The sequence below is a fragment of the Paraburkholderia monticola genome, assembly GCF_001580545.1.
Classification (GTDB): domain Bacteria; phylum Pseudomonadota; class Gammaproteobacteria; order Burkholderiales; family Burkholderiaceae; genus Paraburkholderia; species Paraburkholderia monticola.
In genome coordinates this window covers 115,344-171,264 of the sequence record NZ_LRBG01000002.1, presented here as the reverse complement: position 1 = coordinate 171,264, position 55,921 = coordinate 115,344, and the positions used below count along the sequence as shown (strand labels likewise).

Annotated in this window: 57 protein-coding genes, 1 tRNA gene and 1 riboswitch (2 of these 59 only partly in view); of the genes, 33 read left to right on the top strand and 25 right to left on the bottom strand. The window is 64.7% G+C overall.

The window, feature by feature from the left end:
• The 6 genes from CI15_RS02890 to aspT (CI15_RS02865) all read right to left on the bottom strand — a co-directional run.
• On the bottom strand, positions 1-748 hold the 5' portion of the coding sequence (locus CI15_RS02890; RefSeq protein WP_062124175.1) for an FAD-dependent oxidoreductase. The gene continues 506 nt to the left of window position 1, outside the view; the window shows 748 of its 1,254 coding nt (coding positions 1-748); its start codon is at positions 746-748; its stop codon lies off the left edge, out of view.
• 39 nt (positions 749-787) lie between these two features.
• Entirely contained in the window at positions 788-1,978 is a 1,191-nt protein-coding gene (locus tag CI15_RS02885) for a carboxylate--amine ligase (RefSeq protein ID WP_174543192.1), read from the bottom strand.
• A gap of 517 nt (positions 1,979-2,495) precedes the next feature.
• A complete protein-coding gene (locus CI15_RS02880; protein ID WP_062124308.1) occupies positions 2,496-3,731 on the bottom strand; it encodes a pyridoxal-phosphate-dependent aminotransferase family protein in 1,236 nt (411 codons plus the stop codon).
• Between the two features lie 159 nt (positions 3,732-3,890).
• Positions 3,891-5,555 (bottom strand): bifunctional aspartate transaminase/aspartate 4-decarboxylase, encoded by a 1,665-nt coding sequence (locus tag CI15_RS02875; RefSeq protein WP_062124173.1) that lies wholly within the window; start codon positions 5,553-5,555, stop codon positions 3,891-3,893.
• 117 nt (positions 5,556-5,672) lie between these two features.
• Positions 5,673-7,355, bottom strand: a complete 1,683-nt coding sequence (gene aspT, locus CI15_RS02870) for an aspartate-alanine antiporter (protein ID WP_062124171.1) — start codon at positions 7,353-7,355, stop codon at positions 5,673-5,675.
• Between the two features lie 135 nt (positions 7,356-7,490).
• Entirely contained in the window at positions 7,491-9,173 is a 1,683-nt protein-coding gene (gene aspT, locus CI15_RS02865) for an aspartate-alanine antiporter (protein WP_062124168.1), read from the bottom strand.
• Positions 9,174-9,652: 479 nt separating this feature from the next.
• Here aspT (CI15_RS02865) and CI15_RS02860 point away from each other — a divergent pair, with 479 nt between their 5' ends.
• Positions 9,653-9,850 (top strand): hypothetical protein, encoded by a 198-nt coding sequence (locus CI15_RS02860; protein ID WP_153041038.1) that lies wholly within the window; start codon positions 9,653-9,655, stop codon positions 9,848-9,850.
• A gap of 44 nt (positions 9,851-9,894) precedes the next feature.
• On the opposite strand, the gene CI15_RS02855 is transcribed toward CI15_RS02860, so the two are convergent.
• On the bottom strand, positions 9,895-10,518 hold the full coding sequence (locus tag CI15_RS02855; RefSeq protein WP_062124164.1) for a plasmid fertility inhibition factor family protein: 624 nt from the start codon (positions 10,516-10,518) through the stop codon (positions 9,895-9,897).
• Between the two features lie 98 nt (positions 10,519-10,616).
• Here CI15_RS02855 and CI15_RS02850 point away from each other — a divergent pair, with 98 nt between their 5' ends.
• From CI15_RS02850 to CI15_RS02830, 5 genes are all read left to right on the top strand, one after another.
• Positions 10,617-11,450, top strand: coding sequence for a crotonase/enoyl-CoA hydratase family protein (locus CI15_RS02850; RefSeq protein ID WP_062124162.1), 834 nt, complete (start codon positions 10,617-10,619; stop codon positions 11,448-11,450).
• Positions 11,451-11,487: 37 nt separating this feature from the next.
• Positions 11,488-11,880 carry an SRPBCC family protein gene (locus CI15_RS02845; protein WP_062124160.1) on the top strand — a complete coding sequence of 131 codons (393 nt, stop codon included), beginning with the start codon at positions 11,488-11,490 and terminating at the stop codon, positions 11,878-11,880.
• Positions 11,881-12,080: 200 nt separating this feature from the next.
• Positions 12,081-13,238, top strand: coding sequence for an MFS transporter (locus tag CI15_RS02840; protein ID WP_062124158.1), 1,158 nt, complete (start codon positions 12,081-12,083; stop codon positions 13,236-13,238).
• 80 nt (positions 13,239-13,318) lie between these two features.
• Complete coding sequence (locus tag CI15_RS02835) at positions 13,319-14,479, top strand: MFS transporter (RefSeq protein WP_062124156.1); 1,161 nt, start codon at positions 13,319-13,321, stop codon at positions 14,477-14,479.
• 127 nt (positions 14,480-14,606) lie between these two features.
• Complete coding sequence (locus tag CI15_RS02830) at positions 14,607-16,415, top strand: PQQ-binding-like beta-propeller repeat protein (protein WP_062124154.1); 1,809 nt, start codon at positions 14,607-14,609, stop codon at positions 16,413-16,415.
• Between the two features lie 10 nt (positions 16,416-16,425).
• Here CI15_RS02830 and fahA read toward each other — a convergent pair whose 3' ends face one another.
• The 3 genes from fahA to CI15_RS02815 are packed head-to-tail and all read right to left on the bottom strand — an operon-like array spanning position 16,426 to position 20,479.
• Entirely contained in the window at positions 16,426-17,724 is a 1,299-nt protein-coding gene (fahA, locus tag CI15_RS02825; RefSeq protein WP_062124153.1) for a fumarylacetoacetase, read from the bottom strand.
• Positions 17,721-19,067, bottom strand: coding sequence for a homogentisate 1,2-dioxygenase (gene hmgA, locus CI15_RS02820; RefSeq protein ID WP_062124151.1), 1,347 nt, complete (start codon positions 19,065-19,067; stop codon positions 17,721-17,723). The genes fahA and hmgA overlap by 4 nt, the downstream gene beginning before the upstream one ends.
• Positions 19,068-19,123: 56 nt before the next feature.
• On the bottom strand, positions 19,124-20,479 hold the full coding sequence (locus CI15_RS02815) for an MFS transporter (protein ID WP_062124149.1): 1,356 nt from the start codon (positions 20,477-20,479) through the stop codon (positions 19,124-19,126).
• A 260-nt stretch (positions 20,480-20,739) separates the two neighbouring features.
• Here CI15_RS02815 and CI15_RS02810 point away from each other — a divergent pair, with 260 nt between their 5' ends.
• Complete coding sequence (locus tag CI15_RS02810) at positions 20,740-21,573, top strand: EAL domain-containing protein (protein ID WP_062124147.1); 834 nt, start codon at positions 20,740-20,742, stop codon at positions 21,571-21,573.
• Between the two features lie 41 nt (positions 21,574-21,614).
• On the opposite strand, the gene CI15_RS02805 is transcribed toward CI15_RS02810, so the two are convergent.
• Positions 21,615-22,400 (bottom strand): IclR family transcriptional regulator, encoded by a 786-nt coding sequence (locus tag CI15_RS02805; RefSeq protein WP_062124145.1) that lies wholly within the window; start codon positions 22,398-22,400, stop codon positions 21,615-21,617.
• 95 nt (positions 22,401-22,495) lie between these two features.
• Between CI15_RS02805 and CI15_RS02800 the strand changes: the two genes are divergently transcribed.
• Positions 22,496-23,686 carry an acyl-CoA dehydrogenase gene (locus CI15_RS02800; protein WP_062124144.1) on the top strand — a complete coding sequence of 397 codons (1,191 nt, stop codon included), beginning with the start codon at positions 22,496-22,498 and terminating at the stop codon, positions 23,684-23,686.
• 88 nt (positions 23,687-23,774) lie between these two features.
• On the opposite strand, the gene CI15_RS02795 is transcribed toward CI15_RS02800, so the two are convergent.
• A complete protein-coding gene (locus CI15_RS02795) occupies positions 23,775-24,413 on the bottom strand; it encodes a peroxiredoxin (protein WP_062124143.1) in 639 nt (212 codons plus the stop codon).
• 336 nt (positions 24,414-24,749) lie between these two features.
• On the opposite strand from CI15_RS02795, the gene CI15_RS02790 reads away from it, so the two are divergent.
• From CI15_RS02790 to CI15_RS02780, 3 genes are all read left to right on the top strand, one after another.
• A complete protein-coding gene (locus CI15_RS02790) occupies positions 24,750-25,052 on the top strand; it encodes an ElaB/YgaM/YqjD family protein (protein WP_008919742.1) in 303 nt (100 codons plus the stop codon).
• A 133-nt stretch (positions 25,053-25,185) separates the two neighbouring features.
• The gene (locus tag CI15_RS02785; RefSeq protein ID WP_062124142.1) at positions 25,186-25,575 is read left to right on the top strand and encodes a phage holin family protein; all 390 of its coding nucleotides are present in this window, start codon (positions 25,186-25,188) and stop codon (positions 25,573-25,575) included.
• Positions 25,576-25,632: 57 nt separating this feature from the next.
• Complete coding sequence (locus CI15_RS02780; RefSeq protein ID WP_062124141.1) at positions 25,633-26,151, top strand: DUF3318 domain-containing protein; 519 nt, start codon at positions 25,633-25,635, stop codon at positions 26,149-26,151.
• Between the two features lie 32 nt (positions 26,152-26,183).
• Here CI15_RS02780 and CI15_RS02775 read toward each other — a convergent pair whose 3' ends face one another.
• The 7 genes from CI15_RS02775 to glyA all read right to left on the bottom strand — a co-directional run bounded on the left by CI15_RS02775 (position 26,184) and on the right by glyA (position 30,978).
• On the bottom strand, positions 26,184-26,615 hold the full coding sequence (locus CI15_RS02775) for a type IV pilin protein (protein ID WP_062124140.1): 432 nt from the start codon (positions 26,613-26,615) through the stop codon (positions 26,184-26,186).
• Between the two features lie 34 nt (positions 26,616-26,649).
• On the bottom strand, positions 26,650-27,216 hold the full coding sequence (locus CI15_RS02770; RefSeq protein WP_241495789.1) for a pilus assembly PilX family protein: 567 nt from the start codon (positions 27,214-27,216) through the stop codon (positions 26,650-26,652).
• The gene (locus CI15_RS02765; protein ID WP_062124139.1) at positions 27,216-28,022 is read right to left on the bottom strand and encodes a type IV pilus assembly protein; all 807 of its coding nucleotides are present in this window, start codon (positions 28,020-28,022) and stop codon (positions 27,216-27,218) included. The genes CI15_RS02770 and CI15_RS02765 overlap by 1 nt, the downstream gene beginning before the upstream one ends.
• Entirely contained in the window at positions 28,019-28,465 is a 447-nt protein-coding gene (locus CI15_RS02760; RefSeq protein WP_062124305.1) for a type IV pilus modification PilV family protein, read from the bottom strand. The genes CI15_RS02765 and CI15_RS02760 overlap by 4 nt, the downstream gene beginning before the upstream one ends.
• On the bottom strand, positions 28,462-29,028 hold the full coding sequence (locus CI15_RS02755; RefSeq protein ID WP_062124137.1) for a GspH/FimT family pseudopilin: 567 nt from the start codon (positions 29,026-29,028) through the stop codon (positions 28,462-28,464). The genes CI15_RS02760 and CI15_RS02755 overlap by 4 nt, the downstream gene beginning before the upstream one ends.
• Before the next feature lie 213 nt (positions 29,029-29,241).
• On the bottom strand, positions 29,242-29,724 hold the full coding sequence (nrdR, locus tag CI15_RS02750) for a transcriptional regulator NrdR (protein ID WP_062124135.1): 483 nt from the start codon (positions 29,722-29,724) through the stop codon (positions 29,242-29,244).
• Between the two features lie 6 nt (positions 29,725-29,730).
• Complete coding sequence (glyA, locus tag CI15_RS02745) at positions 29,731-30,978, bottom strand: serine hydroxymethyltransferase (protein ID WP_062124133.1); 1,248 nt, start codon at positions 30,976-30,978, stop codon at positions 29,731-29,733.
• Between the two features lie 178 nt (positions 30,979-31,156).
• Positions 31,157-31,283: riboswitch (ZMP/ZTP riboswitch) on the bottom strand.
• Between the two features lie 247 nt (positions 31,284-31,530).
• Here glyA and ydfG point away from each other — a divergent pair.
• The 9 genes from ydfG to CI15_RS02700 all read left to right on the top strand — a co-directional run bounded on the left by ydfG (position 31,531) and on the right by CI15_RS02700 (position 38,287).
• Entirely contained in the window at positions 31,531-32,277 is a 747-nt protein-coding gene (gene ydfG, locus CI15_RS02740; RefSeq protein WP_062124132.1) for a bifunctional NADP-dependent 3-hydroxy acid dehydrogenase/3-hydroxypropionate dehydrogenase YdfG, read from the top strand.
• A 197-nt stretch (positions 32,278-32,474) separates the two neighbouring features.
• The gene (gene ybgC / locus CI15_RS02735; protein WP_062124131.1) at positions 32,475-32,939 is read left to right on the top strand and encodes a tol-pal system-associated acyl-CoA thioesterase; all 465 of its coding nucleotides are present in this window, start codon (positions 32,475-32,477) and stop codon (positions 32,937-32,939) included.
• 187 nt (positions 32,940-33,126) lie between these two features.
• Complete coding sequence (tolQ, locus tag CI15_RS02730) at positions 33,127-33,804, top strand: protein TolQ (RefSeq protein WP_012431821.1); 678 nt, start codon at positions 33,127-33,129, stop codon at positions 33,802-33,804.
• A 10-nt stretch (positions 33,805-33,814) separates the two neighbouring features.
• Positions 33,815-34,261 carry a protein TolR gene (gene tolR / locus CI15_RS02725; RefSeq protein WP_062124128.1) on the top strand — a complete coding sequence of 149 codons (447 nt, stop codon included), beginning with the start codon at positions 33,815-33,817 and terminating at the stop codon, positions 34,259-34,261.
• A complete protein-coding gene (gene tolA, locus CI15_RS02720) occupies positions 34,258-35,289 on the top strand; it encodes a cell envelope integrity protein TolA (protein ID WP_062124126.1) in 1,032 nt (343 codons plus the stop codon). Before tolR ends, tolA begins: the two co-directional genes overlap by 4 nt.
• A gap of 136 nt (positions 35,290-35,425) precedes the next feature.
• The gene (tolB, locus tag CI15_RS02715; protein WP_062124124.1) at positions 35,426-36,718 is read left to right on the top strand and encodes a Tol-Pal system beta propeller repeat protein TolB; all 1,293 of its coding nucleotides are present in this window, start codon (positions 35,426-35,428) and stop codon (positions 36,716-36,718) included.
• A gap of 32 nt (positions 36,719-36,750) precedes the next feature.
• Positions 36,751-37,257 (top strand): peptidoglycan-associated lipoprotein Pal, encoded by a 507-nt coding sequence (gene pal / locus CI15_RS02710; protein WP_027196775.1) that lies wholly within the window; start codon positions 36,751-36,753, stop codon positions 37,255-37,257.
• A gap of 20 nt (positions 37,258-37,277) precedes the next feature.
• On the top strand, positions 37,278-38,027 hold the full coding sequence (ybgF, locus tag CI15_RS02705) for a tol-pal system protein YbgF (RefSeq protein WP_062124122.1): 750 nt from the start codon (positions 37,278-37,280) through the stop codon (positions 38,025-38,027).
• 184 nt (positions 38,028-38,211) lie between these two features.
• Positions 38,212-38,287: transfer RNA gene (locus tag CI15_RS02700), tRNA-Lys, on the top strand.
• Positions 38,288-38,450: 163 nt separating this feature from the next.
• On the opposite strand, the gene CI15_RS02695 is transcribed toward CI15_RS02700, so the two are convergent.
• The gene (locus CI15_RS02695) at positions 38,451-38,774 is read right to left on the bottom strand and encodes a hypothetical protein (RefSeq protein ID WP_062124120.1); all 324 of its coding nucleotides are present in this window, start codon (positions 38,772-38,774) and stop codon (positions 38,451-38,453) included.
• 289 nt (positions 38,775-39,063) lie between these two features.
• Here CI15_RS02695 and CI15_RS36310 point away from each other — a divergent pair, with 289 nt between their 5' ends.
• The 4 genes from CI15_RS36310 (at position 39,064) to CI15_RS02680 (ending at position 41,434) form a co-directional block, all read left to right on the top strand.
• Positions 39,064-39,303, top strand: coding sequence for a hypothetical protein (locus CI15_RS36310; protein ID WP_153041037.1), 240 nt, complete (start codon positions 39,064-39,066; stop codon positions 39,301-39,303).
• 311 nt (positions 39,304-39,614) lie between these two features.
• Positions 39,615-39,878 carry a hypothetical protein gene (locus CI15_RS02690; RefSeq protein ID WP_153041036.1) on the top strand — a complete coding sequence of 88 codons (264 nt, stop codon included), beginning with the start codon at positions 39,615-39,617 and terminating at the stop codon, positions 39,876-39,878.
• Between the two features lie 194 nt (positions 39,879-40,072).
• The gene (locus CI15_RS02685) at positions 40,073-40,447 is read left to right on the top strand and encodes a hypothetical protein (protein ID WP_062124117.1); all 375 of its coding nucleotides are present in this window, start codon (positions 40,073-40,075) and stop codon (positions 40,445-40,447) included.
• A 168-nt stretch (positions 40,448-40,615) separates the two neighbouring features.
• On the top strand, positions 40,616-41,434 hold the full coding sequence (locus CI15_RS02680; RefSeq protein WP_062124115.1) for a mechanosensitive ion channel family protein: 819 nt from the start codon (positions 40,616-40,618) through the stop codon (positions 41,432-41,434).
• A gap of 119 nt (positions 41,435-41,553) precedes the next feature.
• Here CI15_RS02680 and CI15_RS02675 read toward each other — a convergent pair whose 3' ends face one another.
• Positions 41,554-42,225, bottom strand: coding sequence for a VTT domain-containing protein (locus CI15_RS02675; protein WP_062124113.1), 672 nt, complete (start codon positions 42,223-42,225; stop codon positions 41,554-41,556).
• A gap of 194 nt (positions 42,226-42,419) precedes the next feature.
• Between CI15_RS02675 and mutL the strand changes: the two genes are divergently transcribed.
• Both mutL and miaA read left to right on the top strand, forming a co-directional pair.
• The gene (gene mutL, locus CI15_RS02670) at positions 42,420-44,510 is read left to right on the top strand and encodes a DNA mismatch repair endonuclease MutL (protein ID WP_062124111.1); all 2,091 of its coding nucleotides are present in this window, start codon (positions 42,420-42,422) and stop codon (positions 44,508-44,510) included.
• 45 nt (positions 44,511-44,555) lie between these two features.
• Complete coding sequence (miaA, locus tag CI15_RS02665; protein ID WP_062124304.1) at positions 44,556-45,506, top strand: tRNA (adenosine(37)-N6)-dimethylallyltransferase MiaA; 951 nt, start codon at positions 44,556-44,558, stop codon at positions 45,504-45,506.
• Positions 45,507-45,589: 83 nt separating this feature from the next.
• Here miaA and purM read toward each other — a convergent pair whose 3' ends face one another.
• Positions 45,590-46,645, bottom strand: a complete 1,056-nt coding sequence (purM, locus tag CI15_RS02660) for a phosphoribosylformylglycinamidine cyclo-ligase (protein WP_062124109.1) — start codon at positions 46,643-46,645, stop codon at positions 45,590-45,592.
• On the opposite strand from purM, the gene CI15_RS02655 reads away from it, so the two are divergent.
• From CI15_RS02655 to panB, 7 genes are read left to right on the top strand one after another with little or no spacing between them, the layout of a single operon-like run.
• Complete coding sequence (locus tag CI15_RS02655) at positions 46,644-46,937, top strand: hypothetical protein (protein ID WP_062124107.1); 294 nt, start codon at positions 46,644-46,646, stop codon at positions 46,935-46,937. The genes purM and CI15_RS02655 overlap by 2 nt on opposite strands.
• Positions 46,922-47,674, top strand: coding sequence for a DnaA regulatory inactivator Hda (gene hda, locus CI15_RS02650; protein WP_062124105.1), 753 nt, complete (start codon positions 46,922-46,924; stop codon positions 47,672-47,674). The genes CI15_RS02655 and hda overlap by 16 nt, the downstream gene beginning before the upstream one ends.
• On the top strand, positions 47,667-48,353 hold the full coding sequence (locus CI15_RS02645) for a histidinol-phosphatase (RefSeq protein WP_062124104.1): 687 nt from the start codon (positions 47,667-47,669) through the stop codon (positions 48,351-48,353). The genes hda and CI15_RS02645 overlap by 8 nt, the downstream gene beginning before the upstream one ends.
• Positions 48,350-49,945, top strand: a complete 1,596-nt coding sequence (gene pcnB / locus CI15_RS02640; RefSeq protein WP_062124102.1) for a polynucleotide adenylyltransferase PcnB — start codon at positions 48,350-48,352, stop codon at positions 49,943-49,945. Before CI15_RS02645 ends, pcnB begins: the two co-directional genes overlap by 4 nt.
• Positions 49,946-49,997: 52 nt before the next feature.
• Positions 49,998-50,540, top strand: a complete 543-nt coding sequence (gene folK / locus CI15_RS02635; protein ID WP_062124100.1) for a 2-amino-4-hydroxy-6-hydroxymethyldihydropteridine diphosphokinase — start codon at positions 49,998-50,000, stop codon at positions 50,538-50,540.
• Positions 50,537-51,217, top strand: a complete 681-nt coding sequence (locus tag CI15_RS02630) for a deoxynucleoside kinase (protein WP_062124097.1) — start codon at positions 50,537-50,539, stop codon at positions 51,215-51,217. The genes folK and CI15_RS02630 overlap by 4 nt, the downstream gene beginning before the upstream one ends.
• A gap of 36 nt (positions 51,218-51,253) precedes the next feature.
• Entirely contained in the window at positions 51,254-52,069 is an 816-nt protein-coding gene (gene panB, locus CI15_RS02625; RefSeq protein ID WP_062124095.1) for a 3-methyl-2-oxobutanoate hydroxymethyltransferase, read from the top strand.
• Between the two features lie 40 nt (positions 52,070-52,109).
• Here panB and pabB read toward each other — a convergent pair whose 3' ends face one another.
• The 3 genes from pabB to dnaK form a co-directional block, all read right to left on the bottom strand.
• A complete protein-coding gene (gene pabB / locus CI15_RS02620; RefSeq protein WP_062124302.1) occupies positions 52,110-53,993 on the bottom strand; it encodes an aminodeoxychorismate synthase component I in 1,884 nt (627 codons plus the stop codon).
• 18 nt (positions 53,994-54,011) lie between these two features.
• Positions 54,012-55,151: a molecular chaperone DnaJ gene (gene dnaJ, locus CI15_RS02615; RefSeq protein WP_062124093.1), complete on the bottom strand. Its 1,140-nt coding sequence runs from the start codon at positions 55,149-55,151 to the stop codon at positions 54,012-54,014.
• Positions 55,152-55,418: 267 nt separating this feature from the next.
• Positions 55,419-55,921 carry the final stretch of a molecular chaperone DnaK gene (gene dnaK, locus CI15_RS02610; protein ID WP_062124091.1) on the bottom strand. It continues 1,447 nt past the right edge of the window, so the window shows 503 of its 1,950 coding nt (coding positions 1,448-1,950); the start codon falls outside the window, past its right edge; its stop codon occupies positions 55,419-55,421.

Sequence of the window (55,921 nt, the reverse complement as noted above, 5' to 3'; positions counted from 1 at the left end):
GCATATGGAACACGCCGGGATACTCGGACAGGAACAGCGAGCGCCAGCCGCGTCCCAGGCCCGCCTCGGGGTGCTTCATGCGCGACAGGATGTTGCGCCCGCCCTCCGGCCGCTCGTGCCACACCACGCTGCTCTCGCGCATCAGCACGTGCGCGCGCGCGCCGAGCTCGTTGAGCAGCGCGGACAGCCCGAGCGCCGACTGCCCGCCGCCGACGATCGCAATGTCCTTGCCGCGCGCCCACTCGAGGTTGCCGTACAGCTCCGAATGCGACGCAAAGCCCGCCGGCAACCGTTGCAGCGCCGGCGGCGTTTGCGCGAAGCCTTTCAGGCCCAGCGCGATCACGACCCGGCGCGCGGCAAGGGTGCGGCCGTCGCTCAGCGACAACTGGAACTGATCGTCGACGCGACGCAACGCGAGCACGTCGACTGGTTGAATCTCGCCGACCAGATTTGCCTGAAACCACAGCGCGTAGTCGACGAACGTTTCGAGCGGCAGCGCCATACCGAGTGGCCGATACGGCAGCCCTTTCAGGCGACAGTAGTCTTCGACGGTAAAGCCGGCGCGCGGCGCATGCAGGCTCGACGCGAAGGCCTCGGAGCGCAGCAGCATGCCAGGCGGCATGAAGTTGCGCCACGCGCCCATCGGTTCGCCGAGAATCTGATGATCCACGCCGGCGGCCTTCAGGTGCGCGGCAAGAGACGACCCGTAGGGCCCCGCGCCAATGATTATCGTATCGGTGAAAGACATGGATGGTCTCCAGGCGGAAAGGGCGTTGATTGCCGCGCGTCAGGCTTTGGCCTGACGCGATTCGGGCGCCCTGATCGCTTTTTTCCAACTGCGCTTCATCCGTCGCAGCGGGTTCATCACGACATAGTGTTGTAACGCCGGCAGCGGATCGCTCCAGCGGAAAAAGCCGTCGAATATCTTGGTGCGCTCGCTCAGCAATTCGGGCGGCGGGCGATCGGAAAACGTCGCGCGCCAGGCGACGGGCACGCGGCTCGGACGCTCGGCGGGCGGCGGCAGGCCGAGCTCATGACGGTACGCGGCAAGCGGAATGTTGACGCCGCACAGCGTCGCGATTTCCTCCTGCCAGTCCGTGCGGCCGACCGTCGGCTCGACCATCACGAACTCGTGGTAGTTGTCGTCCCACTTGTACTCGATGCTGCCCATGCCGTCGAAACCGGCCTGCTCGGCGAAGCGCCGCGTCAGCGGTTCGAGCACGCCGCTCGCTTCGGGCGCGGCCACGCAGATCGCGGTATTGCCGATGCCCGGCGGCGAGCTCAACACCTTACGGCCGGTGAACATGCTGACCATCTGGCCCTCGGCGCCGCGATAGAACAACGTGAAGTGGATGTTGCTGTCGGGCCCTTCGATCCACTCCTGCGCGATGATGCCGCCCGGCGTCGCGAGCATGGCGATCGCGTGATCGCGTGCGTGCTGCAGCGTGTCGACGCGCACCACGCGTTCTTTTTCGCCATGCAACACGTAGCGCTTGTCGTCCGGTTTCAGCACGCACGGGTAGCGCAATTCGGACAGCCGTTCGATGTCGGTGAGATTGTCGAGCACGACCGAGCGCGGCACCGGAAAACCATGCCGTTGCGCGAATTCGTGAAAGCGCGTCTTGCTCGACAACAACTTGACGGTGTCGTCGACCGGCAGGCGGAAACGATACCAGTGCGACAGCGCCACGCGATTCTCCGACACCGCATGCACCGCGTCTTCGTCGGTCAGAATCAGAACCGGCGGACGATCGAACCGTTTGCCGAGTTCGATCAATTCATCGACAAACATTTTCCCAACGAAACTCTTCACCTGATGTGGGTGAACGTGTCGGCACCATGTGGCCGCCCGGGTCCTTGTATCGATCGCAACAATCGGAATGCGGGCCCGCGCGAGCGAGCGCGCCACCCCGAGTCCGTTTAACTCCGCTCCAACAATCACCCCTGCCGATTGGCCTGAAACGTATGCGCTCGCCATAATGTCGATTTCCTTGCTTCGTACGTGCCTGAACCCTCGAAGACATGCCTCGAGACTTCACACAATCGAACTAACGAATCGGATAGAAATCCGTTTTGTCGCCTCGCGGGGGCGCTTTGGCGTTAAATTCTCGGTCCGGCGGAAATCATGCATGAGCGCGGCAGGCGCGCCCAGGCACGCGCCGTGTGTCAAATCATGGACTTTCGATTTACCGCAGCTTGAGCATTGCGCTGCTCTTGCCGTGACCTACTTTACGTTTCCGCCTGGCGCGGATAAGTGCGCCGGCGCACAAAGAACAGTAGAAAGTAAGAAGACAAGAAAAACCCTTCCGAAAGGCGGAGAGCCTTATTCCGTAAGGGTTTTGGGACTTGGCCATTGTTATGTAAAAACGTTGCGAAGCATTAACTTTATACTTCGCGATAATGGCAAGAAAAGACTTTCTAACCAGACGATAAAGTGCAGGATCGTGCAAAAAATACACGCTGCGAATGCTATCCGCAGCGCATCGATAAATAGATTATTTACCCTCGGACAAGCCGCGCTCGAGCGCGGCGACACCCGCCGGCAGATCGACCTTGACGCCGAGATCGACCATCGTGCGGCCGAGCGCGTGCACGGTGCGAAACAGGTTGTGCTCGCGGCACTGCTCGCCCATCTGGCCGATACGCACTATCGGCAACCCGAACGAGCCGGAAATCTCCACCTGATGCTGGCGCGAGATATGCGCGCAGACGTCGGCGGGACTCAGGCCGTCCGGCACTTCGATGCCGACCACCGAGTTCAGGCGGCAATTCTCCGGCGCGTACAGCTGCAGGCCCATCGCGGTGACACCCTGCTGCAACGCCAGCGAGCATTTCAGGTGGCGCGCGAAGCGCTTCTCCAGCGTCTCCGCACAGACGAGCCGCAGCGCCTCGTGCAGCGCGAGCACGCCCGACACCGGCGCCGTGTAGTGGTAACCGGCGTTGTGCCAGAAGTTCTCCGCCAGCGACGCATCGAGACACCAGTGCGTATTGGGCGCCGTGCGGTTTTTGACGCGCGCCCACGCCGCGTCTGAAAACGCGATCAGCGACACGCCCGGAATCGACGACAGGCCCTTCTGGCCGCCGGTAATCACCGCGTCGATACCCCAGTTGTCCATTTCTAGCGGCATCGTGCTCAGCGTGCAAACGGCGTCGACGATCACGAGCGCGCCCGCTTCCTTCGCGAGCGCGGCGATGTCTTTCAGATGATGATTCCAGACGGTGTTCGACGTCTCGCCCTGCACCACCGTGACGACCTCGGGACGCTCGCGGCGCAGCGCCTCGGCGACCTGATCGAGACTCGCGACCGTGCGGTCCGCGACTTCGAGCACGCTCACGCGCGCACCGACGCGCCGGCCCATTTCGCCCATGCGGTCGCTGAAGAAGCCGTTCTTGATGCACAGCATGCGCGTGCCTTCCCACGCGAGATTGGAGATCGCCATCTCCATCGCGCCCGATCCCGGTCCCGCGACGCCGAGCACCCACTTCGACTGGGTCTGGAACACATAGCGCGCCATCGTCTTCACCTGGTTCACCACCTTCGCCATCGTGCCGCCCAGGTGATTGATCACGATCGCATTGGCCTTCGCGACCGCGGCGGGAATCGGCACGGGGCCGGCGCCCATCATCAGCAGCGGTTCTTCGGGAAGGATGGCGTCGAGCGATTCGACAACCGGACAGGGGACGGACGAAGCAACGGTAGTGGTGGTTGAAGTTGGAGATGAGGTCGGCATGGTCGGTGTGTGAATTTGAAGCGCAAAGGAACGAACGGCCTCGCGGCAGGCACGCCGCTCGAGGCCGTTCGTCCGATCATTCACCGAACCGCGCGATTGCGCAAGTTTTTTGGCCAGGCTAGCCAGCCGCGAGGTGCACGGGACACCCGCGGCCGCCCGTCACTTCATGACCTTGGTCTTGTCGAGCTTGCTACCGGTCGCCGCGTTATAGCGCTCGACATAGTCCTCGATCAGCTTGCGCATCGCGCGACCGATCTTGCGATAGTCCGACTCGTTCAGATTGGCGAGCGACACGCGCCCCGACGGATGCTGGGTGCCGAAACCGCGCCCCGGCAGCAGCACCACGCGCGCCTCGCGCGCGAGCCTGAACAGCAGCTCGGAGGGCTCGGTGTTCTTCAGCAGCCAGTCGACGAACTCGCGCCCGAACGCTCTTTCGCCGAGGAACTCGATGTCGACGATCGTGTAGTAGTCGACCTGGTTCGGGTCGTCGTCTTCGAACGCGATGCCGATCTCTTCGTACAGCGCCTGCTTGCGCTTGCGGATCAGGCGCTTCAGCGCATTCTTGTACGCGTCGGGCGTGTCCATCAGCGAGAACAGCGAGAACAGCACCATCTGCACCTGCTGCGGCGTCGACAGCCCGGCCGTGTGATTCAGCGCGACGGTGCGGCTGTCGGCCACGAGCCGGTCGATGAACTTCAGCTTGTCGGGCTCGGTCGTGATCGACTCGTAACGATGGTGCAACTCCTTCTTGACGTCGGCCGGCAAGTCGCCGATCAGCTTGTCGAGCACGTTGTCGCGATGCGTCGCCACCGCGCCGAGACGCCAGCCGGTCGCGCCGAAATACTTCGAGTACGAGTAGACGAGGATCGTGTTCTTCGGCGCGAGCGCGAACAGCGAGACGAAGTTGTCGGCGAACGTGCCGTAAACGTCGTCGGTCAGCAGGATCAGATCGGGACGCTCCTTGACGATGTCGGCGATGTGCTCGAGGCTCGCGTCGTCGATCTTCACCGACGGCGGGTTGCTCGGATTCACGAGGAAGAACGCCTTCACCTTCGGATCGCGCAGCTTGTCGAGTTCCTTTTTCGAGTACTGCCAGTTGTTCGCGACATCGGCGTTGATATGCACGACCTTCAGCTTATAGTCGTTCAGCTCCGGGATCTCGATGTAGGGCGTAAAGATCGGCATGCCGAGCGCGATCGTGTCGCCCGCGTTGATCAGATGATTCTCGCGCATCGTGTTGAAAATGTAGGTCATCGCCGCGGTGCCGCCTTCGACCGCGTAGATGTCGAACTCGCCGACGAACGGATGCCTGCCGATCATCTCGCGGCGCAGATACTGGCCGACGATGATTTCGGAAAGCTTCAGCATCCGGTCGGGAACCGGATAGTTCGAGGCGAGAATGCCTTCGCACATTTCGTACAGAAAGTCGCTGCCGGACAGTCCGAGCTGATCGCGCACGTACGAGATGGCGCTCGCGAGAAAGGCGATGCCGGGCACGCCCTTGTTCTCGCGCAGGAACAGGTCGAACCGCTCGACCAGCCCTTCGCGCCGCGGAAAGCCGCCGACGCCTTCGGGCATATAGGCAAACGACCGCTCGGACTCACGCATCGCGAACAGACCGAGTTGCCAGAAGCCGTGGCGCGGAATCGTCGCGAGAAAGTTCGGGTTGCCGCGGCCGGCGTTCAGCATGGAGGCGTTGGCGGGCCGTTCGACCGCGCCGCCGCCGGCGGCCTTGATCAGTTCGTCCTTCAGTTCGAACGGGCTCAGCGCGGCAAGACCCGCGTCCACGTCCGAGCGTTTCTTGTCGCCCTTCTCTTTTGCCATGATGCGTTCTCCAGTGAAGAGGTGAAACACGCCGGCCTGGGCACGGGTCGCCCGATTGCGGCCGGCGAAAAGTGTCGATGAAAAATGTGCCGAGGATCGCTCCCTGCGCGCTACGCGCTACACGAGCCCGACCACCAGCGGCCCGAGCAGCGTCAGCGCGACGTTCGCGATCGCATAGGTGATCGCGAACGGCACGGTCGGCACCGCGCTTTCGGCCTTGTCGAGCACGCCGCCGAACGCCGGGTTGGCGCTGCGCGATCCGGACAGCGCCCCGGCCAGGATCGCCGCGTTGTTGTAGCGCAGCACGTAGCGGCCGAACAGCATCGTCAGGAGCAGCGGGAACAGCGTCACGAACACGCCGAGCAGGAAGATCGTCATGCCGCTCTGCTTGACGGTGACGACCGCCTGCAAGCCCGAGTTCAGGCCGACCACCGCGACGAACGCGGCGAGTCCGAAGTCCTTCAGCAGTTGCGAGGCGGCCGAAGGCATCACGCCGTACATCGGATGCTTGCCGCGCATCCAGCCGAACACGAGGCCTGACAGCAGACAGCCTCCGCCCGAGCCGAGCGTGAGCGGCACGCCGCCAATGTTGACGACGATCAGTCCGATCAACAGCCCGATCACGAGGCCGACGCCCATATAGATGAAGTCGGTCTTGTTGCTGTACGGCAGCTCGTAGCCGGCGGCGTCGACTGCGCGCTTGGTGTCTTTCGGCGAGCCGTAGAACGTGATCACGTCGCCGTGCTGCAACACCGTTTCGGGCAGCACCGGCAGCGGTTGGCCCGCGCGCGAGATGCTCTGGACATAGACACCGTGCCGCGTGTCGCGATCGATCGCCTGGCGCGCGGCCGCGATCGTCGTGTTGTTCATGCCCTTGCGCGTGAACACGCCCTCGCGGGTCTGCATCACGACGCCGATGTCCTCGGCGTCGCCAACCTCGTTGCCTTTCGCGCCGAACTCGACGACCGCCTCGCGACGGCCCACCACCAGCACGATGTCATCGGGCTGCAAGACCAGCTCGGGCTTCGGCTCGAGTTGCTGGCCGCCACGCTTGATGCGCTCGATCGTCAGGTTCTCGCCATGCAGCGACTCGACCGCCTGCACGCTCTTGCCGGCGCTGAAGTCGATCCGGTACGCGCGCCCGATCAGTTCGGGCAGCGCGGCCACCTGCCCCGGTCCGTGTGTCGTCGCGCCGGCCGACAGTTCGCGCTCAGCTTCGATCGACGCTTCGCGCAAGCCCTGTCCCATGAACTTCGGCAGGATGTTCACGCACACGATGATCGCGCCGAGCGAGCCGAACACGTAGGTCACCGCGTACGCGATCGCGACATCCGATTGCAGCGACTTGACCTGATCGGCGGGCAGGCCGAGCCGCGCGATCGCGTCGCCCGCGGTGCCGATGATCGCGGACTGCGTGAGCGCGCCGCCCGCCAGCCCAGCCGCGAGCCCCTTGTTCAGATGGAATAGCTTGGCGCACACCACCACCGTGATCAGCGCGCTGACCGCGAGAAACACCGCCATCGCGATCTCGCGCAGCGTTTTGCGGTTCAGCGAGTTGAAGAAACCCGGCCCGGAGTCGTAGCCGACCGCATAGATGAACACGGCGAACATGACCGCCTTCACGCCGTTGTCGACCGTCACGCCCGCCTGGCTGATCACGACCGCCGCCAGCAGCGAGCCGCCGACGCCGCCAAGCTGGAACTTGCCGAAGTTGATCTGCCCGATGAAGTAGCCGACCGCGAGCGAGAGGAACAGCGCCATCTCGGGTGACTTGTGAAAGATGTTGTGTAGCCAGTCCATCGTGCCCTCGCTGAGTAGTTGGCGGGTTTCGTTGGCGATACCCGGTACAGATCAGGCGCGCGTCTGTGCCGCGCGAGCGCCTGATGTGTCGCACGGTGCGAAGCGCCGCGCGGCATCCACGTTAGGCAAGTCGGGCTAGCCGAGCTTGCCGGCGAGACCCACCACCACGGGCCCCATCAAAGGCAACAGGATGTTCGACAACGCATAGGTGATCGTGTAGCCGATCACCGGCGTCGAATTGCCGGTCACGCCGACGAGGGCGCTGATCGCCGGCGTACTGCACTGCTGGCCCGCGATCGCGCCGAGCAGCATCGGCGCTTCGAGCTTCAGCAGCGCATGGCCGATCCATAGCGACAGCAGGCCGGGTACGAGCACCATCAGGATGCCGGCGAGCGGTAGCGCCAATCCGTATTCGCGCACCAGCTTGATCGCGTCAGGTCCGGCCGATAGTCCGACCGCGGCGATGAACGTCGCGAGTCCGAAGTCCTTGATGATCTGCGCGGCCGCCGACGGCAGCGAGCCGACGAGCGGATGACGCGAGCGGATCCAGCCGAACAGCAGCCCCGACAGCAGGCAGCCGCCGCCCGTGCCGAGCGCGAGCGTCACGCCGCCGATGCTGCCGCCCAGCCGCCCGATCAACATCCCCACCAGCACGCCGAGGCCCAGATAGACGAAGTCGGTCTTTTGTGTCGGCGGCAGCACGTAGCCGAGCCGCTTCGCACCGCGCTCGACATCGGCTTTCGCACCGACCAGCGTCAGGACGTCGCCGCGATTGAGCACGGTGCGGGGTAAAGCGGGAACCGTCGATTCGAGCCGCGTGATCGCCGCGATGTAGACGCCGCGCGCGTTCTCCGGCTTCGCCTGGGCGCGCAGCTGCTCGACCGTCAGTCCGTTGACGTCGGGCCGCGTCAGCACCACGTCGAGCCGTTGCGCGAACACCTGGGCGAAGTCCGCGCCGACCACCTCCTCGCCGAGGCCGGTCGACGCCGCAACGACCGCGGCGCGCCGTCCGTTGACGAGCACGATATCGCCGGCCGCGAGCCGCGTCTCCTGGGAGACCGGCAGGTCCGCGCCGTGCCGCTCGATCTGCTCGACGGTCAGGTTGTAGCCGTATTGCTCTTCGAGCGCGCGCACCGTCAGGCCGGCGGCCTTGTCGATGCGAAACGCGCGGCCGACGAGCGCGGGCGCGGCCGCGCTCTGCCCTTCGCTGAACGCACCCTCGCCGCCAAGCTTGCGCCATACACGCTCGGCTTCTTCACGCAGGTTGACGCGCAGCAGCAACGGCGCGAACTGGCTCGTGAACAGCACGATCGTGATCAGGCCGAACAGGTAGCTGACGCTGTAGGCGGTCACGATATTGGCTTGCAGACGCTGCGTCTCGGCGTCGCCGAGACCGAGCCTCGCGATCGCCTCGGACGCGGTGCCGATCACCGCCGACTCGGTCGCCGCGCCCGCGAGCAGTCCAGCCGCGGTGCCGACATCGAGCCGCATCACGGTGACCGCGATCATGATCAGCACCAGCACCGAGACGATTTCGACCACCGAGAGCAAGCCATAGCGCCAGCCGCGTCCGATGTTCGCGAAGAACTGCGGGCCGCCGGTGAAGCCGAGCGCGAAGATGAACAGCGCGAACGCGATGTTCTTCAGATCGGGCGCGATGCGCGCGCCGCTCTGGCCGAGCACGAGCGCGACGATCAGCGTGCCGCACACGCCGCCGAGCTGAATCGGGCCGATACGAAATGAGCCGATGAAATAGCCAATGGCAAGACACGCAAAAAGCGCGATTTCAGGCTGAGACCTCAGCAACTCACCGATCATGTTGGCTCGCCGATTCACAGGTTGATTGGAAAAAACAGAGCACCAACCGCTCGAAAACCGAATCAAACCGTCTGACACAAGGTGACACGATGACCACGCCGCGCGTAACACGCGCGATGCGCGACACATCAAATGGCCGATAGCGCGACGCAGTAAAGCGCAGCTATGGTGTGAGGAGAACCACGCGATCGGCGCCCGGCGCGCCGCCACACGAACATCCGGGCGAACGTTCCGCCCAGCAGCGCAAGGCAGTGGACCGATTTCCCGAATGCTCTCCAGTTACTCTTTCGTCGCGAAGTCGCCTAACATCGTGAAAAAGAATTCTGCTGTTGGCCAATTTCTTGCAGCACGTTTCAACGTGCTTTGTTCGGAATGCTAGTCATTTGATATTGCAGTTTTGCACCCCTGTCAACGTTATTTTCTTACGAAAAACTGACTTCGCAAAAGCGCGGTAAATGCACGTTTCTTCGGAGCCCGATATGCGCTTGATCCGGTTCAGCAACCGTCAATACGACATCGACATATTTACCGAGGCCAATGCCGCGCACGGCTTTAAACGGTATTTTCAGGAGTTTGCGCCCGATAGCGACACCGCAATCCACGCGTATGGCTTAGGCATACGGGTGCCCGCCTTCGAGCCGGGCACGCCGCGCAACGTCGTGTATGTGGCGGGATAGAAGTGAGATCCGTGTCGTACGGCAAGCGCCGCGCAACGCGCAAGCTAGACGCTGCCCTCGCCGCCCAGCGGCGTCGCGCGAATCACGGTGCGCGCGTCGTCGGCCGCGCCGCACAGTTCGCGCAGCAACGCTGCCTCGCGCTCGTGCACTTCGACCGGACACCAACGCGCGCCCGCCTCGGCCAGATAGCGTGCGCGATGCTGACCGTTGCGAAACGCCACCACGCCCTCGCGCTCGATGCCAATCCAGCCGAGCAACCCCGGCGCGCGGCGCGTGGAAATCGTCACGTACGGCATCTGCGGAACGCGCGGGCTGTCGGGATCGAGAAACTCCCGAATGCCGCGGACCTTGCCCGCATGCCACTCGGCAACCGGTTTGAGCACGTAATCGGTGTTGTCGCGATCCGCGCACTGGAGCAGCTTGCGCAGATCGATCAGCACCACCTGGTGGCGTGTGCCGTCGGTGACGAATACGCGCTTCAGGCGCACATGGTCGTACCACGAATGCTCCTGCAGCGGCACGATCCAGACCGTTTCGGCGCAGGACGGCCCGGAGGCCGGCGATGAATTGGGCAATGGCAGGGACAAAGGCGCGCTCGACAAGCTGGCGAACGAACGCCAGCGCATTAATAGAGCGGTAACGCTACGAGTCGGGTGTGACAGAAACATGACATCCCACCGGATTAATTACGCTGCATGAGCGTGCTGCAACACTACCGTATCGACCGGCAAGTACCGCCCTTCAGATACCCTTAAGGTACGTAACGATGATAGCCAGCGAATATTTCAATGACCATGTGCGAATCGAGTCGAACGACGAAAAAGGCGTCGCCACGATCGTGCTCGACAGGCCCGCGCGGCGCAACGCGGTCGATCGCCAGGTGGCCGATGCGTTGAGCGCCGCGTTCGGCCGCTTCGAGGCGGAGCCGGCCTGGCGCGCGGCCGTGCTATTCGGCGCGGGCGGCACGTTTTGCGCGGGCGCGGACTTGAGCGCGCTTGGCGACGAGACGCGCCGCAACGAACTGCACGCGGACGGCGGCGGCCCCGGTCCGATGGGACCGACGCGCATGCGCTTCAGCAAGCCGGTCGTCGCCGCGATCGCCGGCCATGCGGTCGCGGGTGGCCTGGAGCTTGCCGCGATGTGCGACCTGCGCGTCGTCGAGGAAGGCGCGGTGCTCGGCGTGTTCTGCCGGCGCGTCGGCATTCCGCTGATCGACGGCGGCACGATCCGGCTGCCGCGGCTGATCGGGCTGTCGCGCGCGCTCGATCTGATCCTGACCGGCCGCGCGGTCGATGCCAGCGAGGCGCTCGCGTTCGGGCTCGCCAACCGCGTGGTGCCGAACGGCGCAGCGCGCGCGGCCGCCGAGCAGCTGGCCGCGGAGCTCGCCGCGTTTCCGCAGGCGGCGCTGCTCGCCGATCGTCGCTCCGCGCTCGAAAACAGCTCGCTCGACGATCTCGCCCTGGCGTTGCGCCGGGAAGGCGCGGGCGGCTACGCGGCCGTCTTCGCCGAAGGCATGGCTGGCGCGGCGCGCTTTGCGTCCGGCGCGGGGCGCCATGGCGAGACGTTCGATCCGGACCATGCGACGCGGCGCGATCGTTGACGCACGGTTTGTCGAAACGGGACAGAGAGGAACTGCAATGGCTACGATCTACCGGGAAATCGCCGTGGAAACCGCCGCGGCAAACGCATGGGCGGCGCTGCGCAACCCCGCCGACGTCGCCCGCGTGTTCGCAGGCGTGCTGATCGCGGCGCGCATGGAAGGCGATCTGCGCTGGGTCACGTTCGCCGACGGCACCGAGATCGAGGAGCGCGTGATCGCGGTCGACGATGCCCATATGCGGCTCGCCTACTCGGTGGGCGGCGGACGCTTCGAGCATCATCACGCGACGCTGCAGGTCGTGGCCGACGCGCCCGCGCGATGCCGCGTGATCTGGATCGCCGACTTCAAGCCCGACGAGCGCAGCGCCGTGGTCGAGGCGCTGACGGATGCGGGCTGCGCGGCCCTCGGGCGCAACCTCGCGCGGTGCTGAACGCCGCCCCCGCGGCTCGGGCGCGCCACCGCCGCTTTTCACAAAAAACAACACCTGTTCTGAGCGTCTGCACGCCAGATTTGACTTAGGTAGAATCCCCTACTGTTTTCTCCCTACCCGGCGACAGCATTCCCGCCCCGGGAACGCCCGCCCGGCGCGCGCCGTTCGCGCCGCATCACGCGTCACACCCCATCATCGCCATGCCATTGCCTCTGCTTGCCCTTGCCGTTGCCGCGTTTGGAATCGGTACCACCGAGTTCGTCATCATGGGGCTGCTGCCCGACGTGGCGCGCGATCTGTCCGTGTCGATTCCGGCAGCCGGGATGCTGGTCTCCGCGTACGCGCTCGGCGTCACGATCGGCGCGCCGATCGTCGCGATCGCGGTCGCCAACATGCCGCGCAAAAAGGCACTGATGAGCCTGATCGGCGTGTTCATCGTCGGCAATCTGCTGTGCGCGATCGCGCCGGGCTACGCGGTGCTGATGGCCGCGCGCATCGTCACCGCGTTCTGCCACGGCGCGTTCTTCGGCATCGGCTCGGTGGTCGCGGCGGCCCTCGTCGCCCCGAATCGCCGCGCGCAGGCGATCGCGCTGATGTTCACCGGCCTCACGCTCGCCAACGTGCTCGGCGTGCCGCTCGGAACCGCGCTCGGCCAGGCGGTCGGCTGGCGCGCGACGTTCTGGGCCGTGACCGGCATCGGCGTCGTGGCGGCGGCCGCGCTCGCGGTGTGCCTGCCCGCGAAGATCGAGATGCACAAGGCGAGCCTCGTGCGCGAATTCAGCGTGCTGAAGAACCCGCAGGTGCTGATGGTGCTCGGCATCAGCGTGCTCGCGTCGGCGAGCCTGTTTTCGACCTTCACCTACATCACGCCGATCCTCGAGGACGTGACAGGCTTCACGCCGCACGCGGTCACGCTGGTGCTGCTGCTGTTCGGCCTCGGCCTGACGGTCGGCAGCACGCTCGGCGGCAAGCTCGCGGACTGGCGGCTGATGCCGTCGCTGGTCGCGTTTCTGATGGCGATCGTCGTGATCCTGTGTGTGTTCGCGGGCACGATGCACGCACGCATGCCGGCGATGCTGACCGTCTTCGCGTGGGGCGTGCTCGCGTTCGCGATCGTGCCGCCGCTGCAGATGCTGATCGTCGATCGTGCGAGCCACGCGCCGAATCTTGCGTCGACGTTGAACCAGGGCGCGTTCAACCTCGGCAACGCGACCGGCGCATGGCTCGGCGGCATGGCGATCGGCGCGGGCGCGCCGCTGACGACGCTGCCGTGGGTTGGCGTCGCGACCGCGCTCGGCGCGCTGCTGCTGACGTTGTGGTCGGTATCGATCGAGCGGCGGGTGGCGGTGGCGGGGTAAGTTTTGCCGGCCTTTTCGAAACCCGGCACGTCTGACGGCAAAGCTGCGCGCGGCCCCCACGCGTAGTAGCATCCCCGCCGATGAAAGTCATCTTCACCCGCGATTTCCTCGCGCTGATTCTGAGCGTCGCCGTGGTCGGACTCGGCAGCGGCGCGACGCTGCCCCTCACCGCTCTCGCGCTCGCCCAGGCCGGCTACGGTACCGACGTAGTCGGTCTGTTGACCGCCGCGCAGGCGGGCGGCGGTCTCGTGGTGGTACCGCTCGCCGGCTGGATCGCGGCGCGCTTCGGCGGCCGGCAGGTGATCGTCGGCGCGGTCCTGGTGGTTGCCTTTGCGACCGCCTTGATGCAACTCACCGAGAACCTGTGGCTATGGGCGCTGCTGCGTGTGCTGTGCGGCGCCGCGCTGATGCTGCTGTTCACGATCGGCGAGGCGTGGGTCAACCAGCTCGCCGACGACGCCTCGCGCGGGCGCGTGATCGCCATCTACGCGACCAACTTCACGCTATTCCAGATGTCGGGGCCGGTGCTGGTGAGCCAGATCGCCGGCTTCACGCAGGGACGCTTCCTGCTGTGCGGTGCGATCTTCCTGCTCGCGCTGCCGCTGCTCGCGACGATTCGCGCGACACCGCACGCATCGAGCGACGAACACGCCGAGCATGGCGCCTGGCGCCGCGTGCTGCCGCGCATGCCCGCGCTCGTGATCGGCACGGGCTTCTTTGCCCTGTTCGACACGATCGCGCTATCGCTGCTGCCGCTCTTCGCGATGTCGCACGGCATTTCGAGCGAAATGGCCGTGCTGTTCGCCTCGGCACTGCTGCTCGGCGACACGACGATGCAGTTTCCGCTCGGCTGGCTCGCCGACCGGCTTGGGCGCGAGCGCGTGCATATCGGCTGCGGCATCGTGGTCGTCGCGTTGTTGCCGCTGCTGCCATGGGCAGTCGGTTCGCCGTGGTTGCGCTGGCCGCTGCTGTATGTGCTCGGCGCGGCCGCGGGCGCGATCTACACGCTATCGCTCGTGGCGTGCGGCGAGCGCTTTCGCGGTGTCGCGCTGGTGTCGGCGAGCTCGCTGGTCGGCGCGTCGTGGAGCGCGGCGAGCTTCGGCGGCCCGCTGCTGGCCGGCGCGTTGATGAAGAAAGTCGGCCACGATGCCGTGGTCGGCGTGCTGTTGTGCGCGGCGCTCGCGTTCTTGCTGGCAGCGTGGTGGGAGCGTCGGCGGATCGTGCTGCAAGCGGCGAGTTGACCAATCGACGCTAGTTGCTGGCGTTGGCGATCTATACCCCGGGTGTTACTCTTCATTCGACGTTGCGCGGGATCGCTCCACACGGTCCATATTTCGTGGCACCACCGCAAGCAACCGGGAGTCCGCCATGGTTTCTCTGCGCCCCTTGCGCCGTACCTGCTTGTTGGGCGTGGCGATAGCGGCAGCCGCGATCGCCGCCGCGAACTGCGGAGGCGGTGGAGGCGGAAACAGCAGCGCCCCGACAGGGTCGAGCGTCGGCAGCGGTAGCGGCGCGGCGGGCGCATCGAGCCCGAGCGCGGCGAGCGGCGGTGGTACCAGCACCACGGGTGGCGGCACCACGACCGGCAGCACGGGTACCTCGGGCAGCGGCTCGGGTACGTCCACGGGCAGCGGTTCGGGCACGTCGATGGGCGGCACCTCGATGGCCGCCGTGCAGGACGTGCTCACCTATCACGACGACATTGCGCGCACCGGCCAGAACCTCAGCGAAACCAGGCTGACACCCGCCAACGTGACGGCATCGACATTCGGCAAGGTGGGCTTCTTTACCGTCGACGGCAAGGTCGACGCGCAGCCGCTATTCGTCGGTTCACTGGCGATCGCGGGCGGCACGCACAACGTGCTGTACGTCGCGACCGAGAACGACAGTGTGTTCGCATTCGATGCCGATACCGGCGCGACGTTGTGGCAGGCGAGCACGCTACGTACCGGCGAAACCCCGAGCGACGACCTCGGCTGCACGCAGATCGTCAATACGATCGGCGTCACGTCTACGCCAGTGATCGACCGTTCGCGCGGCACGCACGGCACGATCTACGTCGTCGCGATGTCGAAGGACGCGGCCGGCGGCTATCATCAGCGCATTCACGCGCTCGACCTCGCGACAGGCGCCGAGCTGCTGAACGGTCCCACCGAAATTACCGCCTCTTACCCGGGTGGCGGCGCGGGCAATACGAACGGCGTCGTGCCGTTCACACCGTCGTTGTATGCGGAGCGCGCGGCGCTGCTGCAGCTCGGCAACACGGTCTACACGACCTGGACCTCGCACTGCGATAACGGCGGCTATACCGGCTGGATCATGAGCTATAGCGCCGATACGTTGCAGCAGACCAGCGTGCTCAACGTAACGCCCAACGGCATCGGCGGCTCGGTCTGGATGAGCGGCGCGGGACCGGCCTCGGACGGCTCGTCGATCTATCTGCTCGATGCCAACGGCACCTTCGACACCACGCTCAACGCGAGCGGCTTTCCGGCAAGCAGCGACTTCGGCAATGCGTTCCTGAAGCTCGGTACGTCGGGCGGCCTGTCGGTCGCGGACTACTTCGCGATGACGAACGTCGTGGAGGAGTCCAACGGCGACATCGATCTCGGCTCCGGCGGCGCACTCGTACTGCCGGACCTGACCGACGCGAACGGCACCGTGCAGCATCTGACGCTCGGCGCGGGCAAGGACAGCACCGTCTACGTGCTGAATCGCGACTCGATGGGCAAGTTCAACGCGACGACCGACAACATCTATCAGGAGATTCCCGCGCAACTGGCCGGCGGCGAATGGGGCATGCCCGCCTATTTCAACGGGCGCGTGTATTTCGGCACCGTCGGCGATCATCTGAAAGCGTTCACCGTGACCAATGCGAAGCTGTCGATCACGCCGTCCGCGCAAAGCGCGATGACCTTCGCCTATCCCGGCACGACGCCGAGCGTCTCGGCGAACGGCACCGCGAACGGCATCGTGTGGGCAGCCGAAAACGGCACCGTCGCGGCGCTCCACGCGTTCGACCCGATCACGCTCAACGAGCTGTACAACAGCAACCAGATGGGCACGCGCGATCAGTTCGGCACGGGCAACAAGTTCATCACACCATTGATTGCGAACGGCAAGGTGTATGTCGGCACGACGAACGGGGTGGCGGTGTTCGGATTGTTGGGCGGGTAAGACCGCTCACTCACTCGCAGGCCGGCAGAATCTCCCCGGTGCACGCGCCAAACCCGACTCGATATCCCTCGCCCTGGCACCAGCCGACGAGCGCCAGTTCATCGCCGTCCTCGATGAACGTGCGCGTGACGCCCTCGCTCAACGCCAGCGGCTTCTTGCCGTTCCACGTCAGCTCGAGCAGGCTGCCGTATGAATCTTCGCTCGGCCCGCTGATCGTCCCCGAGCCCATCAGGTCGCCCACCCGCGTGTTGCAGCCCGACACCGTGTGATGCGCGAGCTGCTGCGCCATCGTCCAGTACATGTACTTGAAGTTGGTCCGCGCGATCGTGCTCGCCTGCCGTGCGTGTTGCGCACGCAGCGTCACTTCGAGATGGATGTCGAACGCGTGCTCGCCTCGATGCCGCAGATACGCGAGCGGCTGCGGCTCCTGCACCGGCTGCGCGACGCGGAACGGTTCGAGCGCATCGAGCGTAACGACCCATGGCGAGATCGTCGTCGCGAACGTCTTCGCATTGAACGGGCCGAGCGGCACGTATTCCCACTGCTGGATGTCGCGCGCGCTCCAGTCGTTCAGCAGCACCATGCCGAAGATGTGCGCCTCCGCCTCCTCGCATGCGATCGGCTCGCCGAGCGCATTGCCGCCGCCGATAATGAAACCCGTCTCCAGTTCGATATCGAGCTTGCGGCACGCGCCGAACACCGGGCGCTCCTGATCCGGCAGCTTCAGCTGACCATTGGGGCGGCGCACCGGCGTGCCGCTCACCACCACCGACGACGCCCGTCCGTTGTAGCCGATCGGCATCTCCGACCAGTTCGGCAGCAGCGCATTCTTCGGATCGCGGAACATCGAGCCGACGTTGGTCGCGTGTTCCTTCGACGAATAGAAATCCGTGTAGCCCGGAATCTGCACCGGCAGATGCAGCCGCGCCTCGGCCGCGCGCACCAGTACCTTCGCGCGCAACGCGGCGGCGTCGCGCAGCGTCGCGGTGTCGCGCGTGAGCAGTTGGCTCAGCTGGATCCGCACGCTGCGCCAGACGTCGCGGCCAAGTGCGATGAAATCGTTCAGCGCATCGCGGGCGAACACGTTCGGCGCCGGCACGCTCAGCAGCCCCGCCACCTGCAACGCGGCAAGATCGACGATCTGATCGCCGATCGCGACGCCCACGCGCCGCGCGTCGTTGGCACGGTCGCTGAAAATGCCGAACGGCAGATTCTGGATCGGAAAGTCGCTGGCCGGGTCGTTGGCCGACTCGATCCAGCTCTTGCGCGACGGATCGAGCGTCGCCTGGAGATCGTTCACCGCGTTCATCGTTGCTCCGGATTGAAGTGTTTCTCGAGGCCTTGCCAGCACTCGTAGTAATGCGCCTGCAGTTGCGCGGTTTCGAGCGCGAAGCGCGTCGGCTTGATCAGCGTGCGCGTCTCGAACATGAAGGCCAGCGTGTCGTCGACTTTCTTCGGCACCGAGGTGTCGATATGCGACGCCTTCTCGAACGTGTCCGCGTCGGGGCCGTGGCCCGACATGCAGTTGTGCAGGCTCGCGCCGCCGGGCACGAAGCCCTCGGCCTTCGCGTCGTAGACGCCATGCACGAGACCCATGAACTCGCTCGCGACGTTGCGATGGAACCACGGCGGGCGGAACGTATCTTCGGCAGCGAGCCAGCGCGGCGGGAAGATCACGAAGTCGATCGTGTCGACGCCCGGCGTATCGCTTTGCGATTGCAGCACCAGAAAGATCGACGGATCCGGATGGTCGAAGCTGATCGAGCCGATCGTGTTGAAGCGGCGCAGGTCGTACTTGTAGGGCGCATAGTTGCCGTGCCACGCAACCACGTCGAGCGGTGAATGGCCGATGTCCGCGCGCCACAGATTGCCGTTCATCTTCGCGACCAGTTCGAACGCGCCTTCGCGGTCTTCGTACGCGGCGTGCGGCGTCAGGAAATCGCGCGGATTCGCGAGACCGTTGGAGCCGATCGGCCCCAGCTCCGGAAGACGCAGCAGCGCGCCGAAGTTCTCGCAGATATAGCCGCGCGCGTTGCCGTCCGGCAGGCTCACCGCGAAGCGCACGCCGCGCGGAATCACCGCGATCTCGAACGGCTCGATATCGACGCGGCCCATTTCGGTCGCGATATGCAGGCGCCCCTGTTGCGGCACGATCAGCAGCTCGCCGTCGGCGCTATAGAAAAAGCGGTCCTGCATCGAGCGGTTGGCCGCGTACAGATGAATCGCGCAACCGCTCATCGCTTCGGCCGAGCCGTTGCCCGCCATCGTGACCCAGCCGTCGATGAAATCGGTCGGTTCGACCGGCATCGGCAGCGGGTCCCAGCGCAGCTGGTTCGGCGGCGTCGGCGGAACCTCCGCGAAGTTCGCGACGAGCCGCTCCGACGGCATCAACGTGAACGGCTTGTGCATCGCTGCCGGGCGAATCCGGTATAGCCACGAGCGACGATTGTGACCGCGTGGCGCCGTAAACGCGGTGCCCGAAATCTGTTCGGCGTACAAACCATAGGCCGCGCGCTGCGGCGAATTGCGGCCGGTCGGCAACGCGCCGGGCAACGCCTCGGTCGCGAATTCGTTCGCGAAACCCGACTGGTAGCCGGGCTCGATTTCAGGCCGCAGGCGTTCGTCGGCCGGCGTACGTGTTGAGGTATCCATGCAAGGTTCTCCGCGAGTTGCTCTGTTCTTTCCAGATTAATACGTGATCGTTGCAGTCAGGCCGGCTCCACGCCGGCCGCGCGGCTGCGCTGCCGCGTCACGCCCGCGAGCGCGACCACCAGCAGCGCCGAACACAGCACCGGCACCGCCGCCGCATGGAACAGCGCGGCATTCGACCAGTTCAGCGCGATCAGTTGACCGCCGACGAGCGGCCCGATCACCGAGCCGATCCGGCCGATGCCGAGACTCCAGCCGATGCCGGTCGAGCGCAGCGCGGTCGGATAGAAATGCCCGGCGAGCGCGTTGACCGCGGGCTGTCCGCCGACCACGGAGAAGCCGCCCGCGAACACGACGACGAGCAGCCACGGCAGCGCATGCGCGACCGCGCCGATCGTGCCGACCGCAACCGCGGCGAGCGCGAAGCACGCGAACAGCACGCGCACGAAACCCATGCGCTCGATGAACCAGCCGAGCAGCAGCGTGCCGATCACGCCGCCCGTTTGCAGCACCGTGCCGACGATCACGGCCGTGCCCGGGGTGTAGCCCGCGTCGCGCATCACGGTGGGCAGCCAGTTCGACAGGAAGTACAGCACGATCAGGTTCATGAAGCTGATCGCCCACAGGATCAGCGTGACCGGACCGCGGCCCGCACGGAACAGCTCGGCGACGGGGGCGCCGTCATTGCGTTTTTCACTGACGACGAGCCGCGTGTTCGGGCCGATCGGCAAGGCCGGGTCGAACTTCGCGAGCCAGTTCAAGGCCCGTTCGCTGCGGCCCTTCAGCACCAGAAACTGCAGCGACTCCGGCAGTCTCGCCAGCATCGCGAACGCGAGCAGCAACGGCACGGCGCCGCCGACCCAGAACACCGCGCGCCAGCCGTAGGCCGGAATCAGCGCGGCGCTGACGAAGCCGCCGAGCGCCGCGCCGAGCGTAAAGCCGCACGACACCAGCATCATGCGCTTCACGCGATGCGCGGGCGTCGAGAATTCGCCGACCAGCGCCATCGCGTTCGGCATGATGCAACCGAGCCCGAGACCCGTGATGAAGCGCATCGTGATCAGCGCCGGAATCGTCGAGACGAACGGCGTGGCGAGCATCGACAGCGAGAAGAACAACGTCGCGCCGATCAGCACCGGCCGGCGGCCGATCCGGTCCGCCAGGACCGACAGCCCGAGCGCGCCCAGCAGCATGCCGAACAGGCTCGCGCTGAAGACGGGGCCGAGCGCGGTCTTCGCGACGTGCCATTCGGCGATCACGCTGGGCGCGACATAGCCCATCGCCTGCGCGTCGAAGCCGTCGATCAGCAAACACAGCCCGCACAGCGCGAGCAGCATCGCCTGAAAGGTCGGGCGATGCGTTTCGGCGAGCACGCGCTCGACTTCGATCACGTTGGCGGCGGATTGGTTATTCACGGGTCGTCCCTCATCCAGACTGGAATTTACGTATAGTAAAACCAATTACGGATAGTGAAACTAACGTATACCCTTGGAAGCGCGTGCAGCGGGCGCCGCCACTACCCGCTCAGGCCCGGCCCATCGGCATTCGGCCAATATCGTTATGAACATTTTGTTCATGTGGAGTCGGCTCGGACTGCTACCATCGAAGGATGCGACCGCCGCGTCGCGTTGCCGCGCGCCCACGGCGCGCTCATCGTCGCCATTGATTCGATTTCATGATTTCGCCGACCATCCCCGATCTGATCGCCCGCGCCACTCATCGCCCGTTTCTCGGCGAGCATCTGGCCATGGGGCAAGGCGCTCACGCCGGCATCGCGCTCGCACACTTCGATGGCATCGAGCTCACGAGCGCCTACGAGCCGATCTTCGACATCAGCGTGCATGCGCTCGCGCAGTCGCTGTCATGCGGCGCGGAAGGGGTCGACCGGTTCGGCGACGAGCTCGGCTTTCAGGCGGTCACGCACCGGCTCGACGCGCCGCCGTTCGACGTGTTCGATCCATTCGACAACATTGCCGACGATCAGCAACTGGTCGCGCTGGACCGCATGTCGCGCGCGCTGCACGCGATCAATTTCTTCGGCGCGCAGCGGCACGGGCTGCTGTTTCTGCGCGTGCACGAACGGTTGCTGAAAAGCGTGAAGTACGACCACGGGCTGCATTTTTCGAACGTGCTGACGTCGTTCAATCTGAGTCCGGCACGCATCGTGATCGAGCTGCCGGCGGCAGCGGTCGCGCACAAGACCTTTCTGGGCTATCTGACGCGCAGCTATCAGCACTACGGGTTCAAGGTGGCAGGCAATCTGTCGAACGCGGGGCAAATTCTGTCGGTGTCGGAAACCGCGCGGCTCGACTTCATCAAGATGGATGCGACGGTCGCGTTGCGCGACGCGACGGTGAAGCCGCTCGTCGGCTACGCAAGCCGGCTGCGGGTACCGCTGATTTTCAATCGCGTGATGGACGAAGCGCAGTTCGACGCCTTGCAGCAGTACGACGTGCGGTTCGTGCAGGGGCCCGTGTTCAACGCGCATTATCACGACCGGGCGGCGTGACACGCCAACTGCATGGTTAGCCCACGCGCCACGGGCTGACCTCAGCCCGGCTCTCCCAGGCGTTGCGCGAGCGCCTTCAGGCGCGGCCCGACATTCTCGCGAAATACCTCCTCCCCCATTGACGACGCCGGCCCGCTGCAACTGAGCACCAGCCAGCGCTGTTCGCGCGGCTCGCGAAACGGCACGGCGACCGCGTTCACATCGTCGTGCCACGCGCGAAACGAGTAGCAACAGTGCTCGGTCGCGAACGCGGCGATCTCCTTTTCGGCTTCGGCGACCAGCATCGGCCCCATCTTGCCAGCCGCTTTTTTCAGTTCCGCGAGTAGCGCGGTGCGGGCGTCGAGCGGCTGCACGGCGAGATACGCGCGCCCCATCGAGCTCGTCAGCATCGACATTTTCGAGCCGGACGCGAGGCCGAGCGTCAACGCGGTCTCGCTGCGGATCGTCTCCAGATACACCATGTCGAGGCCGTCGCGGCAACCGAGCGAGACCGCCGCGCCGACCTCGCGCGCGAAGCTGCGCAGGTGCGGGCGCGCGAGTTCGAGCGTGTCGGTGCCCGACAGCAGCGCGAAACCGAGCGACAGCACGCCGGCGTCGAGCGCGTATTTGCCGTGCGTTTCATCGAGTCGCAGATAGCCGAGCACGGTCAGCGTGTAGGCGAGCCGGTTGACGGTCGCTTTCGGCAACCCCGTGCGTTCGACGAAATCGCGATTGCCGAGCAACGTCTCGCCCGGCCGGAACGCGCGCAACAGGTCCAGCCCGCGAGCGAGGGCGACGACGAATTTGCGTTCGTCGATCTCAGCGGAGAATGTGGATGGCAGCGTCATAGGATGGTACACTCGGTCGTCGTTTGCAAAACATTGTTTCGCACGGCGGAACTCAAGTCAAGCTTGTTCTGAGCGAGAAAATCAGGAGATACGTCATGGCCGTAGCCGCGCAGTTTCACTGGGAAGACCCGTTGCTGCTGGATCAGCAGCTCACCGAAGACGAACGCATGGTGCGCGACGCCGCCGCGGCTTACTCGCAGGACAAGCTGCTGCCGCGCGTGCTGGAGGCGTTCCGCCACGAGAAGACCGATATCGAGATCTTTCGCGAAATGGGCGAGCTCGGCCTGCTCGGCCCGACGATTCCGGAACAGTACGGCGGCCCCGGTCTGAACTATGTCGCGTACGGGCTGATCGCGCGTGAAGTGGAGCGCGTCGATTCCGGCTACCGCTCGATGATGTCGGTGCAGTCGTCGCTCGTGATGGTGCCGATCTACGAATTCGGCTCGGACGCACAGAAAGACAAATATCTGCCGAAGCTCGCGCGCGGCGAGTGGATCGGCTGCTTCGGTCTGACCGAGCCGAACCACGGTTCCGATCCGGGCAGCATGGTCACGCGCGCGAAGAAGGTCGACGGCGGCTACTCGCTGTCGGGCTCGAAGATGTGGATCACGAATTCGCCGATCGCCGACGTGTTCGTCGTGTGGGCGAAGCTCGAGGAAGACGGCAAGGACAACATCCGCGGCTTTATCCTCGAGAAGGGCTGGAAGGGTCTGTCGGCGCCGGCGATCCACGGCAAGGTGGGTCTGCGCGCGTCGATCACCGGCGAAATCGTGCTCGACGAAGTGTTCGTTCCGCAAGAGAACATCATGCCGGGCGTGAGCGGCCTGCGCGGTCCGTTCACGTGTCTGAACTCGGCGCGCTATGGCATCGCCTGGGGCGCGCTCGGCGCCGCCGAAGCGTGCTGGCACACCGCGCGTCAGTACGTGCTCGATCGCAAGCAGTTCGGCCGGCCGCTCGCCGCGAACCAGTTGATCCAGAAAAAGCTCGCCGACATGCAGACCGAAATCACGCTCGGCCTGCAAGGCGTGCTGCGCCTCGGCCGCATGAAGGACGAAGGCACGGCCGCGGTCGAGATCACTTCGATCATGAAGCGCAATTCGTGCGGCAAGGCGCTCGACATCGCCCGCCTCGCGCGCGACATGCTCGGCGGCAACGGCATCTCGGACGAGTTCGGCGTGGCCCGCCACCTGGTGAACCTCGAAGTCGTCAACACCTACGAAGGCACCCACGACGTCCACGCGCTGATCCTCGGCCGTGCGCAGACGGGTATTCAGGCGTTCTTCTGATTCCGCTGCCATAGCGTCGACACGCAGTGCCGATAAATGCAAAAAGCCGGTTCCTTCGAACCGGCTTTTTTGCTTGATGCCGCGCCGCTTACCGGTTCGGCTGCGGCGTCAGACGCAGATACGGACGCAGCGCCTTGTAGCCCTTCGGGAATTTCTGCTTGATGACTTCCTCGTCCTTCAACGACGGCACGATCACGACGTCATCGCCCTGCTTCCAGTTGCCGGGCGTCGCGACCGAGTGACTGTCGGTCAGTTGCAGCGAGTCGATCACGCGCAGCACTTCGTCGAAGTTGCGGCCGGTGCTGGCCGGATAGGTGATGATCAGGCGCACCTTGCGGTTCGGATCGATGACGAACAGCGAACGCACGGTGAACGTCTCGTTCGCGTTCGGATGAATCATGTCGTAGAGCCCGGAGACCTTGCGATCGCCGTCCGCGAGAATCGGAAAACCGACGTTGGCGGCCTGCGTCTCGTTGATGTCCTTGATCCACTCCTGGTGCGACTCCGCGCTGTCGACCGACAAGGCGATCGTCTTCACGTTGCGCTTTTCGAACTCGCTCGCGAGCTTCGCGGTCAGGCCGAGCTCGGTCGTGCAGACTGGCGTGAAGTCGGCGGGATGCGAGAACAGCACGCCCCAGCTATTGCCGAGCCACTCGTGAAACCTGATACGGCCAATACTCGATTCCTGTTCGAAATCCGGTGCAATGTCGCCAAGACGTAGACTCATAGAGTGCAGCTCCTGTTGGTATTCGGATGGATTCGCGGCGGTATCCGCGAAGGATCGTCACGATAAAGCATAAGGCAGCGGTGGTATATGGCGAACCAACATCGCGTCAGGACTTTATGCGTTTTTGTAATTTTCTCCCATTCGGCGGAAACTTTGCGGGACAGATCAACTCAATCCCATACCGGTCTGGAGCAGAGTACCCTCAAGCGGGTGTCTTGACGTCGCGCAGTGCCGGGAACGGTTCGTGCGGCGGAGGCAAGCAACCGGCACTATGCTCGCCAGCGACCGTTTCTTTGGTTACGATTCACGCGTAGCGTGAGACAAAGGGAGCTGTCAATGTCGGAAGTCAACAAGGAGAGATTGATGTCGGATATCAAAACCGTCCTCGCGGACGCTGAAGACCTGCTGAAACAGGCTGCGAGCGCTACCGGCGAACGCGCGTCGGAACTGCGCGAAACCGCGCTGACGCGCCTGAAGCAGGCGAAGGAGAAGGCCGCCGACGTTCAGGTCGTGGTTGTCGAAAAAGGCAAGAAGGCCGCCCGCGCCACCGACGACTACGTGCACGAACATCCGTGGGCGTCGATCGGTATCGCGGCCGGCGTCGGCGTGCTGGTCGGTCTGCTGATCAATCGCAAGTAAAGGCCGGTGAGGCCGCCGGAGCAGGCATGTCCGGCGCACCGGCGAAACCGGCGGACCGGCGCGAGCCCCGCCGGTCCCCTTCCGCTGGCGTGCATGCGCGCCGGCCAGGCCCTCACGCGCAACGCCCACAGCCATGACGACCGAAACACACTCGCAGCGCGCAGAACACAGCCCGTTGCGCCGTATTCTCAGTTCCGTGTTTGCCATCCTGCAGACGCGGCTCGAACTGGTGGGCATCGAACTCGCCGAGGAAAAAGACCGTCTGCTCGGCGTGCTGTTTCTCGGCCTTGCCGCGATGATGCTCGCCACCATGGCCTTGATCGCGTTGACGGCCCTCATCGCCATAGCCTTCTGGGACACTTACCGTTGGCAGGCGCTCGCCGGCATCACGGCAGTCTACGCAATTGCCGGCCTCGCCTGCGCGCTGAAGGCGCGCAGCGGTTTGCGCAACGCGCCGATGGTGTTCGAAGCGACCATCGCCGAGTTCGAAAAGGATCGCGACGCGTTTCGCAGCCGCGACTGATGGGCAGGTTTGACCGCCTCCGATCCATCGCCTCACCTACACTGCCGCCGACACGCCATGAGCCCATCCCGTCCCGATACCGCCTTTCGTAACAAGCGCCATCCGTCGAAGGATCTGAGCGCACCGCATCTGCGGGCGCTGCGCAAGGAATTGCTGCTCGTGCGCGCGGACGTCGAGCGCGTCGAACTCGCGCAGGCCACCTTGGAACTGCGCCAGGCCGTCACGCATTTCAGCTGGCTCAAGTTCATCATCCCGGGCTTCGGCGGTGTGCGCGTCGGCAGAGGGCGGAAAGCGAGCGTGCTCAACGCGGGCACGATCGGCGCGTTACTCAAGCAGTATCCGGTCATCAGCTCGATCGCTTCGCTGCTGCTTGCCAAACCGCTGCGCGCGACGGTCGTCGCGGGCGCGAAGCCCGCGCTCAAGTGGGGCAGCATTGCGCTCGGCGCGTGGGAAGCGTTCCGGATCTGGCAACAGATGAAGAACGAGTCGGCGGCGGCTCGGGCAGCGGCGGCTGCGGCTGCTGCTTCGGCGCAGTCGGCGGCGGACGGGGCCGATTCGATGCGAACCGGCTATTGAGATCGCCGCCAGCGGTGGATGTCAATGACCTTCTAACTTGTGTTCCAGCATTCGCTGCTGGCGAGCGCCCAGCCCCCCGCGTCGTTTCTGTTTCCTCGCTGGCCAGTCGCATCTAGCGTGAACGCGCCGCACGCGTCGTCGCGCATTGGACCCGCTTCCGCGGGCGCCGCCTCGATCGAATAGCCGCCGTTCGTGTCGTCCGCGGGCAGCACGCGCACGCGATACACCGGCGTGCCGAACTGCGGCGCCTGATCGAGTCCAGCAGGCAAGGCCGGCACGCCATCACCCGCCGCACCCTCGACGAATTGCGCGGCCCGATATAACGCCGACGCCGCATCGATGCGATGCGTGCGCGCGATGTGACTGCGATACGAAGGGATCGCAAACGCGGCGAGCGTGGCGGCAATCGCAAGCGCGATCACGAGTTCGAGCAGCGTGAATGCGGAAGTGTTCTGCCTTCTCATGTGTCTCCAGTCGATGTCGATGTCGATGCGTCGGTCAGAATGGTCTCGCGGCAACTCGCCGCCAATGATGTTCGGTCGCGCCATCCTCGATCACCAGCTCCATCTGCAACCAGACCTGCGACTCGCTGCTCTGGCCGAAGCCGCGCGCGGTCAGCAGATAAGCGATAGCGTTGGGGCGACTAGCGAGACGCCATGGTTCGACCAGGCAGCGAGGCGGGCTCGATGATCCAGGCCATTGCGCGACAGGCACGACGGCGCCTGCATCGAACGCGGACTCGAGCTTCCATTGGACCGGCTCGCCGGAAGCGAACGGCGCTGTGGGCGCGTCGCCACCGGCCGATAGCAGGTTGCGCTCACACAAGGTCAGCGCCGCATCCGCCGCATGGAAAGCCCGCAGATAGTCGCGCACATGGGTCGCCGCGCGAGTTGCCGCGATTGATGTCTCGAACCAGATCGCGGAGGTGGCGAGCATCATCGCGGAGATCAACAGCACGATGGCCAGGACGACGCCGCGTTGATGTCCACGTCGGGCATGGGCTCGACAACTTCGCTTGCCTAAGTATTTCGGCGTGCCGCGTAGCGTTGCTGCGTCATGGTCCATCACGTCGAGTCCTTCGTGCGATTACGCAGCGCGACGCGGCGCGAAAACGCCTGCCGGGGCCGCAAGTCGGTGCCGAGCGCATTGACGCCGTCGCAATCGATGTACTTCGAGCGCTGCCCTTGCGGCGCGCCTCGCACCAGCACGCAGACATCGACCGCCACGACGTTGGTCCATTGGTCCGCCGTCACCGCCGACGCGTTCACCGCATCCGCCGCGCCGTCGAGCCAGTAGCGCAGCCGCACTCGCTCGACGCCTTCGACCAGCGGCTGCGCGGAGCCGGCATTACCGCTACCCACGCAGTAGAGCTCCGGCTCGCCCGTGGAGCCGCTGACATTGGCGAAGAAGCGATTGACCACCGGCGCGCCCTGATCGCCAAGTGCCGCGTCACTGCTTTTGACGGCCTGCCCGACGCAATCGGTGATCTGCCCACTCGACGATGGCCACGTCGATACGACGTCGGCGACATAACGGACCGCGACGCCATCCGAACCGGTGCTCAACGTGGTGCAAGCGAGGCTGTCGTCGGCGCCTGTCGGACGACCACCCGAGCAGCCGAACAGTGCAGGCGCCGCGTTGTAGCCAACGACATCCGAAGGGACGAAGCCGGCCATCTGCAACTGCTGGCCGATCAGCATCAGCGCGGTCAAGCCGGCTTCGCGAATCCGCGTCGCGTTGCTAGCCTGTACGAACGCGCTGCGCTGCGTCGTGTAGAGAGACACGGCGCCCGCGGTCACGATCAGCCCAAGCGCCATCGCGATCACGAATTCGACCAGGGTATGACCTCGTCCGCCATGCCGCCGCTTCATTTCACGAACGCGAACGCGACACACGACGATCCAGCGGGCGCATCGACGTCGCCGCAACGCTCCGGTTTGTCGATCACGTCGCCCGCAGCTGGTCGATCCTGCACGGACGCCCATGTCACGCGCGCCGTCGCGACCACACCGCTCTCCCCGATCGATGCCTCGCCGCGCGGCAGCAGAATGCTCGCCCGCGCGCTCCATTGATTGAGCGCGGCAACGCCAATGGTAGATATGCTGGTCACTTCGGCAATCGAGTCAGCTAGCCACACGGCGTTCTCGCGCAACGCCATCGCGCGCGCTTCGCGTGCGGTCCACAGCTGAGCTGCGATCAAACCCAGAGTGGTTACCGCGATCAACGCGACCGCCAGCATCACCTCGATCAGCGAGCTGCCGTCGCAAGCCGATGCGCGTGTACGCAATCCGGTTTTGAGTGCGGCCGGTCTCATGACGTTGCGCCACATGCGCCCTCCGAGATTCGCGCGCGACCACCTGCCGCGATACTAATGCAGCGCCGCCACGCGTTGCCTTGCATCGATTTCGACGGATTTCGCGGCTCGATATCGAAACTTCGAAACGCGCCCATCAGTTGCCCAGCCGGTGGCGTGAACGTCATATCCGTCTGCACGCCGATGATGCTCACCGCCGCGAGCGCCGGCTGCGCGCGCAACAGCGACGGCTTGCCGCCGCGCTCGGCGAACACGGCCCAGCCGCAGGCCCAGTCGACGATGCCGTCGGCGCAGGGTTGGCCCGACGCAAGACAGACGCGCGCCGCATCGATGCGACATACCGTGACGCGGGAGCCGAGCCGCAGCGCCTCACTGCGCGCGTAGGCGAACGTCGATAGCAACGCCTTCGAGCGCGCGTCGACCTGATCGCGCATATGCCATGCGAAGAACGACGGCATCGCCATCACGACGATCAGTATCACGAGCGCGATCACCGCCAGCGTTTCGATGAGCGTGAACCCGGCGCGCGATGGCCGGTGAGTCTTCTTGCATTTCATCTGCATCCCTGAGCGTTTTGAACGGATGCAGACAATCTAGCGATATGCGAGTGCGCCGAACATCGTCCGAACGGCCAGGTGGCATTCAGACGCTAGCGCGCGCAACAATGCACGTGACGATCCATCACGGGGGCGAGACAGGCGATGCGTGAAATGAAGCGCGAAATGCGCGAGGCGATTAACGCGAATGACCGCAATCCAGCGGCGGCACGGATTCGCTTAACGCTTGCGGGAAGGCTTGGGCGGCGAAGAGGCGCGGCGGAATTCCTCGATCACATCCTCGAATTCGGAGACGTCTTCGAAGCGCCGGTATACGGAAGCGAAACGGACGTAGGCGATCGTGTCGAGCGCGCGCAACTCGTTCATCACGAGTTCGCCGAGACGCTCGCTACGCACTTCGCGCTCGCCGCTGCCAAGCAGCTGATACTCGATGCGGGCGACCGCCGCCTCGATCTCGTCCACCGCAACCGGGCGCTTGCGCAGCGCCAGTTGCATGCTCGCGACGATCTTGCGGCGATCGAACTCCGTGCGCGTGCCATCCTTCTTGACGACCGACGGCAACGCCAGCTCGACCCGCTCATACGTCGTGAAACGCTTGTCGCAGGCCGGGCAGCGGCGGCGCCGGCGAATCGTCGCGCCGTCTTCGGATACGCGCGAGTCGACGACCTGCGTATCGGCGTGGCGGCAGAAGGGGCAATGCATGGTGGCTTAGCCGTAGACCGGGAAGCGCTGGGTCAGCTCGGCGACCTGAGCCTTCACGCGCTCGATCGTCGCGGCGTCTTCCGGGTTGTCCAGCACGTCGGCGATCAGGTTGCCGACCTGCTCGGCTTCCTTCACGCCGAAGCCGCGCGTGGTCATGGCCGGCGAACCGAGGCGGATGCCCGAGGTCACGAACGGCTTTTCCGGATCGTTCGGGATCGCGTTCTTGTTGACCGTGATGTGCGCCGCGCCGAGTGCCGCTTCCGCAGCCTTGCCGGTGATTTTCTTCGCGCGCAGGTCGACCAGCATCACGTGGCTTTCGGTGCGGCCCGACACGATGCGCAGACCGCGCTTGACCAGCGTTTCAGCGAGCACGCGCGCGTTCTCGACGACCTGCTGCTGATACACCTTGAATTCCGGCGACAGCGCTTCCTTGAACGCGACGGCCTTCGCGGCGATCACGTGCATCAGCGGACCGCCCTGGATGCCCGGGAAAATCGCCGAGTTGATCGGCTTCTCGAACTCGGCCTTCATCAGGATCACGCCGCCGCGCGGGCCGCGCAGGCTCTTGTGCGTGGTGGTGGTGACGAAATCGGCGTGCGGCACCGGGTTCGGATAAACGCCCGCGGCGACGAGACCGGCGTAGTGCGCCATGTCGACCATGAAGTAGGCGCCAACCGACTTCGCGATCTTCGACATGCGTTCGAAATCGATGCGCAGCGCAAACGCGGATGCGCCCGCCACGATCAGCTTCGGCTTGTGTTCCTGCGCAAGCTTTTCAGCCGCGTCGTAGTCGATGTCTTCGGCTTCGTTCAGGCCGTAGCTGACCACGTTGAACCACTTGCCCGACATGTTGACCGGCGAGCCGTGCGTGAGGTGACCGCCGTGCGCGAGGCTCATGCCCATGATCGTGTCGCCCGGCTTGAGCATCGCGAAGAACACGCCCTGGTTCGCCTGCGAGCCCGAGTTCGGCTGCACGTTCGCGGCTTCGGCGCCGAACAGTTGCTTCACGCGATCGATCGCCAGCTGCTCGGCGACGTCGACGTATTCGCAGCCGCCGTAGTAGCGCTTGCCCGGATACCCTTCGGCGTACTTGTTCGTGAGTTGCGAGCCTTGCGCGGCCATCACGGCCGGGCTCGTGTAGTTTTCCGACGCGATCAGTTCGATGTGCTCTTCCTGACGGCGGTTTTCCTGCTCGATGACCTTCCAGAGTTCAGGATCGACGTTGGCGATGGTGCTTTGGGCTCTGTCAAACATACGGGTTCCGTTGAGTGTTTTCAGGTTGACCGGATCGCGCGCCGAATCCTGCGTAGAAGGTACACAGCGGGGTACGCAGCGCTGCCGGCGGCGAGGCCTGCCGTGACGTCGCGAGTGGAGAGACGCCGAACACGCGAGGCAGGCCAGCCACCGTTAGCGCAGATCGAAGCGCACGGTTCACGGCTGCCCAGGCGAACGGCAAAACGGCACCCTGCGCTTCACGGTGGGTTGTTCCACCTTGAACCCGATTGGTTGAATCGGCTGAGTCGGACGACTCGGTTCTATCGCCAGTCACGCAGGGTCGAGCGCGTTAGTGTATTGGAAGAGGCCCGAATAGGCAACCAGCTTGCCGGCGCTCGGACGGCCGCTGGCGGGGCATCCAGCCGGATCGACGGGTGCGCCGCGCAACCCTTCGCCGAAAGTGCGCCGGGCGCGCCGCGCACCCGTTGCGCCCCGCCGCGACGCTCGCCGATCCGGCTCGTGCATCCTTGCCGCAGCGCCGCAATGGAAGTAGGCTTGGGGCCTTTGTTTTTTACCGACCAGGGAACTGCAATGATCGTGTTTGTCACTGGAGCGTCGGCCGGCTTCGGCGCCGCCATCGCCCGCGCATTTGTCAAGGGTGGCCATCGTGTCGTCGCCACCGCTCGCCGCAAGGACCGCCTGCAGGCACTCGCCGACGAGCTCGGCGACGCGCTGCTGCCGTACGAGCTCGACGTGCGCGACCGCGCCGCCGTCGAAGCCGTGCCGGCCTCGCTGCCGGCCGAGTTCGCCGCGATCGACGTGCTCGTCAACAACGCCGGCCTTGCGCTCGGCACCGAGCCGGCGCAGAAGGCGAGCCTCGACGAATGGAACACCATGATCGAGACCAATTGCACCGGGCTCGTGCAGGTCACGCATGCGCTGTTGCCCGGCATGGTCGAGCGCAATCGCGGGCATGTCTTCAATCTGGGCTCGGTGGCCGGCCGCTGGCCGTATGCGGGCGGCAACGTGTATGGCGCGACCAAGGCGTTCGTGCGCCAGTTCAGCCTGAACCTGCGCGCCGACCTCGCCGGCACCGCGCTGCGCGTGACCGACATCGAGCCTGGTCTGTGCGGCGGCACCGAATTCTCGAACGTGCGCTATCGCGGCGACGACGACAAGGCCGCCAAGGTCTACGAAAACGTGCAGCCGCTGACCGCCGAAGACATCGCCGATTCGATCTACTGGATTGCCACGCGCCCGGCCCACGTCAACATCAACACGATCGAGCTGATGCCGGTCGCGCAGTCGTTCGCCGGCCTGTCCGTGCATCGCGGCTGAGATTGCGGGCGGGCGGGAACGCCCGCCGGTGCGGCAATCCGCCTCGCCATTGTCATTCACGGCTGGTTCGCGCGGCAAACGGGATCCTGCTGCTCACGGTCCCGGCGCGGCCGGCAAAGCCGGCCACAATCACCGCCGACGCCCGCCGCACGGGCCGCACACTTTGAAACAGACCCCAGGGTGTGCGTTCCGGTAGAATGCGCCGCATGAATATGTCGACCAGCCAGCCCGGCACGGAAATCGGCTACACGTGGCCCATCCGCGTGTACTACGAAGATACCGACGCCGGCGGCATCGTGTTTTACGCCAACTACCTGAAATTTTTCGAACGCGCGCGCACCGAATGGCTGCGCGCGTGCGGTGTCGACCAGCATCGGCTCGCGGAAGAAAGCGACGCGATTTTCATCGTGCGAAGTACCGCGGTCGACTATCGGGCCCCGGCCCGGCTCGACGATATCGTGGAAATTGTCAGCCGGATCGAGCGTCTTGGCCGAGCTTCGGTCGATTTCGTGCAGGAAGCGTGGCGCGAAGGCACGTTGCTTGCTACCGGCTCGGTCCGGGTTGGCTGCGTAGACCGCTTGACGCTGCGACCGGCAGCGATTCCGGCGTCGGTCCTCGCCGCCCTGCGTGGCGGGCCGGGCGTGAGCCAGCACGAGGATTGAGCAGCGGCGACATGTCAACGAACGATGCCTGCGCCTCGTTGTTAAGTGGCCAGTGAACTCATACCGGTCAGGAAACACAAAGCATGGTTCGGCTTCGAAATCGCCGAAGCTTCCGTATTGCCCACGGCAAGCTTGAAGCGGCCTTGCAGCCGGACGCCCCCTTCCCGGGACGTTAAAACGAACCTTTATGAACACTACACAAGATCTGTCGATCGTTTCACTCGTACTCAATGCGAGCCTGCTGGCCCAGGCCGTCATGGCTCTGCTGCTGTTGCTGTCGCTGCTTTCCTGGACTTTCATCTTCCGCAAGTGGTTTGCGATTCGCCGGGCGCGCGCGCAAACTGAACGCTTCGAGCGCGATTTCTGGTCGGGCGGCGACCTGCAGGCGCTGTATCAGAGCGCCGCGAACAACCGCCACACGATCGGCGCGCTCGAGCGGATTTTCGAGTCCGGCATGCGCGAATTCCTGAAAGGCAAAGAGAAGCGCCTGAACGATTCCGGCGCGATTCTCGACGGGGCGCGACGCGCGATGCGCGCCGCATTCCAGCGCGAAATGGACGTGCTCGAAGCGAACCTCGCGTTCCTCGCGTCGGTCGGCTCGGTCAGCCCGTATATCGGTCTGTTCGGCACGGTGTGGGGGATCATGAATGCGTTCCGCGGCCTCGCCAACGTTCAGCAGGCCACGCTCGCGAACGTAGCTCCTGGCATCGCCGAGGCGCTGACCGCCACCGCGATCGGCCTGTTCGCCGCGATTCCGGCCGTGGTCGCCTACAACCGCTACGCGCACGACATCGACCGCCTGGCGATCCGTTTCGAAACCTTCATCGAAGAGTTCTCGAACATCCTGCAGCGCCAGGCACAGTAAGGAGGCCACGATGGCAGGCTCCCGCTCCTCCAGCATGCGCGGCTCGCGTCAGCGGCGCGCGATGGCCGACATCAACGTCGTGCCGTACATCGACGTGATGCTCGTGCTGCTCGTGATCTTCATGGTCACGGCGCCGCTCGTCGCGCCGTCGATCGTCAATCTGCCGACCGTCGGCGGCGCCGCGCCCCAGCAGCAGACCCCGCCCGTGATCGTCAACATCCGCGCCGACGGCAACATGAGCGTCAAGTACAAGGACGACTCCGGCACCCAGCAGCAGGAAGACATGACGAAGGCTGGCCTCAACGGTTTCATCGCCGATCGGGCACAATCGCACCCCGATCAGCCCGTTGTGATCGCCGCGGACAAAACCGTGAAGTATGAAGTCGTGATGAACGTGATGTCCCAGCTGAAGGCTCAGGGCGTCAAGCGCGTTGGATTGCTCGTCAAATCGCAATGATCCGCAAGAACTCCGATTATCCGCTTCAGCCACCGCGTGAACGCGGCACCGGGCGAGCTTTTCTGTTCGCGCTGGTGATGCATGCGCTGCTCGGATTCTTCCTGTATCACGGCATCCAGTGGCAGAACAGCACGCCCGAGGGCGAGCAGGCGGAACTGTGGACCGAGGTGCCGGACTCGGCGATCCCGCGTCCGGTTCCGCCGCCGCCCGTGCCCGCGCCGGTCGTCCCTGCCCCGCCCGTGCGCGACGAGCAGGCCGACATCGCGCTGCAGGAAAAGAAGCGCCAGCAACAGGAAGCGGCTCGCGCCGCGCAACTGGCCGAACAGCAGCGCCAGCAGAAACTGAAAGAGCAGCAGGACGCGGAACTGAAACGTCAGCAGCAGCTGGCGGCCGACCAGGCGGCCCAGCTCGCCGCACAGAAAGCCGCGAAGCTCAAGCAGCAGCAGCAACAGCAGCAACAGCAGCAGGCCGAGAAGCTCAAGCAACAGCAACTCGCCGAGCAGCAGAAGCAGCAGCAGCTGAAAGAACAGCAGGAGCAGAAGCAGGCTCAGGCGGATGCTCAGAAGAAGGCTGACGCCGAGAAAGCGGCGAAGGCCAAGGCGCAAGCCGATGCGGCCGCGCAGGCGAAGAAGCAGCTCGACGCCGATCGTCGCGCGCGGCTGGCGCAGATGCAGGGCGTCGCGGGCGGCGTGGGCGGCAGCAGTACCAGCAGCAACGGACTGGGCAAGAGCGGAACGGGTAGCGGCTCGGGCGGCACGGCGGCATCGCCTGGTTACGCGGACAAGGTACGCCGGCTGGTGCTCCAGCATGTGACCTGGGGCGGCGAAACGGAAGGTCTCGAAACCGTGATCGCCGTGCGATGTTCACCGGACGGTAATCAGCTGAGCGCAAACATTATTCGCAGCAGCGGCAACTCCGCGTGGGATGCCGCCGCGTTGCGGGCGGTTAAGGCCTCCGATCCGATGCCACGGGACGTCAATGGAAAGACACCAGAATCCTTCACTATCACGTTGCGTCCGGCCGCATGATTGCAGCTGACAACTGACTAACGACCAACGCCGCGCCCCACCCAGCGCGGCGTTCCGTGGGAACGAAATAGCCGTTTTCCGGTCTGTCTGCTGTCTTTGAGTATTGAGTAAAACCGTTTTGAGGAACCCATACAGCATGAGTTTGATGACCAAGCTAGGCCTGCGAACACTCGTGGCATCGTGCCTGATCGCCGTCGGCGGCGCCGCCAACGCACAACTCAACGTCCTCGTGACGGGCGTCGGATCCACCCAGTTTCCGATCGCAACGGCGAATTTCGCCAACGAAGCGAACTCCCCGCAGCAAGTCAGCAGGATCGTGCGTGAGGACCTGCAGCGCAGCGGCAAATTCACCAATATCGACGCAGGCTCGACGCCGGTGGCCGAGACCGATTCCGTCGACCTCGGCGCATGGAAGGCCAAGGGCGCCAATGCATTCGTCGCGGGCAGCGTGAACCGTCTGCCGAGCGGCCAGTACGAAGTGCGCTTCAAGCTGTACGACACGGTCAAGGGCGAAAGCCTCGGCGGCCTCGTGCTGGTGAGCCCGGAAAGCGGCCTGCGCATGAGCGCGCACAAGGTGGCGGACTACATTTACGCGAAACTGATGGGCGATCGCGGCGTGTTCGCGACGCGCCTGTCGTACGTGATCAAGTCCGGCAACCGCTATCAGTTGCAGATCTCTGATTCGGACGGTCAGGACGCACACATCGCGCTGTCGAGCCCCGAGCCGATCATCTCGCCGGCATGGTCGCCTGACGGCACCAAGGTCGCGTACGTGTCGTTCGAGAAGAAGAAGCCGATCGTCTATATCCACGATCTGCCCACGGGCCGTCGCACCGTCGTGTCGGATCAGAAGGGCAACAACAGCGCGCCGGCCTGGTCGCCGGATGGCCGCACGCTCGCCGTCGCGCTGTCGCGCACCGGCAATACGCAGATTTTCGCGGTCAACTCGGACGGCAGCGGCCTGCGTCGTCTCACGCAGGGCAGCTCGATCGACACCGAGCCGACCTACTCTCCCGACGGTCAGTGGATCTATTTCACGAGCGACCGCGGCGGCGCACCGCAGATCTACAAGATGCCGGCGCAAGGCGAAAGCGCGGGCAACGCGCAACGCGTCACGTTTACGGGCAGCTACAACACCAGCCCCCGTGTGAGTCCTGACGGCAAGGAGCTTGCCTATATCTCGCGCGTCGGTGGTGCATTCAAGCTGTACATCCAGGACCTGCAAGGCGGAACGGCCACGGGCCTGACGGACACGACACATGACGAATCGCCGAGCTTCGCGGCGAACGGTCAGTACATTCTTTACGCCACTCAGGTGAACGGCCGTGGCGTGTTGGCCGCAGTATCGACCGACGGTCGCACTCGGCAGGTCCTGTCCGTTCAGGGTGGCAGCGTACGCGAGCCGTCCTGGGGCCCGTTTATGCAATAACGTTGATGCAATAACACAAGGAGAGTAATCAAATGATGTCCAAACTTCGTTTCGCATTCGCCGTCGTGATGGTCGGTGCATTGGCCGCATGTCACTCGGGCGTCAAGCTCGACGAAAATGCCAACAAGGGCGCTGGCGGCGCTCAACCGAACCCGAACGACGTCGCGACGGTCAACGTCGACCCGCTGAACGATCCGAACAGCCCGCTCGCGAAGCGCAGCATCTACTTCGACTTCGACAGCTACTCGGTCAAGGACGACTACCAACCGCTGCTGCAACAACACGCGCAATATCTGAAGAGCCACCCGCAGCGTCACGTGCTGATTCAAGGCAACACCGACGAGCGCGGCACCAGCGAATACAACCTGGCACTCGGCCAGAAGCGTGCTGAAGCGGTGCGTCGTTCGCTGTCGCTGATGGGCGTGTCGGATTCGCAAATGGAAGCCGTGAGCCTCGGCAAGGAAAAGCCGCTGGCAACGGGTCATGACGAAGCGTCGTGGGCACAGAACCGCCGCGCTGACCTCGTGTATCAACAGTAAGTCAACAGGTGATGAGCCGTATGACGCATCGTTTCTCCTGGCTGCGGTTTGCCGCAGCGGCCTGCGTCGCAGGCACGGCCCTCGCGGCCGTGCCCGCCCATGCGGGCATGTTCGACGACGATCAGGCCCGCCAGGCCATTCTCGATCTGCGCTCGAAGACCGATAGTCTGTCGAGTCAGCTGTCGGCGGCGCAGCGCACGATCCTCGACCAGTCCAATCGTCTCGACCAGCTCAACCAGCAGGTCGCGACGCTGCGCGGACAGAACGAGGACATGGCGAACCAGCTCACGACGCTGCAAAAGCAGCAGAAGGACTACTACACCGATCTCGACACGCGCCTGAAGAAATTCGAGCCGCAGCAGCAGACGGTGGACGGCGTCCAGGGCGACGTGCAGCCGGGTGAAACCGATGCGTTCAACGCGGCTTCACAGCAATTCCGCAGCGGCGACTTCAAGACCGCGGCGGCCTCGTTCCGCAGCTTCATCTCCAAATATCCGAACAGCCCCTATCAGCCGACCGCGCAGTACTGGCTAGGCAACGCGCTGTATGCATTGCGCGACTACAAGGGCTCGACGGCGATCTGGCAAGGCATCGTGGCCAAGTACCCGCAGCATCCGCGCGCACCGGAAGCGTTGCTCGCGATTGCGAACAATCAGCTCGAACAAGGCCAGAAGGCTGCGGCGAAAAAGACGCTCGAGCAGATCGTCGCGCAATACGCCGGCTCGGATGTCGCGCAGTCGGCGCAGAGCAAGCTGTCGCAGATCAAGTAGCGCCAGGCGGTAGATGGATCACGCTTTGATGTAGTTGGCAGTAACGCGCAGTGTCCGAAGTCATAGCCACGCGCGCCTCTCGCTGGAAAGCCCGGGTAGCGATGCCCGGGCTTTTCATTTTGGGCAGCGGGCCTCGTCGAGTTGACAGGCCGTGGGTGCGCTTATATAATCTCGCTTCTCTTTTGGGTCGTTAGCTCAGCTGGTAGAGCAGCGGACTTTTAATCCGTTGGTCACAGGTTCGAATCCCGTACGGCCTACCAAAAGATTCGAGGGCTGACATGCGAAAGCATGTCGGCCCTTTTCCTTTTCCGGCTGGAAAACGGGCACGCGTACCAACTCAGCTCAAAGCGCGCTAACCGAAAACATCGGGGCACGGCGAGCCCTTGATCATCGCATGAGTGCGTGAACCAACCAGCGGTTCGCCTACATCAGCCCGTGCGCGATGCCGCTCGCCCCCGCCCAACGCTCGTTATCGTTTGACATGCCGAAATCGGCGAGCAGTAGCGAAACGGTGGCCGAACTCGCCGTCGACCGTTTTGCATTGGCGCGCGCAAGAATGCGCTGCTCGTGCGCGTAGAAGAATTCGAGCTGGCGCGCGTCGGACGCTTTGCGCTCGAGCTCGAACACCTCCTCGAGCACGCGGCGCGACACGTGAAAACGCTGAAGTCCGCGGCCAAGCCGGATCTGAAAGACAACACCGTCGCTGTTATGCGGCACCGCTGCCCAGATAAGCGGAATGCTACTCATGAAGCCCCCGTAAGTCTGGATCTTCGTGTCAGACATAGTGACGATTTCATCCTCGCACGTACAAAAGGACGGCGCGACTCGTCAATATTGAAACCATCCTGATTTGGTATTTTCGCCACAGTGGCGGGTGTGGCGACGCAACGGTCGTTGCTTGCGAACGCACCGGTCTGGAGCGAACCCTTACTCGACAGCAGTCCGTCGATCGCGCCGCACGCTGATTCCTCGGTTACGATGCAATGCTGTCCGATTCCATTTGCCATGCTCCTTCGCTTTCTTTTGGTCACCGGCCATGCAGAAGAAACATTCGCTTTTGCGTCGGGAATGCACACGCAAGGAATATGCGGTGGCTCGTCTGCTGCTTGCCACCCGCCGCCTGATGCGCGCTGACTCAGAGGCTGAGAAGGCGCTTGCAACCTGCTGGATGAATGCATGGGCAAGCGTCATCGGCGATGCACACTTCTCTGACCTCGTCCAGGAGGTGGCCAGACCCAAAGCGAGACGGCGGTTCACGCGCAGGCCTCGCACCTGAAATCCGCCGTCGCTCGATCTGAGTTGTGACGCCGCTACTCGAGCCTCATCCACCACGACACCCCTCTTCTTCCGACGATCTGCCCAGCAATTCGCCCTACGACCCGATTCATTTGTCGTATGATTCGCCACCTCTCAGACCGGCCAGGCGTCCGCTCGCATGATCGCTTCACGACGCCTTCGAGCGTGCTGCAAGCAATAGAGAAGAACAGACGACAAAAAGGCGAGCGCGTCCCGCAACGATCGGTCTTCCCCCGCCGTTCAGGCGGTACCCATGAAAGCTGCCAAGGTAATCTGGGTAGTGGCTTTGCCGTGTCTGATCGAACGTCACAAGCCCAGGGGGTCTCTCTTCAGGGCGGCATGCTCGGCGTCGGGGTTGGCGCGGCATGGACCGTCCACTCATGGTTCGGCTTGCACGCGGACTTCAACGCGATCCATCTGTCGCACAACTTCAAGGTCGGCGGCAAGCGCTACGAAGACGGCATTCGACTGCGTCAGGGTGGTCTTTACGGCAACTCGGTTCCGACCAACGGCATGCGTTGGAGATTGGCGTTTCTTATCGCTTCTGAGGGGTAGCGCACGAAATCAGTCGCAGTCCTATAAATCTTCAGAGTACTTGGCGCCGCATCGACACCTGCGCCTTTTCTGGCTATTTATCGAGATAAAAAGATATGCAATGATCGCCGCCGAATCAGCGGAGCATGTCTGAACCTTGCGCGAGCAAACGTTCCGGAAACTCCATGGCGCATTGCTCTTTCATAGAATCGATAATGACCAACTTTCTGTTCGATCTGCTATCGAACCTCGCTTTGCTTGCCATCGTATCGATGGCCTGTCGCCTCTATAACCGGTTCGGGTCGGGCGCCGTATTGAGTGGTCCGGCAATTTTCATTGTGCTCGCACTGATCGCGTGCGTGCTCGACGGCTTGCTGACGTTTCTCGTGTTCGCCGATGCGCAGAGCCGCTACGGGCAATTCGCCAAGCCGACCTCGTTTCTCCAGCGCGCGGGCGCGTATGCGCTCTCCATCGTGGTCGCGTTCTCGTGGCATCGCATGTCGGGCCGGCGGCGCGTCGCGAAAAGCGATGCGGACGAGGCGGTCGTCATCCACACGTCACCGTATTCCGAATCGCGGCTGCACTTGTAGGCTGACTTCCCGCCGTCTTTCATCTCCTTGTCACCACGCGTGGGTGAGGCAGGAACGGTGCTTGCGCATGCGGGCGCCGTCGGCTATAACTCCCGAAGACCGCGCCTTGTGGGTCATTGCACTACCGTCGTTCAATCCGTTGATGGCAACTTATAAAGAGGAAACATCTTGGATATCGAAACCGTACGCGCATTCATCATGACCCGGGGCATCGACATCGGCACCAAGGTGCTCGGCGCAATCGTGCTGTGGATCGTCGGCCGCTGGGTCATCGGGCTGATCACGAACCTGCTACGCAAGGTGCTGTCACGCAATAACAAGATCGACCCGACGCTCGCCCACTACCTCTCGTCGATTCTCAGCGGGTTGCTGAACCTGCTGCTCGTTCTCGCGATCCTGCAAGTCTTCGGTGTGCAGACGACGTCGTTCGCCGCACTGCTCGCCGGTCTCGGCCTCGCGATCGGTACTGCGTGGGGCGGCCTGCTCGCCCACTTCGCGGCCGGCGTGTTCATGCAGGTGCTGCGGCCGTTCAAGGTCGGCGATTTCGTCACGGCTGCGGGCGTCACCGGCACCGTCACGGAATTGGGTCTGTTCGGCACGACGATCGTCACGCCGGACAACGTGACGACCATCATCGGCAACAACAAGATCTTTTCCGACACGATCTCGAACTACAGCCTGTTGCCGTTCCGGCGCGTCGAGCTGACCGCGAAGATCGCCAATGGCGTCGATCCGACCGATGCGATCGCGCGCTTGAAAGCCGCCGTCGCGAAGATTCCGAACGTGACCGAAAATCCCGCGCCGGACATCGAGGTGTTGAGCTTCACGCCGGAAGGACCGCTGCTGTGCGTGCGCCCGTATTCGTCCAACCAGAACTACTGGCAGGTCTACTTCGACACCAATCGCGCAATCGTGCAGACCTTCAAGGAAGCCGGCTATCCGACACCGGAAACGCCGCTCGCGCCGCGCGCGGTCACGCGCGATTGACGGGATCGAAGCTCCGCGCGAACGCGGCCGGCGTTCGGACCGCAGCATGAAAAAAGGCGTCGCGAGATTCGCGACGCCTTTGTGTTTTCGAGGCCCGAACTACAGCAAACAGGCGGTCCTCAACGCGGACTCGCGTTCGCGCCATTCTTGCGCAGCATCTTCCACAGCGCGCCGAGCACGACCGGCACGACCGCCGCGCCGATACCGACAAGCACGATCACATTCAGATACTGACGGATGAACGGGATGTTGCCGAAGAAATAGCCGAGCAGCACGAGCAGCAGCACCCACAACAGCGCGCCGACGACGTTGAACATCTGGAAGCGGCTCCAGGTCATCGCCGACGCACCCGCGACGAACGGCGCAAACGTCCGCACGACCGGGATGAAGCGCGCGAGCACGATCGTCTTGCCGCCGTGCTTCTCATAGAAGTTATGAGTCTTCTGCAACGCGGCGCGATCGAGAAAGCGCTCGAGTACCGGAATGTGCGTATTGAACACGCGCGGTCCGATCGCACGGCCGATCAGGTAGTTGGTGGTATTGCCGGCGACCGCGGCGATGAGCAGCAACAGGATCAGCAGCCCGAGATGCATCTGCCCGGTCGCGCAGAACGCGCCGCCGATGAACAGCAGCGAATCGCCCGGCAGAAACGGCAAAACCACGAGCCCGGTTTCGGCGAACACGATCGCGAACAGCACCACGTAGACCCAGGTGCCGTATACCTGAATGAAGTCCCCGAGAAACTTGTCGATGTGCAGGACGAGGTTGACGAAATGTAGCAACGTATCCAAGGAACGTCCTTTTTAACCAGTATGTGCGTAGAGGGAAAACGGCCGTCGCGCGACCCGGAAACAGGGGCAGCACGCGGCGGGCCGACCGCTGCGAATTGACCGCGTCATGATACCGAAAGTGCCTTGGGTCGATTAAAAATCCGTCGATTCGGGCGATGCCCGGACAGTGTGCGCCGAGTCGCTATAATTTGGCCATGTCCGAATTCTCCGAAACGCCGGCCGGCACCGCCGCCACCGCCGCACTCTCCGACACCTCCAGCGCGGCGCCCGCGCCGCGTCCGTTGCGCGCGATCCAGCCGCTCCCCGATCAACTGATCAGCCAGATCGCTGCGGGCGAAGTGGTCGAGCGGCCGGCGTCGGTGGTCAAGGAACTGCTCGAGAATGCGCTCGACGCGGGCGCGCAGACGCTACGCATCCTGCTCGACGAAGGCGGCGTCAAACGCATCTCGATCACCGACGACGGCTGCGGCATCCCGGAGAACGAACTCGTGCTCGCACTGACGCGCCACGCGACCAGCAAGATCCGCTCGCTCGCCGAGCTCGAAGCGGTCGCGACGCTCGGGTTCCGCGGCGAGGCGCTGGCGTCGATCGCGTCGGTCGCGCAGATGAGCATCACGAGCCGCACCGCCGACGTGCCGCACGCAGTGCGCATCGATGCGGAAACCGGCGTGCTGAGCCCCGCGGCCGGCACGCAAGGCACCACGATCGAAGTCCGCGAGCTGTACTTCAACACGCCCGCGCGCCGCAAATTCCTGAAGAGCGAACAGACCGAACTCGGCCACTGCCTCGAACAGATCCGTCGCGCCGCGCTGGCGCGGCCGGACGTCGCGATTTCGGTGCTGCACAACGGCAAGGCCGTCGAGCACTGGAACGCGAGCGAGCCGCCCGCGCGCGTCGCGAAGATTCTCGGCGAGACGTTCGCAACCGCCCATCTGCCGCTCGACGAGTCCGCCGGTCCGCTCGCGATCTACGGCTGCGCCGGTCTGCCGACCGCGAGCCGCGGCCGTGCCGACCAGCAATATTTCTTCGTCAACGGCCGCTTCGTGCGCGACAAGCTGCTCACGCACGCGGTGCGCGCCGCCTATGAAGACGTGCTGCACGGTGAACGCTATCCGTCGTACGTGCTGTTTCTCGATCTGCCGCCCGAAGGCGTCGACGTGAACGTGCATCCTTCGAAAATCGAAGTGCGTTTCCGCGACTCGCGCTCGATCCACCAGTTCGTGTTCCATGCGGTGCAGCGTGCGCTCGCGCGGCACGCGGGCGCGTCGCCGGAAACCACGGCGGGCGGGCATGCGGCGCATCTGGAGCCGTCGGCCGGCGGGCCGGCATCGTTTGGTTCGACCCCGCTGGGCGGGGCAAGTAGTGAAAGCGCCGACAACCGCGTTGGCGCGGGCGCCGGTCTTTCAAGCGGCGCGGGAAGCCGCGACGGCTTTGGCGGCGGCAGCGGCTTCGGCAGCTTCGGCGCCTCGCAGCCGGGCAACACGTGGATGCGCCAGGCGCGCATGACGCAAGGCACGCTGCCGGTCGCGCAGCCGCTCGCGGGTTATGACGCGCTGTTCGGCCGCAAGGATCCGCTTGCCGGTCGAGTCGAAGGCGCATCGCTGTTCGAAGCGCGCGACTCGGCGGGCGACACGACGTCCCCGTACGACGCAACGCCGTTCGCGTCGCGCCCCACGTCCCCCGCATTCGATGCCACCGACGACCAGCCACTCGGCTTCGCGCTCGGCCAGGTCCACGGCATCTACGTGCTCGCGCAGAACCGTCACGGTCTCGTGATCGTCGACATGCATGCCGCGCACGAGCGCATCCTGTACGAGCAGTTCAAGAACGCGCTCGCCGATCGCACGATCGCCGTGCAGCCGCTGCTGATTCCGCAGACCATGCAGGCCGACCCGGTGGAAATCGGCACGGTCGAGGAAGAGCGCGACACGCTCGATGCGCTCGGCTTCGACCTCGCGGTGCTCTCGCCGACCACGCTCGCGATCCGCGCGGTGCCCGCGCTGCTGAAGGATGCCGATCTGCAAGCGCTCGCGCGCGCGGTGCTGTCCGACCTGCACGCGTTCGGCGGCTCGCGCGTGCTGACCGAGCGTCAGCACGAACTGCTCGGCACGCTCGCGTGCCATCACGCGGTGCGCGCGAACAGGCGTCTGACGCTCGACGAAATGAACGCGCTGTTGCGCCAGATGGAAGCGACCGAGCGTGCCGACCAGTGCAACCACGGGCGTCCGACCTGGTATCAGCTGACGCTGGCCGATCTCGATCGACTGTTCATGCGCGGGCAGTAACGCGCCGCGTTGGATCACACCGTTGCGCTGCGCGCCCGCTTGCCCATGACGTCACGCCCTACCCCTACCCCGATCCCATGTCTGCTCGGCCCGACCGCGTCCGGTAAGACCGCCGCCGCGCTCGCGCTCGCCACGCGGCGGCCGATCGAAATCATCAGCGTCGATTCGGCGCTCGTCTATCGCGAGATGGACATCGGCACCGCCAAGCCGACGGCGGAAGAACGCGCGGTCGCGCCGCATCATCTGATCGATATCGTCGATCCGGCGGATTCGTACTCGGCCGCCCAGTTTCACGACGACACGCTGCGGCTGGTTGGCGAAATTCACGCGCGCGGGCGACTGCCGCTGCTGGTCGGCGGCACGATGCTGTACTACAAGGCGCTCACTCAAGGACTCAACGACCTGCCCGGCGCCGACGCCGAGGTCCGTGCCTCGCTCGATGCCGACGCCGCCCGCGACGGCTGGCCGGCGCTGCACGAGCGGCTCGCCGCGATCGATCCGCTCACGGCCGCGCGTCTCGCGCCGAACGACTCGCAGCGCATCCAGCGCGCACTCGAAGTCTTCATGCTGAGCGGCCAGCCGATGTCGACGCTGCTCGCCGCACCCGCGCGCCTCGACGATGCCGCGTCGGCGTGGCGCTTCGTGCCGGTCGCGCTGGAGCCGTCCGAGCGCGGCGTGCTGCACGCGCGCATCGAGCAGCGCTTCGACGCGATGCTTGCGCATGGATTCGTCGATGAAGTCGTGAAGCTGCGCGCGCGCGGCGATCTGCTGCCCGAGATGTCGTCGATGCGCTGTGTCGGATATCGGCAGGTGTGGGAATACCTCGATGGCGCGACCGACTATCGGACCATGCGCGACAAGGGCATCTTCGCGACGCGACAGCTGTGCAAGCGCCAGCTCACATGGCTGCGTAGCATGCCGGAAAGACAGGTGGTGGATTGCTGCGATCCGCACGCGACGGCGCGGGTGGTGGAGTTGATCGAGACGCTGGTTTGACGCGCCGATCGGGATGAGGGAGTGGGGATTCGAAGCCCGCGCGGCGCACCATTGCGGCACGCCACGCGAACCTTCGTCGATCTTTAGACCACGACCGTCTGCGCTTCGCCGGCCGCGCTCTCGCGGACCGTGCCGATCTTCCAGACCTGCTCGCCCGCCGCCGACAGCAGACCGATCGCTGCTTCGGCATCCGCTGCCGACACGATCACCGCCATACCGATACCGCAGTTGAACACGCGGTGCATTTCGGCATCGGCGACGCCGCCGTGCTTCTGCAACCACGAGAACAGCGGCGGCAGCGGCCACGCGCTTTGATCGAGCTCGGCCGTCAGACCCTCGCGCAGCACGCGCGGGATGTTCTCGACGAGGCCGCCGCCCGTGATGTGCGCCATGCCCTTGACCTCGATCTGCTGCATCAGCGCGAGCAGCGGCTTCACGTAGATGCGCGTCGGCGCCATCAGCGCGTCGGCGAGCGAGCGGCCGTCGAAGTCGGCGTTCAGATCGGGATTGGCGCGCTCGATGATCTTGCGCACCAGCGAGAAGCCGTTCGAATGGATACCGCTCGATGCGAGGCCGAGCACCACGTCGCCGGGAGCGATCTTGCTGCCGTCGATGATCTTGCTCTTTTCCACCGCGCCGACCGCGAAACCGGCCAGGTCGTACTCGCCGTCCGGGTACATGCCCGGCATTTCCGCGGTTTCGCCGCCGATCAGCGCGCAACCCGACAGCTCGCAGCCTTGCGCAATGCCCTTCACGACGGTCGCCGCCGTGCCGACGTCGAGCTTGCCGCAGGCGAAATAGTCGAGGAAGAACAGCGGTTCGGCACCCTGCACGAGGATGTCGTTGACACTCATCGCGACCAGATCCTGGCCGACCGTGTCGTGCTTGTTCAGCTGGAACGCGAGACGCAGCTTGGTGCCGACGCCGTCGGTGCCGGACACGAGCACCGGCTCCTTGTACTTCTTCGGCACCTCGAACAGCGCGCCGAATCCACCGATGCCGCCCAGCACGCCGTCGCGCAGGGTTTTCTTGGCAAAGGGCTTGATGGCATCGACGAGGGCGTCACCTGCATCGATGTCCACGCCGGCGTCGCGATACGACAAACCTTGAGCGTCAGGAGCGGATTTCGGTTGATTCATGGGGAAGAGCAAGAAGGTCGGTAAAATGCGATTTTACCCGATGCTGGCCGCCTGGCTGGAATTCGCGCGTTCCGACGAGATCCGGGAAACGACTTTGCAACACGAGACCCCGATTCCGGCGCCGCCGGCCGCACAATTCAGTCCACCGCGCTTCGCAGCGCACGGCCTGGCAACCCGGCGAGCACGCTTTACGACAACTAACCGCCTGGCAACGATCCAGGCGCCCGAGGTCCCGGCCACTCGCGGCCTGAGCCTCATTTTCGGCATTAACCTACTGTGCTTCGTCAACTGACGCTCGATCTCGGCACCCCGCCGCCATCGACATTCGACAATTTCTTCGCCGGCGCGAACGCCGAGCTGGTCACGCGCCTGCGTGAGCTCGACGACGCGCTCGCCTGCGGACCGGTCGCCGATCGCACCTTTTACGTCTGGGGCGAGGCCGGCAGCGGCCGCACGCACCTGCTGCAGGCGCTCGTGCACGAGGCGCCGCCAGGGCATGCGCGTTTCGCCGGTCCGCAAAGCAGCCTCGCCGCCTTCGGCTTCGATCCGCGCGTCGCGCTCTATGCGATCGACGATTGCGACGCGCTGTCGGCCGCGCAGCAGATCGCCGTGTTCAACCTGTTCAACGAAGTGCGCGCGCATCCGACCAGCGCGCTCGTCGCCGCGGGCAACGCGCCGCCGATCGGCATGACCGTGCGCGAAGATCTGCGCACGCGCCTCGGCTGGGGTCTCGTGTTTCACCTCGCGCCGCTGCCGGACGACGCGAAGGCCGCGGTGCTCAAACGCGCGGCGCGCGAGCGCGGCATCATGCTTGCCGACGACGTGCCGGCCTACCTGCTCACGCACTTTCGCCGCGACATGCCGAGCCTGATGGCGCTGCTCGACGCGCTCGACCGCTTCTCGCTCGAACAGAAGCGCGCGGTCACGTTGCCGTTGTTGCGCACGATGCTCGCATCGCCCGATCCTGCCACCGCGCCGGGTTCACACGCCGCTCTTCCCGCTTCAAGTAAAATAGGCCCCCATGGCTAACCTTGCACTCTTCGATCTCGATCACACGCTCATTCCCACCGACAGCGACCACGAATGGGGCCGCTTCATGGTGAAAAAAGGCATGGTCGACGCCGAAAATTTCGCCCGTGAAAACGACCGCTTCTACGCCGACTACAAGGCCGGCAAGCTCGACATTCACGCCTACCTGATCGCCATGCTGACGCCGCTCGCGAAGTACACGCGCGCGCAGCTCGCCGACTTTCACGCGCAATACATGCACGAGGTCATCACGCCGGCCATCCAGCCGGTCGCGCTCGAACTCGTGCAGCAGCACCGCGAAGCGGGCGACCTGTGCTGCGTCGTCACGGCCACCAACGAATTCATCACGCGGCCGATCGCGCAGGCGTTCGGCGTCGACACGCTGATCGCGTGCGAGGCGGAGACCGTCGGCGGCGAGCCGCACGGCGCCTACACCGGCCGCCCGACCGGCACGCCGAGCTACAAGGAAGGCAAGATCGTGCGCACCGAAATGTGGCTCGCGTCGCTCGGCAAGAGCTGGAGCGACTTCGAGCACAGCTATTTCTATAGCGATTCGCACAACGACATCCCGCTGCTCGAAAAAGTCACCGATCCCATCGCGACCAATCCGGACGACACGTTGCGCGCCCATGCGCAGGCCAAAGGCTGGCGCATCCTCGAACTCTTCCAACCCTCGTGATCAAGAAACTCATCCGCAAGCTATTCGGCCAGGACGCGGCGACCGCTGACGACACGCTCTCCGCCGAAACTCAAGCCGACAGCAACGCCAACGACGAACCGCCGACGCGCGGCAAATCCGCTACCGGCACGGCCGCGCGGCCGCGCCGCAAGTCCGCCGCTGCCGCCGCCAAAGCGCCGCCCGAGCCGGACGTCCCGGTCATCATTCCGCACGACGTGCACGGCATCGACCCCACACTGATCTCGCGCAACGCGATCCGCGTGACCGAGGGCCTGCAACAGGCGGGCTACCGCGCGTTTATCGTCGGCGGCGCGGTGCGCGACCTGCTGCTCGGCATCAAGCCGAAAGACTTCGACGTCGCGACCGACGCGACGCCCGAACAGGTGCAGAAACTGTTCCGGCGCGCGCGCATCATCGGCCGGCGCTTCCAGATCGTGCACGTGCAGTTCGGCCAGGAAATCATCGAGACCTCGACGTTCCGCGCCCTGGTCGATCCACCCGCGGCCGACGCGCCGCTGCCGAAGCGTCTGAAGCGCGACGAGCTCGACCGCCGCACTCATGCGGTCGACGCGAGCGGCCGCGTGCTGCGCGACAACGTGTGGGGCGAACAGCACGAGGACGCCACGCGCCGCGATTTCACGATCAACGCGATGTACTACGATCCGGCCACGGAAACCGTGCTGGACTATCACAACGGCATGGCCGACATGCGCGCGCGCCTGTTGCGCATGATCGGCGACCCGGCCACGCGCTATCGCGAGGATCCGGTGCGCATGCTGCGGGTCGTGCGTTTCGCCGCCAAGCTCGACTTCGATATCGACGTCGCCACGCGCGCGCCGATCGAAAAGATGGCCGACCTGATCAACAACGTCCCCGCCGCGCGTCTGTTCGATGAAATGCTGAAGCTGATGCTGTCGGGTCACGCGCTCGGGTGCCTGAAGCGGCTGCGCCAGGAAGGCCTGCATCACGGTCTGCTGCCGCTGCTCGACGTCGTGCTCGAGCAGCCGACCGGCGAAAAATTCATTTCGCTCGCACTCTCCAATACCGACGCCCGCGTACTCGCCGGCAAGCCGGTGTCGCCGGGCTTCCTGTTCGCGACGCTGTTGTGGCACGACGTGCAGCAGCGCTGGCAAAAATTCGAGGCCGAAGGCGAATATCCGGTGCCCGCGCTGCATCGCGCGATGGACGAAGTGCTCGACACGCAGACCGAAAAGCTCGCGATCCACAAGCGCTTCTCGGCCGACATGCGCGAGATCTGGGGCCTGCAATTGCGGCTCGAAAAACGCTCGGGCCGCAGCGCGCTGAAGTTGCTCGAACACCAAAGATTTAGAGCGGGGTATGATTTCCTCCTGTTGCGCTGCGCATCGGGCGAACTCGACGAGTCGGTCGGTGCGTGGTGGACGGAGTTCATCGAAGGAGACGTCGCTGCGCGCGAGGCATTGCTCACGCAAGGCGGGAAGGACCGGAGCCCTAGAAAACGACGGCGGCGCGGTGGCGCCAGAAACCGCAAATCAGGTGACGGAGTGGAGGGCGGCTCGTCCGCCGAACGCACGGACAACGACGCGAGCCCTGAAGGCGCGCACGAAGACTGACGCGGCGTTCGCGGAACAAAGCCGTCAAACGATAGTTGCAGGAAGTTATGCCATGACGGTTGCTTATCTTGGCCTCGGCGCGAATCTCGGGGACGCGCGCCAGACCCTGAAAGACGCGGTGGTGTGCCTCGCCCAACAGCACACCATCACCGTGCTCGCCAAATCGAGCCTGTATCGTACTGCCCCGATCGACGCGGGCGGCGACGACTATTTCAATTGCGTCGTGAAGCTGGAAACGACGCTCCCCGTGCGGCATCTGCTCGCGCTGTGCCACAAGATCGAGCATCAGTTCGGCCGTGAGCGGCCGTTCCGCAATGCGCCGCGCACGCTCGATCTCGACATCCTGCTGTACGGCGATCAGTCGATCGACGAAGCCGATCTGATCGTGCCGCATCCACGCCTCGTCGAGCGCGCGTTTGTGCTGGTGCCGCTCGTCGAGATCGACGCGGCGATCGTCATTCCCCGACACGGCCAGGCCGCCGCGCTGCTCGACAGCGTCAGCGACCAGCGCATCGAGAAGGTGAAGTCGCCCTGCCAGTGTCCGATGCTCAATGCGCTGAGCGGCGATTCCGCCGACAAAGGCCGCTGCGAATGAGTTCGCCGCCGCTCACGGTCACCGCGCCGCAACTGCACCCGCCGTTCGGCTATATCGCGATCGAAGGGCCGATCGGCGTCGGCAAGACATCGCTCGCACGGCGCCTCGCGCAACGCTGGTCGATGCACGAACTATTCGAGCAGGCGCAGGACAATCCGTTTCTCGAACGCTTCTATCGCGACACCGCGCGCTATGCGCTGCCGGTGCAGTTGCACTTCGCGTTGCAACGCGCGCAGCAGGCGCAGCAAGTGAGCGCCGCGCAGGCAAGCGGCACGCCGCTGATCGCCGACTTCATCACCCAGCGAAACGACATCTTCGCCCGTCTGACCTTGCAGGAGGACGAGTGGCAGTTGTATCGCGCGCTGGCTCCAAGGCTCGAGGTCAGCGCGCCGGAGCCGGACTTCGTCGTGTATCTGCAGGCGAGCCCCGAGGTGCTGTTCGCGCGCATCCAGAAGCGCGCGGTGCCGATGGAGCTGCAGATTTCCGATGCATATCTGCGCGCACTGTGCGACGCGTACAACGAATTCTTCTACCACTATGACCGCACGCCCGTGCTGACGGTCAACGCCGAACATCTGAATCCGCTCGACTCCGACGCGGACCTTGCGCTACTGACCGAACGCATCGAGACGATGCGCGGCCGCAAGGAATTCTTTGTCAAAGGCACGTCGCTGTAAGCGGCGCGGCCATTCTCTTTTCTCACTGGATTGACCATGACTTATTTGCAGGAAGCGAGCCGGAGCGCGATCACCGTGCCGAAACTGCAGGCAATGCGCGAGGCCGGCGACAAGATCGCGATGCTCACCTGTTACGACGCGAGCTTCGCCGCGCTGCTCGATCGCGCGAGCGTCGACGTGCTGCTGATCGGCGACTCGCTCGGCAACGTGCTGCAAGGTCAGGCGACCACGCTGCCGGTATCGCTGGCCGATATCGCGTATCACACGGCGAGCGTCGCGCGCGCGCGGCCGGCGGCACTGATCGTCGCGGACCTGCCGTTCGGCACCTACGGCACGCGCGAAGACGCGTTCAGGAGTTCGGTCGAACTGATGCGCGCGGGCGCGCAGATGGTCAAGCTCGAAGGCGGCGAGTGGCTCGCGGACACGGTGCGGTTTCTGGTCGAGCGGTCGATTCCCGTGTGCGCGCACGTCGGTCTCACGCCGCAGTCGGTGCATGCGTTCGGCGGCTTCAAGGTGCAGGGCAAGACCGAAGCGGGCGCGAGTCAGCTGCTGCGCGATTCGCTCGCAGTGCAGGAAGCCGGCGCGCAATTGATCGTGATGGAAGCGATCCCGTCGCAACTCGCGGGCGAGGTCACGAAACAACTGCGCATTCCGACGATCGGCATCGGCGCGGGCGTCGACTGCTCGGGCCAGGTGCTCGTGCTGCACGACATGCTCGGGATTTTCCCCGGCAAGCGGCCGCGCTTCGTGAAAGATTTCATGCAGGGGCAGCCGAACATCCAGGCAGCCGTCGAGGCGTATGTGCGGGCCGTGAAAGACGGCACGTTTCCGGGCGCCGAGCACACGTTCTGATACTTCTTTGCCGCGCGCGCGGCATTCCGGCTTCAACGCTCTAACGAACGACCCGTGCCGGAACCGCGCCGCGCAACGCGTTGCACACGAGCAACGCTTCCGCGTTCAGCACATCGGCCTGCGTCAGCACCCTTTCACCGGCCTGCAGGCCCGACGCCTCATCGAGCAGCACGCTTCGCATCACGCCAGGCAGCACGCCTGACGCGAGCGGCGGCGTCCACCACTGTCCCCCGAGCTTCACGAATACGTTCGAGCGGCCGCCTTCGGTCAGCTCGCCCCGTTCGTTGAAGAACAGCGTGTCGAAGGCGCCCTTCGCTTCGGCTTCGCGCCAGCCGCGGTCGTAGTCGGCGCGGCGCGTGGTCTTGTGGCGCAGCAGCGGATCGGCGGCACTGGTCGGCGCGAACTGCGCTTCGGAGCCGAGCAGAACACCAACGGTCGCCTCCGCCAACGGCGTGAGTACCGCTGTCGTGATCTGTGTCGCGCCGCTCTTGCTCAATGCGAGCCGCATGCGATGCGGCGTGCGCGCAGGCAGCGCCGCGCACTGCGCGGCGATCTCTTCACGAATGCGACCCTCGTCGAACCCGAAACCGAGCACCACGGCGCTCGACGACAAACGCTGCAGATGTCGCTCGATATGCCGCACACCATCTTCCCGTGTCGCGTGCATCGTTTCGAACAGGTCGAAGCCCGGCTCGGCGCCAGTGAGAAAGCGTGCTTTCAATCGACACTCCTCGTGCTCGTCGGCGGCCACGCTGTCGAGCACGATGCCCGCACCGATGCCCATGCTGCCGCGCAGACCGCCCGTGCCGCCGGCTTGCCCCGACGCGCTCAACGTCAGCGTGCGGATCGCGACAGAAAGGCAGAAGTCGCCGCAATCGCGATCATCGCCCGGCGCATCGAGCCAGCCGATCGCGCCGGTATAAAGCCCGCGCGGCGTGCTTTCAAGCTCGTCGATCAGCTGCATCGTGCGATGCTTCGGCGCACCGGTAATCGAGCCGCACGGAAACAACGCGCGCAGAATCGTCGCGAACGAGGTGCCGCCGAGCAAGGTCGCCTCGACCGTCGACGTCATCTGCCACACCGACGCATACGGCTCGACCGAAAACAGCGCGGGCACGTTGACCGACCCGATCCGCGCGACCCGCGACAGGTCGTTGCGCAACAGATCGACGATCATCACGTTCTCGGCGCGGTTCTTCGGATCGTTGGCAAGGAATTCGGCGTTGCCCCGGTCGGTGACGGGATCTTCCGAGCGCGGCGCGGTGCCCTTCATCGGCCGCGCGCGCAACGTCGCGCCGTGCTTCTCGACGAACAACTCGGGCGAACACGACAGCACCCACGCGTCGTCCGGCAATGCGATCAGCGCGCCGAACGACACCGGCTGACGCGCGCGCAAACGCCGATAGAACGCGAGCGGCGAGCCGAACACGTCGAAGCCGAGCCGGTAGGTGTAGTTGACCTGATAGGAATCGCCCGCGCGCAGGGCGGCGTGAACCGCCTCGATCGCCGCGTCGAACTCCTCGCGGTCAACGCTTTCGCAGACGTTCGCCGTGCCCGCGACCGAGGGCTCCGGCGCGCCGTTGTCGCGTGTCATCAGCCAGGCGTCGACCTCGTCGCGCGAGAGCTTCGCGCAGCGCTCGAACAATAAAAAACGCAGCGTGGCATTGCCACGCTGCGTTTCAGTGGGCCGAAGCGCATCGATACCGACGAGCGCACGGCCAAATTCATAGTCGGCCAGCACGACGCCGTGCAAACCGTTGCGGGTATCCGCCGCGACGCTGTCGCACACGGCGTCGAGCTGGGCCGCCTCAGTGCAGACCCGCTCGCGCACGAATCCCGTGTACAAGCGGCTCGACGGACGCGCCGCCGTTGCACCGCAATCGTCGAGCAGCGCGAACACCGCGCCGCGCCTGTCCACCGTCATGCTGACCGCCAATTCAGATCAATCGAAAAAGCTCTTCACGCGATCGAACCAGCTCTTGCTTTGCGGACTATGCCGCGCACCGCCTTCCACGAGCGCCTTTTCGAACTGCTTGAGCAGATCGCGCTGCCCATCGGTCAGCTTGACCGGCGTTTCGACCTGCACGTGCACGTACAGATCACCGGCGATGCTCGAGCGCAGCCCCTTGATGCCCTTGCCGCGCAACCGGAACGTCTTGCCCGACTGCGTGCCTTCCGGCACCGTGAAGCTCGCGCGGCCGGCGAGCGTCGGTACCTCGATATCGCCGCCGAGCGCCGCGGTGGTGAACGGGATCGGCATCTGGCAATGCAGATCGTCGCCGTCGCGCTCGAACACCGAGTGCTGCTTGATATGAATCTCGACGTACAGATCGCCCGACGGCCCGCCGTTGATGCCCGGCTCGCCGTTGCCGGCCGAGCGGATGCGCATGCCGTCGTCGATACCAGCCGGAATCTTCACTTCGAGCGTCTTGGTTTCCTTCACCTTGCCCGCGCCGTGGCAGTGATTGCACGGGTCGGGGATGTAGGTGCCGGTGCCGTGGCACTTCGGGCAAGTCTGCTGGATACTGAAGAAGCCCTGCGACATGCGCACCGAACCCGAGCCGCTACAGGTCGGGCAGGTTTCCGGCTTGGTCCCGGGCTTTGCGCCCGAGCCGTGACAGACTTCGCACGAAACCCAGCTCGGCACGCGAATCTGCGTGTCGTAGCCGTGCGCGGCCTGCTCGAGCGTAATTTCCATGCTGTAGCGCAGATCGGCACCGCGATACACCTGCGGACCCGCGCGGCCACCGCCGCGTGCAGCACCGCCGGCCGCCTGGCCGAAGATGTCGCCGAAGATGTCGCCAAACGCATCGGCAAAGCCGCCGAAACCCTGAGCGCCAGCTCCACCCATGTTCGGATCGACGCCCGCGTGACCGTACTGATCGTACGCGGCACGCTTTTGCGAATCCGACAGCATTTCATAGGCTTCCTTCACCTCCTTGAAATGCTCTTCCGCATCCTTGTTGCCCGGATTGCGGTCGGGGTGGTGCTTCATCGCGAGCTTGCGATAAGCCTTCTTGATTTCGTCGTCGCTCGCGTTCTTTGCGACGCCCAGAACCTCGTAGTAATCCCGTTTCGCCATATCGGTTCAACGCCGCCGCGCAAAGCGACGCGGTAGCTCCTTGTGAATGCTGTGGAGTCTCACGACTCGTCCGGCCGCTGTCTGCGCCGCGCTTGCCCACGGTTCAAAACAACGCCCTCCATAAAACGAACGTGCCCGGAGAGCCCAAAGGGCTCACCAGGCGCGAAAACCGCTCTTGCACTTCGGGCGTCCCAAGGACGCCCTTCTCGTGCAGCCGGGCCGTGCACATCGCTGCGCACGGCTTTACGGTCGGATGCCGACCTGGCTTTAGTCTTTCTTGACTTCCTTGAACTCAGCGTCGACCACGTCGTCGGCCTGCTGGCTCGCGCCCGCCGATGCACCGGCACCACCCGCCGCGCCCGCTGCCGCTTCGGCACCTTGCGCAGCCTGCATATCGGCGTACATCTTCTCGCCCATCTTCTGCGAGGCCGTGGCCACCGCTTCGATCTTCGCTTCGATCGCAGCCTTGTCGCTCGCGCTGCTCTTCAGCGCCTCTTCGAGGTCCTTCAACGCGGCCTCGATCTTGTCCTTCTCGCCGGCTTCGAGCTTGTCGCCGTACTCGGTCAGCGCCTTCTTCGTGCTGTGGACGAGCGCGTCACCCTGGTTGCGGGCGTCGGCCAGCTCACGCAGCTTGTGATCTTCTTCCGCGTTCGCTTCGGCGTCCTTCACCATCTTCTCGATTTCGGCTTCGGACAGACCCGAGTTCGCCTTGATCGTGATGCGGTTTTCCTTGCCGGTCGCCTTGTCCTTCGCGCCGACGTGCAGAATGC

Excerpts from the sequence above, each read along its gene's own strand:
- CI15_RS02885 (WP_174543192.1), bottom strand. The coding sequence starts at position 1,978 with ATGGCGAGCGCATACGTTTCAGGCCAATCGGCAGGGGTGATTGTTGGA.
- CI15_RS02880 (WP_062124308.1), bottom strand. The coding sequence starts at position 3,731 with ATGCCGACCTCATCTCCAACTTCAACCACCACTACCGTTGCTTCGTCC.
- CI15_RS02875 (WP_062124173.1), bottom strand. The coding sequence starts at position 5,555 with ATGGCAAAAGAGAAGGGCGACAAGAAACGCTCGGACGTGGACGCGGGT.
- aspT (WP_062124171.1), bottom strand. The coding sequence starts at position 7,355 with ATGGACTGGCTACACAACATCTTTCACAAGTCACCCGAGATGGCGCTG.
- aspT (WP_062124168.1), bottom strand. The coding sequence starts at position 9,173 with ATGATCGGTGAGTTGCTGAGGTCTCAGCCTGAAATCGCGCTTTTTGCG.
- CI15_RS02860 (WP_153041038.1), top strand. The coding sequence starts at position 9,653 with ATGCGCTTGATCCGGTTCAGCAACCGTCAATACGACATCGACATATTT.
- CI15_RS02855 (WP_062124164.1), bottom strand. The coding sequence starts at position 10,518 with ATGTTTCTGTCACACCCGACTCGTAGCGTTACCGCTCTATTAATGCGC.
- CI15_RS02850 (WP_062124162.1), top strand. The coding sequence starts at position 10,617 with ATGATAGCCAGCGAATATTTCAATGACCATGTGCGAATCGAGTCGAAC.
- CI15_RS02845 (WP_062124160.1), top strand. The coding sequence starts at position 11,488 with ATGGCTACGATCTACCGGGAAATCGCCGTGGAAACCGCCGCGGCAAAC.
- CI15_RS02840 (WP_062124158.1), top strand. The coding sequence starts at position 12,081 with ATGCCATTGCCTCTGCTTGCCCTTGCCGTTGCCGCGTTTGGAATCGGT.
- CI15_RS02835 (WP_062124156.1), top strand. The coding sequence starts at position 13,319 with ATGAAAGTCATCTTCACCCGCGATTTCCTCGCGCTGATTCTGAGCGTC.
- CI15_RS02830 (WP_062124154.1), top strand. The coding sequence starts at position 14,607 with ATGGTTTCTCTGCGCCCCTTGCGCCGTACCTGCTTGTTGGGCGTGGCG.
- fahA (WP_062124153.1), bottom strand. The coding sequence starts at position 17,724 with ATGAACGCGGTGAACGATCTCCAGGCGACGCTCGATCCGTCGCGCAAG.
- hmgA (WP_062124151.1), bottom strand. The coding sequence starts at position 19,067 with ATGGATACCTCAACACGTACGCCGGCCGACGAACGCCTGCGGCCTGAA.
- CI15_RS02810 (WP_062124147.1), top strand. The coding sequence starts at position 20,740 with ATGATTTCGCCGACCATCCCCGATCTGATCGCCCGCGCCACTCATCGC.
- CI15_RS02805 (WP_062124145.1), bottom strand. The coding sequence starts at position 22,400 with ATGACGCTGCCATCCACATTCTCCGCTGAGATCGACGAACGCAAATTC.
- CI15_RS02800 (WP_062124144.1), top strand. The coding sequence starts at position 22,496 with ATGGCCGTAGCCGCGCAGTTTCACTGGGAAGACCCGTTGCTGCTGGAT.
- CI15_RS02795 (WP_062124143.1), bottom strand. The coding sequence starts at position 24,413 with ATGAGTCTACGTCTTGGCGACATTGCACCGGATTTCGAACAGGAATCG.
- CI15_RS02790 (WP_008919742.1), top strand. The coding sequence starts at position 24,750 with ATGTCGGAAGTCAACAAGGAGAGATTGATGTCGGATATCAAAACCGTC.
- CI15_RS02785 (WP_062124142.1), top strand. The coding sequence starts at position 25,186 with ATGACGACCGAAACACACTCGCAGCGCGCAGAACACAGCCCGTTGCGC.
- CI15_RS02780 (WP_062124141.1), top strand. The coding sequence starts at position 25,633 with ATGAGCCCATCCCGTCCCGATACCGCCTTTCGTAACAAGCGCCATCCG.
- CI15_RS02775 (WP_062124140.1), bottom strand. The coding sequence starts at position 26,615 with ATGAGAAGGCAGAACACTTCCGCATTCACGCTGCTCGAACTCGTGATC.
- CI15_RS02770 (WP_241495789.1), bottom strand. The coding sequence starts at position 27,216 with ATGGACCATGACGCAGCAACGCTACGCGGCACGCCGAAATACTTAGGC.
- CI15_RS02765 (WP_062124139.1), bottom strand. The coding sequence starts at position 28,022 with ATGAAGCGGCGGCATGGCGGACGAGGTCATACCCTGGTCGAATTCGTG.
- CI15_RS02760 (WP_062124305.1), bottom strand. The coding sequence starts at position 28,465 with ATGAGACCGGCCGCACTCAAAACCGGATTGCGTACACGCGCATCGGCT.
- CI15_RS02755 (WP_062124137.1), bottom strand. The coding sequence starts at position 29,028 with ATGCAGATGAAATGCAAGAAGACTCACCGGCCATCGCGCGCCGGGTTC.
- nrdR (WP_062124135.1), bottom strand. The coding sequence starts at position 29,724 with ATGCATTGCCCCTTCTGCCGCCACGCCGATACGCAGGTCGTCGACTCG.
- glyA (WP_062124133.1), bottom strand. The coding sequence starts at position 30,978 with ATGTTTGACAGAGCCCAAAGCACCATCGCCAACGTCGATCCTGAACTC.
- ydfG (WP_062124132.1), top strand. The coding sequence starts at position 31,531 with ATGATCGTGTTTGTCACTGGAGCGTCGGCCGGCTTCGGCGCCGCCATC.
- ybgC (WP_062124131.1), top strand. The coding sequence starts at position 32,475 with ATGCGCCGCATGAATATGTCGACCAGCCAGCCCGGCACGGAAATCGGC.
- tolQ (WP_012431821.1), top strand. The coding sequence starts at position 33,127 with ATGAACACTACACAAGATCTGTCGATCGTTTCACTCGTACTCAATGCG.
- tolR (WP_062124128.1), top strand. The coding sequence starts at position 33,815 with ATGGCAGGCTCCCGCTCCTCCAGCATGCGCGGCTCGCGTCAGCGGCGC.
- tolA (WP_062124126.1), top strand. The coding sequence starts at position 34,258 with ATGATCCGCAAGAACTCCGATTATCCGCTTCAGCCACCGCGTGAACGC.
- tolB (WP_062124124.1), top strand. The coding sequence starts at position 35,426 with ATGAGTTTGATGACCAAGCTAGGCCTGCGAACACTCGTGGCATCGTGC.
- pal (WP_027196775.1), top strand. The coding sequence starts at position 36,751 with ATGATGTCCAAACTTCGTTTCGCATTCGCCGTCGTGATGGTCGGTGCA.
- ybgF (WP_062124122.1), top strand. The coding sequence starts at position 37,278 with ATGACGCATCGTTTCTCCTGGCTGCGGTTTGCCGCAGCGGCCTGCGTC.
- CI15_RS02695 (WP_062124120.1), bottom strand. The coding sequence starts at position 38,774 with ATGAGTAGCATTCCGCTTATCTGGGCAGCGGTGCCGCATAACAGCGAC.
- CI15_RS36310 (WP_153041037.1), top strand. The coding sequence starts at position 39,064 with ATGCAGAAGAAACATTCGCTTTTGCGTCGGGAATGCACACGCAAGGAA.
- CI15_RS02685 (WP_062124117.1), top strand. The coding sequence starts at position 40,073 with ATGACCAACTTTCTGTTCGATCTGCTATCGAACCTCGCTTTGCTTGCC.
- mutL (WP_062124111.1), top strand. The coding sequence starts at position 42,420 with ATGTCCGAATTCTCCGAAACGCCGGCCGGCACCGCCGCCACCGCCGCA.
- miaA (WP_062124304.1), top strand. The coding sequence starts at position 44,556 with ATGACGTCACGCCCTACCCCTACCCCGATCCCATGTCTGCTCGGCCCG.
- CI15_RS02655 (WP_062124107.1), top strand. The coding sequence starts at position 46,644 with ATGGGGAAGAGCAAGAAGGTCGGTAAAATGCGATTTTACCCGATGCTG.
- purM (WP_062124109.1), bottom strand. The coding sequence starts at position 46,645 with ATGAATCAACCGAAATCCGCTCCTGACGCTCAAGGTTTGTCGTATCGC.
- CI15_RS02645 (WP_062124104.1), top strand. The coding sequence starts at position 47,667 with ATGGCTAACCTTGCACTCTTCGATCTCGATCACACGCTCATTCCCACC.
- folK (WP_062124100.1), top strand. The coding sequence starts at position 49,998 with ATGACGGTTGCTTATCTTGGCCTCGGCGCGAATCTCGGGGACGCGCGC.
- CI15_RS02630 (WP_062124097.1), top strand. The coding sequence starts at position 50,537 with ATGAGTTCGCCGCCGCTCACGGTCACCGCGCCGCAACTGCACCCGCCG.
- panB (WP_062124095.1), top strand. The coding sequence starts at position 51,254 with ATGACTTATTTGCAGGAAGCGAGCCGGAGCGCGATCACCGTGCCGAAA.
- pabB (WP_062124302.1), bottom strand. The coding sequence starts at position 53,993 with ATGACGGTGGACAGGCGCGGCGCGGTGTTCGCGCTGCTCGACGATTGC.
- dnaJ (WP_062124093.1), bottom strand. The coding sequence starts at position 55,151 with ATGGCGAAACGGGATTACTACGAGGTTCTGGGCGTCGCAAAGAACGCG.